Genomic DNA, 56,649 nt, shown 5'->3' on the forward strand with positions numbered 1-56,649 from the left:
GGAGGTGCTTCCGACGCCGTAGAGGGCGCCGTCCTGGCTGCGGGCGTCGCGGCCGCCGAGACTCTCCCCCCCCCCCCCCCCCGCGCCGGGGTGAGGTCCGTCGCCGGACCGACTACGAGATCAGCAAGGACCCGCTTGTCGCGGTCAGGGACGAGGATCGCGGCCCGGGGGCCTGGGGACTGTCCCCGCGGGAGCGCTGGTTTCAGGCAGCCCGTCGGTCGAGCTGCTCTGCGGCGAGGTCAGCGGTGTCCTTGACCACCTCGCCGGCCTTGAGGACGAGTTCGATGACGGCCGGGTCGGCGAGTGCCGAGATGTCGGCGAGCGGGTCGGTCGCCACGGCCACGAGGTCGGCGGTCTTGCCGACTTCCAGGGTGCCGAGCTCGTCGTCCAGGCCCAGCAACCGCGCGGCATTGCGGGTACCGGCGACGATGGCATCGCCCGGGGACATCCCGAGGGCGACCATGTGGGCGAGCTCCAGCAGGTTGCGGCCGTGCGGGCACACTCCCGCGTCGGTGCCGAGCGCGACGTTGACCCCCGCCTGCAGCGCCTTCGCGACACGTTCGCGCGCGATCTGCGACCAACGCACCTTCTTCTCGTACAGATACGGGGGGACGAGCGCGGGATCGGGAACACGCAGGGCGGAGCTCAGCGTGGGCACGAGGAAGGTGCCTTTCTCCAGCATGAGTTCGATGCCTTCGTCGTCGATCGCGTAGCCGTGTTCCACGCTGTCGACTCCACCACGGATCGCGGCGATGATGCCGGCCGCCCCTTGTGCGTGTGCGGCGATGGTACGTCGGTGGGAGTGCCGGTCGAGCTCGGCGCGAATGAGCGCCACCTGGTCCTCGGTCACGCCGAGGTCGTCCGGCTGATCGGTCGGACTGGAGACACCCCCGGTGGTGCACACCTTGATGACGTCCGCACCCGAGCGCACGAGCCGGCGCACCGCCGTCAGCACCTGCTCCTCCGTGTCCGCGACGTAGGCCAGCTTGCCCTCAGCGGGCCGGGGCGACTGGCCATTGGGCAGGGCGAAGTCGACGTGCCCGCCGGTGGGCGAGATGACGCCCACCGCGAGGTGCGCCCGCGGGCCGGTGACCAGGCCGTTGGCCAGCGCCCGCTTGAACCCGTTGTCGAGACCGCCGAGATCGCGGATCGTGGTGACGCCGGCGTCGAGCGTGCTGCGCAGCCGCTGCGCGGTCTTCAGCGTCGCGTAGGAGCCGGCGTCGGCGAACTGCGCCGCCAGACCGTCCTCGATCGACATGCTGACGTGCACGTGGCAGTCGAAGAACCCCGGCAGGATGGTGCGCCCGCCGGCATCGACGGTTCGCACGGCTCGGTGTTCGGCGGGAAGCTGTTCGCGTTGCGGGCCCACGTAGGCGATGCGGCCGTCGATCGCGACGAGTTCGGCGCCGGTGACAGGCTCCGCGCCGGTGCCGTCGATGATGCGGGCGTTGACGAGTCGGATGCTGTCGGACGTGCTCACGGAAATGACTCCTTGACGATGGGTGATGGAGGCGGTGGCGGTGAGGGAGGGAACGGGCCTCACAGAGTGGGGAGGGCGCCGCGCGCCCGCTTCGTCGCCCAGGCCGCCAGGAAGGTCACCACGCCGAGCAGCGCGGTGCCGGCGCAGGCGAACCACACCGCGACGTATCCCTGCGCGGAGGGGACCTTCGTGCCGGCCAGCACGGACGTGGCGAGCAGGATGCCGAAGACGGCGCTGGCGACGGACCCGCCGAGCACCTTGATGGTGCTGTAGGTGCCCGAGGCGATGCCCACCTGGTTCGCGGGAGCGACCTCGGAGACGTAGGCGGGCAGGCCACCGAGCAGCAGCCCGCTGCCGAAGCCCGCCACGAGACTGGCGATCTGGATCATCCACAGGGCGCTGTGCAGGAGGCCCATCCAGGTGTAGGCCACCGCGATGGCGAGCAGGCCGAGCGGGAGCACAGCGCGCATTCCGATCCGGCGGGAGATTCTTCCGTACAGGGCTGCACCCGCCACCGCTGCCAGGACGTTCAGCGCGAGGACGAACGAGATCGACTGCGAGGTGAGGCCGAAACCGTAGCCGGCCTCGTGCGGGTCTGCGGCGAGGAAGGTCGAGAGCGGCACCTGGCCGCCGAACAGGCTGACTCCGAACAGCAGGGCGCCGGCCTGCGCAGGCCACATGGCTCGGCGGGCGAACAGCCGGATGTCCACGAGCGGTTCGGGCGTGCGGCGCTCCCAGGCCACCCATCCCGCGAGTGCCACGAGCCCCACTGCGACGAGCCCGATGGTGCGTGCGGAGCCCCAGCCCGCCTTCGCCGCCTGGGACAGGCCGAGCAGTACCAGTACCAGCGCGAGCGCCAGACCGGCCACGCCCGCCCAGTCGATCCTGCGGGCGGCACGGCTCTTCGACTCCGGGATCAGGAAGAGCGTCACCAGCAGGCAGAGCCCGGCCAGGGCAGCCGGCACCGCGAGGGTGAGCCGGATGCCGGCGAGGTGTGTGTCGAGAGGACCGCTGATGAGCGCGCCGATGACAGCCCCGCCCGTCAGGGCGCTGGCGAGCAGACCGATGGAGCGCCGTGCGGTGTCCCCGCCGATCTTGTCGCGCACGATGGCCACCTCGAGCGCGATCCAGGCCGCGAGGGGGCCTTGGAGGACCCGTCCGACGAGCATGAGAGGGAACGACGAGGAGACGGCGATCAGCAGGCTTCCGACGGCAACGCATGCCACGGATATGCGCAGCAGCCTGCGGTGGCCGTACATGTCGCCGAGCTTGGCGACGACGGGCACCGACACCGCGGCGGCCAGTAGTTGGACGCTGCTGAACCAGTTCAGGGCGCCCTCGCTGACGTGCACGGCCGAGCTCAGGTGGGCGATCAGCGGCGGGTAGTACCCCTGGACGATGCCGCTGACCAGCTCGACGAAGGCCAGGAACCCCACGACCGAGCGCACGCCGAGCGACGTGCCCTCGTGCGAACCGGCTTGAGCGCCCCGGGGCGGGTTGGCCTGCGTATCGGTGACCATGCAGTGCTCCTTCGCTGCTTGGATGAGGCCCTCAGCCTGGTTAGCATGAAGTGAACTCCGACAGAATCGCCGGAATCCGTCAGGCTGTCGCGCACCCCTGCCGCATCTGACTCTGCGGGCCGATGAAAGGAGCGATGGAATGCAGGATCTCGTCAGCGAGCTGGATCTCGCCCTCATCAACGCGCTCCAGGTACGGCCCCGGGCCTCCTGGGCGGAGCTGGGCAAGGTGCTGGAGGTGGACCCGGTCACCGTCGCCCGGCGGTGGGAGCGGCTCACCGGCGCAGGCCTGGCCTGGGTGACCTGCTACGCCGGATCGGCTGCCGGTCGGCGGGCGCGGCTGGCCTACGTCGAGACGGAATGTCTGAACGGGGCAGTGGGCGATGTGGCGCAGGAGCTGGCTCATGACCCGCAGGTGTTGAGCATCCACCACTTGACCGGCGCCCGGTCCCTCCTGCTGAGCGTCGCGATCCCGAGTCCGGCGGCGCTGTCCCAGTACGTGGTTCATCGGCTCGGCAGCATCCGGGGAATCACCGCCACACGCGTGCACATCGTCACCGAGGTCTACGGGGACGCCAGCCTGTGGCGGCTGCGTTCGCTCGAGCCCGCGCAGCGTCAGGCTCTGCTCGGCACCGAGCAGCCACCGGCACGGCCCGCCGACTCCGCAACAGAACTCAGCGCCGACGAACTGCGGCTCATCCGGATCCTCGCCGCCGACGGCCGGCAGTCCCACACCACGCTGGCCGAACGGACCGGGCTCAGCGAGGCCACCGTCCGCCGCCGCGTCAACCGCCTTCTCAACGGGCAACGCGCCGTGCTGCGCTGTGAGGTGGCCCAGGCGATCTCGGGATGGCCGTACACCGCCGTGCTGTGGACGGGTGTGCCGGCAGACCGTCTGGAGCACGTCGGCCGCTCGCTGGTCTCGGTGCCGGAGATCCGAGCGTGCGCCGCGGTGTCCGGCACGAGCAACCTGCTGGTCTTCGCCTGGCTGCGGGACCTCACCGATCTCCACCGCCTCGATCAACTGGTCGTCCGACGCCATCCGGAGGCCGTCATCAACGACCGGGCCCTGTCCCTGCACACGGTCAAACTCATGGGACGCCTGCTCGACGAGGACGGCCACAGCATCGGCCACGTACCGGTCGATTTCTGATCCGCTTCTGATCCGCTCCCGCCTGTCCGCTGCCGCACCCGCCGGCGGCGCGGCCAGCGTGCCCGACGGTGAGGAATCGCCGGCCCGGGTGGCTGTCAGGTGATCGCGGCCGGCCGGTACCGCAGGTTCACCGCCGCCGAGCGATCGGCGCCGTTGAGCAGTTCGAGCCGAACGGGGAGGCCGCCGGGATTGTCGAACAGTCGGACTCCGTCGCCGAGCAGCACCGGCGCGATGTGCAGGTCGATCTCGTCGATCAGCCGGCGCTCGAGGAGTTGTCGGCCGATCCCGGGCGAGAAGACCTCAAGGTTCTTTCCCCCTGCGGCCTCCAGCCCGATCCGGACCGCCTCGGACACATCGCAGTTCAGGAACGTCACACCGTCGGCGGGCCGAGCGTCTTCCGGATGGTGTGTCAGGACGAAGAGGGGGCCCTTCCAGGCGCCGCCGTAGATGGTGCCCGCGTCCGGGTAGGCGTCCCAGCCGTCCCGGCCGCCCAGCACGGCGCCGGTCGTCTCCGCATACTCCTCGATCAGGCCCGGCCGGAGCGGGAAACCCGTCATCCAGTCCATCGAATGGTTCGGGCCTGCCACGAATCCGTCCAACGACATGGTGAAGTGCCACAGCACCTTTCCTTGGGCGGTCTGCCGTTGTGTGTCCGCCGGCGACCGGTCGGCCGTGGCGTCGGCGGGGCTGTGCGAGGGCATTGCGGCGTCCATGAACGTCCCTCTCGGCGGGTTCTTCTCCCGTGCTGGTAGACCGGGTTCTTTCGCAGAACTCATCGCTGGGCCGCCGGGATGCGGTCGGGGCGTCCCGGATCACTCGGACGCGGACTCTTTGGGTTGGCGGGGCCATCGTGAGACGGGCGGCACGACGGTGACGCCCGTCCGCCGGGCCTTCAGCCACCCACGCCCGCAGAGTCCCAGGTCAGTTGAGCCGCCCGGAACGACTGCGTCAGCCGACCGCCACGCCGTACGGCTGAGCGCCGACGGTGACCGTCGCGACGACCTTGCGGGACGCTGAGTCGACGACGGCGAGGGTGTTCGCCCCCTGGTTCGTGACGTAGATCGCGCGGTCGGTGACCTCCAGGTTGAACGGGTCGGTTCCGGGCGGGCCGAGGGCGACGGTCGACGAGACGTGCTTGCTGCCGGTGTCGATCACGGAGACGGTGCCGGGTCCGAGATCGGCGGAGTAGGCGAAGCGCCCGTCCGGGCCGATGGCCACGTCGAAGGGGCCCGTGCCGGCGTTCACGGTGGTCGCCTTGCCGCTGTCGGTGGCGACGGCGAGGACGTGCTTGCCGACCTCGTCGGCGACGTAGGCGGCCTTGCCGTCCTTGGTGACGGCCACGGCCACCGGGGATCGCCCGGCGGGGATCTGCCGGGTGACCCGGTGGGTGCGGGTGTCGATCACCGACAGGCTGCCCGATCCGGCATTCGCCACATACGCCTGGGCACCGTCGCGGCTGAACGCCACGTTCACCGGGGACCTGCCCACGGGGATGGCGGCCGAGGGCCGCTGTGTACGGGTGTCGATCACGGAAACCGTGTTCGAGGTGCCGTTGGTGACGTAGAGAGACCCGCCGTCCGGGCTCAGGGCGACTCCGGTGGGGCTCTTGCCGACAGGCACCGTCGCCACGGTCTTGTAGGTGCGGGTGTCGAGGACCGAGACGCGGGCCGATCCGCTGTCCGCGACGTACAGGCGCCTGCCGTCCCGGGTGACGGCCACCCCCTCGGGCGCCGTGCCGGCCGGCACGGTCGCGACCACCTTGTGGGTCCGGGCGTCGATGACCGAGACGGTGTTGTCCTGCTGGTTGGTGACATAGATGCGGCTGTCGGCGCGTGGCGCGGATGACAGGCCCGCGGCCGCCGGATGCGCGGAGGCGGTGGGTACGCAGGAGGCCACCGACGCGGCGACGCCCACCGAGAGGAGCGACCGGAGCGTGCCGCCGCGGCGTCGGCGTCGGCTGAATGATGGGGTCCGCGCGGCAGACAACATCTCGCCTCCTGTGCGCAGTGCCTTGGTTCGATCCGGAGGGCCGGCCAGGGCTCAGGTCAGCAGCCCGCGGGCGTAGTAGTCCCTGTCGTCCCGGACGCCCGGGAGCGCGAAGAAATAGCCTCCGCCCCGAGGAGTGATGTACGGCACCAGGGCTTCGGCCTCCAGCCGGGTCTGCATGGCGACATAGGTGTTCAGTTCCTGCTGGAAGCAGATGAACGCGTGCCCCATGTCGAGCTCGGGAAGGTTGGGACTGCGGTCGTAGTCGTAGCTGCGGCGCAGGATGGTGCTGGTCGCAGCGGTCTCCGGAGTCTGCGGGTTGGCGAGCCGGATGTGGCTGTCGAGCGGAGTGATCAGGCCCTGGGGGTCGTTGGTGTAGATGGGGTCGAGCAGATCGGAGTCGTTCTCGCCCAACGCGTACATCGGGGCGCCGCTCGCCTTGCGGCGGCCGAAGATGCGCTCCTGCTGGGCGACGGGCACCTTCTGCCAGGCCTCGATGTGGAAGTGCACGATACGCACGACGTGATAGGTGCCGCCCGCGGCCCAGGCCGGCTCGGCGCTCTTCGGCTGGACCCAGACCACCTGGTCCAACTGGCCGGCGCTGTTGGTGTCCGGGTTGGCGATGCCGTCCTTGAAGCCGAACCAGTCGCGCCGGACACCGACAGGACGCTCCGGATTGCGCTGGCCGTCGATGCGCCAGCGCAGCTTCACCGCCGACTTGGTGTGCGTGAGGATGTCGAGCAGTGCGTTCACCGTCGTGTCCCGGTGATCGGCGCATATCTGGATCAGCAGGTCCCCTTGGCTGAGCGCCGGATCGAGGTCGTCATGTCGGAACGGCGTCATGGTCACGAGCTGGACCGGCTTCCGGGCGCGCAGACCGTAGCGGCCGTCGAAGAGCGAGGCGCCGACTGCGACGGTCAGCGTGAGACCGTCCGCCGCGCCCGTGGGTCCCAGAATGCCGGTGCTCGACGGTGCCGCGCTCGAAGACGTCCTTGGTGGATTTCCGCCTGCTGTGAGGAACCGGGCTCGTGCGGTGAGCGTCCGGAACAGCTCGGTGAGCTCCTTGCGGTCGGCCGCGGTGACGTCGAGCGAGACGAAGATGGCGTCTTGCTGTGGAGGAGTGGCGATGCCCGCCTGGTGATAGCCGTGGAAGGGAATCGTCCGGGACTTGGGTGCCGTCTCGGCCCCGGGCGTCGATCCCGCGATCGCCGTCCCCTCGCCGCGGGCGGTCCGGCTCGCGGCTGCGACGGTGAGGCCGGCGGCGCTGCCCTGCAAAAACGTCCGCCGGGCGAACGCGCCCATCGGGCAGCCCGACTCGCTCCATTCCTCGTGCGCATAGGTCTTGTCGGTCATGACGTTCTCCATCGATCGAACATCAACCGAAGCCTGATCTCATAGGTTATTTCGGACGTGTCGGTCCTACCACTCGGGAGTGACGGCATGGCGAGGTCACACCCTGGACATTCTGGCGAACAGCGCGCTTTCACCGGAAAAGTCGCCGCTGGAAAGCGCCGGCCGTTGTGGGGTCGGACGGCCGGCCCAGAGCGACTGATCAAGACGCCCACGAGAGTCGGGTCGCAGCACAAGACGGATAAAGGACAGGTATCGAAGAACGGCTGCGATATGGAGGATTATCGATCATCCGAAGGGCCTGTCCGAACAGCGTGACAACGCCCTGCCGCCCTTGATCGGTCCGTCGCCGCGTTCTTGGCCGAGCTCCACGACGGTGCCGTTGTCAGCTGAGGAAGTCGGCGACCAGCGCGGCGAACTCGTCAGGTGTGGCGAGGCGGATGCCGAGGTCTTCGGCCTTGGCGCGCTTGGACCCTGCGTTGTCGCCGGCGACGACCAGGGTGGTCTTCTTGGACACGCTGGACGAGGACCGGCCGCCGGCCCGTTCGATGAGTTCGTTCATCTGGTTGCGGCTGAGCCGTTCCAGCGGGCCGGTCATCGCGCCGGTGACAACGACGGTCATCCCTGTGAGCGGCCCGGCGGCCTGGGTGCCTGTCGTATCGCCGCCGGGTCCGGTTTCCGCGGCGGCTGCCGACGGGGGAGTGGCGCCAGGCTCCGCCATGTTCACCCCGGCTGCGGCGAGTTTGTCGATCAGCGGGGCGAGTTCGATGAGTTCGGCGACGATGGACGGGGCCTTCTCCGCACCGATGCCCTCGACCGCCTGCAGAGCGTCGGCGCCGGCGGCGCGGATGTTGTCCATGGTCGCGAAGTGCCGGGCGATGCGCCGTGACATGGAGCGGCCCGTGCCGCGGACACCGAGGGCGCACAGCACCCGCGACAGCGGCTGCGTCCTGGCCGTGGCCAGGGCGGCGAGCAGGTTGTCGGTGCTGGTGGCGCCCATCCGTTCCAGCGACAGGAGTTGGTCGCGGGTGAGGGCGAACAGGTCGGCGAGATCGGTGACCAGGCCGGCTTCGACGAGCTGTACGACGCGGGTCGCGCCCAGGCCTTCGATGTCGAGCTGGTCGCGGCCGGCGGCGTAGGAGAGGGAGGCGACCAGGTGGCAGTTGCGGCCCTGCTCGCAGCGCCAGCGTTCCTGGCTGGTGTCGATGCCGGACCCGCACCGCGGGCACACCTCGGGGAAGGCGATGGGTTGTTCGGCGCCGGTGCGCAGGTGGGCGACGGGGGCTTCGATGCGGGGGATGACGTCGCCGGCGCGGTGGACCATGACGTGGTCGCCGAGTCGCAGATCGCGGCGGGTGATGTCGGCCGGGTTGTGCAGGGTGGCGTAGGTGATGGTGGAGCCGTCGATCTCGACCGGCTCCAGGACTCCGCGCGGGGCGATGACACCGGTGCGGCCCACGTTCCACTCCACCTCGAGCAGCCGGGTGATCTTCTCGACGGCGGGCAGTTTGTAGGCGATCGCCCAGCGCGGGGCCCGCGATCCGGACCCGGCGGCCTGCTGATCGGCGGCCAGGTCGGTCTTGATGACGATGCCGTCGATCCCGAACGGCAGTTGGGCCCGCAGGGCGGCGATTTCCTCTACCCGGGCCAGGGCGTCATCGGTGGTCGTGGCGGTGATGCCGGGCACCTGGGTGGTGGCGGTGGTGTTCACGCCGAGTTCGGCGGCCCGCGCCATCAGGTCGCTGTGCGCGAGTTCGCTGAGCTGTGCGGCGTGCGTGGTCCCGGTCTCGGCAAGGGGCAGCAGGCCGTAGCCGAAGAACGTCATCGGGGCGGTGTAGACGCGGTCCTTGGCGCGCAGGGTGCCCGCAGCCGCGTTGCGCGGATTCGCGAAGGGCTGCCCGCCGTGGGCGATGCGTACCTCGTTGGCGTGCTCGAACTGGGCCGTGGTCATCAGCACTTCCCCGCGCACTTCCACTGTGACCGGTTCGGCCAGCGTGGACGGCAGGCCTTCGATGGTGCCGATCGCATGGGAGACGTCCTCTCCGGCCGTCCCGTCGCCACGGGTGATCAGCCGGGTGAGCCGGCCCTGGGTGTAGCGGGCGGCGATGGCAAGTCCGTCGAGCTTCGGCTCCACGCGGTAGCGTTCCGGCTCGTGTCCGATCCGGCGGGCCAGCGACGCCGCCCAGGCGGCGAACTGCTCCGGCGAGAACACGTTGTCCAGGCTCAGCATCGCCACCGTGTGCGGCACATCGCCCTCTGCCGCACCGCCGGCGACCTTGCCGGTCGGTGAGTCGGCCAGTATCTGGTCGGGATGATCGGCTTCCCAGGCGGTGATGCCCTGCACCAGCCGGTCGTAGGCGTCGTCATCCAGGGGCGAGGTACCGCCCGCGTAGTAGGCGGCCGCAGCCTTGACCGCGTCCTCGACCGCCTGCGCGTAGGCGGCGGCATCCTCGATCTGCACAACGGGTGTCGTCATGACCGCAATCCTGCCCGCCACCACTGACAACGCCCCCGTCGCCAAGGGTGTCGACCAGGTCCGGGAATCGCCTTTCGACGGGCCTGCGAGGCCCGCGAGGGTTGCGGGACCCTGACCATTGCCTCCGTCGGGGAGCCATCCGCACCAGTGAACCTCAGCCGAGTTCGGCCGCGAGGCGATCGAGGCCCATGGGGCCGAGGTCCAACGCCTTGGTGTGCCAACGTTTCAGGTCGAAACCGGGCTCGCGGCTTGCGGCCTCGCGGGCGGCGAGCCAGGCGCGTTCGCCGAGCTTGTAGGAGATCGCCTGGGCAGGCCAGCCGAAGTAGCGCAGCACCTCGGGGGTGAGCCTGCGCTCCGCGGTGCGGGCGCGGTCCCGCAGCACCACGCGGGCGGTGTCGAAGTCCCAGCGCGAGCCGTTCGGCAGCGGCAGGTCGAGATGCACGCCGATGTCGATCACCACCCTGGCGGCGCGCCGTGCGGCACCGATCAGCATGCCGAGGCGTGAGCCGGGTTCGGTGAACCAGCCGAGTTCGTCGGCGAGGCGCTCGGCGTACAGGCCCCAGCCCTCGGTGTAGCCGTCGACGGCGTTCACCCTGGTGAACCGGGACACCCGGTCGCCTGCCAGTCGCATCGCGCCGATCTGCAGGTGGTGGCCGGGGATGCCTTCGTGGAACACCGCGGTCAGCTCGTTCCACACGCCGAAGCGCTGACGCCCCGCCACCGGCCACCACGTGCTGCCCGGCCTGCTCAGGTCTTCGCTCGGCTCGGTGTAGTACGGCGAACCGGAGGAGGAGTCGTGGGTCAGCTTCACGGCGAGCGTGCGAAGCCGTGGCGGGATGTCGAAGTGTGTGCCGTCGAGATCGTCCATGGTCTGCTCGTGCTTCGCGCGCAGCCAGGTCAGGTACGCGTCCTCGCCCTCGACGCAGCCGGTCGCGTCGAGGATCTCGATGGCCTCGTCGACCGTCGCGCCGGCCTTGACCCGGTGCGCCTCCTCGGCCATCTCGGCTTCGATCCTGGCCAGTTCCGCCCAGCCCCAGTGGTAGGCGTCCTCGCCGTCCAGGTCCATGCCGAGGCTGAGTCTGGCTTCCACCCGGTAGCGTTCGGCCCCGACGCCGTCCGCTTCGGCGGCCTTCGGTGCGTACTCCTCGCGCAGGTAGCGGGCCAGATCCTGGTAGCTATGGTAAGCGGCGGCGGCGGCCGAGGCCAGTTCGCCTGCCAGCGGGCCGTCGCCGTGCTCGTCGACCAGATGGTCGTACGCGCCGATGCTGCCCTCCGCCTGGTCGGCCATCGCGAGAGCCTGGCGGCGGGCTGCCGGCATGACGCGGTGGAGACCGAGGGCGAGGCTCTGCCGCAGGCCGCTCAGCATCGCGGGGATCGCGGAGAGTCGGGCGGCGAGATAGCGCCAGTCGTGTTCGTCCCCCCGCGGCAACAATTCCGTGCTGACGCGCAGCTTGGTCACCAGGCCGTACGGCACCCGGACCATCCGCAGCGGTTCGCCGATCTCGTGCCAGGCGCGCTGTGCGCCGAGCCGTTCGCGCAGGTGCTCGGCGGCCAGCCGGTCGTCCGGCGACTCCGGGGTCAGCTTGGCGAGGCGGGCGAGGGTCGAGGTGATCAACTCGTAGCGGGCGGCGTGGCCGTCTGGACCGAAGTCGGTCGCGGGTTCGCCCGACTCGGGCAGGCTCACGCCGAGGAATCCGGCGTCAACCGGGTCGAGTTCGGCGGCGCGACGCACGTACTCGTCGCAAAGGTCGAAGATCTGCGTCATTCCGTGAGGCTATGCAGCCACCCTCGACTGCCAGTCGACCCGCGGGCGGCCGCACGGCGGGTTCGGGGTTCGAATCCCCGACGACCTACTTCCCACCGGCGTGGCCACCCGCGCCGGTGGGCGACTGTCCCCGGTTCCGCCGGGTCACGGGCGAGGCCCGGCGGCCACCCGGAGCTCATGTCTGCGGCTCGCCTGGATCGACACCAAGGCGCGCGACGCCATGAGTTGCCATGTCCTTCATGCCCCCGCAGAGCAGCACTCCGTGGCCGTCGGCGCCGTCGACTCGACCATTGCGGGTGTCGGATCCACAAGCGTGCGGGCCCATCAGGACGAGGCCGGGGCTCGAAAAGGGTCGTGGCGTGAGCACACAAGGCTCACGTCTCGGGGGTGTTGCCAAGGCTCCGCGTCAGGACGTGGCGAGGACGCAGAACTCGTGGCCCTCCGGGTCGGCCAGGCACGTCCAGGGGACGTCGCCCTGACCGAGGTCGAGGTCGGTGGCGCCGAGGGACCGCAGTCGGGCCACCTCCGCCGCTTTGTCGTCACCGGGGTACGGCAGCAGGTCAAGATGGACCCGGTCCGGCACGGTCTTCATGTCGGGCGTGCGGAGGAACTCGAGATACGGGCCGACACCCTTGGCGGAGCGCAACACCGCATGTTCGTCGGCCACCTCGTGCAGGGTCCAGTCCATCGCCTCACCCCAGAACCGGGCCATGGCCCGCGGATCCGCACAGTCGACCACCACCGCGGCGATCGGCCCGGTGTCCCGGTAGGTCTCACGAGGTTCCAGCACACAGAACTCGTTGCCCTCAGGGTCGGCGAGGACCGTCCACGGCACGTTGCCCTGGCCCACGTCGGCGGGCGTCGCACCGAGAGACCGGAGACGCGCGACCAACTCCGCCTGATGGGCCGCAGAGGTGGTGGCGAGATCGAGGTGCACACGGTTCTTTGTCGTTGTCTTGGGTTCCGGGACGGGAACGACGTCGATGCCGACGGCGACCGGGTCCGGCCAGACGAGGCCGCCGGAGGGTCCGACGTAGATGGTCACGCCGGGACTGTAGGCACTCCAGCCGAGCGCCTCCGCCCAGAACCGGCCGACCGCCGAGCCATCGAGAGCCTTGATGTTCACCATCACAGGTCGCAGTGCCATGCCGGCGATCCTACGCGCCCGCTTTGCGACGACATCCGCAGGTAGCGTCGCCGAACAAGGATCAACTCCCCGACCGGCGGGATGGTCAGCTCGCCAACCAGGCGGTGTATCTGCGATCAGGTACCTCGCCGTCATCGTCATGCGTTCAGCGCCCGCGCCGCCGAGCGGCTCACCCGTCTGGCCTCGGCCAGGAAGTTCGAGAGCCGCTCGGCGGAAGGGGCCGACGGACCGCTGCCAGGCGGCCTGCTAGGGGCGGACGTAGGGCCGCGTCATGATCTCCATGTTGTAGCCGTCCGGGTCGCCGAAGTAGGCGCCGCGACCGCCGAACAGACGGTTGATCTGGCCGGGTTCGGTATGGCTGGGGTCGGCGTAGTAGGTGACCCCGACCGCCTTCAAGCGGGCGATCATGGTATCGAACTGTGCGTCGGGCACGAGGAAGGCATAGTGCTGCGACTGGACCGGCTCGTCGCGCTTCTCGTAGTAGTCCAGCGTCACGCCGTTGCCGAGGTCGACGGGCAGGAACGGCCCAAACGAGGCGCCGACTTTGAGGCCCAGGATCGCGCCGATGAACTCGGCGGACAAGTGCCGGTCGCTGGCGTAGACGGCGGTGTGGTTCGGCCGCCGCATGGAATCGTTCGAAGGCTCGCTACGCGGCCGGGCTGGCGCCTTCAACTTCGTGCACTCGGCGACGACGTCCGGCAGCGATCGCACTGCGGAGTTCTTCACCATCGTGCCCGCGAGCGGCACGGGAGAGTTGGCCGGGATCTCCGGTGCTGGAGGAATGGCCGCCGACGCTGATGGAACGCATCGGATCTGGTTCGACTACGAGTTGATCCTCGCACCGGACTTCGTGAGTCACCCGCTGAGAACGGCCGGTATCGGGGCCGTCGCAGGTGCCTGGCCCAGGATGTTCGCAGCCATCCCGACATTCAGATGTCCGTCGAGGACATGCTCGTGGATCGCGACCGGGTCGCCGTCCGTTCCGTGCTACGAGGGCTCTCGAACTCCGTGCCCGACGGCGCGGAGCCTGCATCCACCATGATGGAGATCTTCCGAGTTCAGCACGGCCTGATCGCTGAGCTATGGGGACTGTCCAGTCTCGGCCGACCGGCCGGCCAGGCCTCTCATCGAGTCGCGGGCAATCTGCAGGATCCGTCCTCACGGCGGGGCCAGGGCCGGTAGATCGTCTTGAAGACGCGCATGCAACTGACGGGCAGCGAGTGGCAGTTCACCTGCCGCAGATGATTCCAAGGGGCAGCGGCTTTGAGCGGACCGCTACGATCAGGGCCTTGGGTGTGGGGGTTGCGGGGGAGAGCGTGCTATGGGCGGCTTGGCGGGGCGGGGGCGTCGGGGCGCGCTCGCGCTGGGCGCGGGGATGGTGCTCGCGGCGTGTAGGCCGACTGCGAAAAGTGCCGATGGCAACGAAGTCCGTACGGACTCTGAACCGTTGGAACGTCGGTTCGCCGCGCTCTCCGACACACTTTGGCTTGGCGTCGTGCTGGGCACCGATTCGAGAGTGTCCGTTCCAGGTCCCGCTGATGTTCGTGTGGTGGGCTTCGCCCGGCTGAGAGCGGGTGGCGTCGCCGCCATAGTGGGGGCACCGCAATGGGGTTTTCAGCCCGCGATGCCGAGCCAACTGCCGGGAAAACTCGTGCAGTTCATGCCCAAGAGTGCCAGGTGGGTCCGGAGCGAGTCCTTCGACCGTCAGGTGACGGGCGGTACGTATCCCGGCGCGTTCTACTTCGCCCTGGGTGCGGACTGGGTCTACTTCGACACGACCAATCCGAGTGCTGTCGCCAGCTCCGGACCGTGATCGGGTCCTCTGGTTCGGCCGCACAGACGATACGAGGGCATCCAAAGTCCTTTTGTTTTGAATGACCTGGACACCGGCTCGAGGGAGGAAGTGATCAGCGTTGTGTGTCGAGGTCGGTCAGATGGCGTTGATCGCCGCGGATGCTCGCTCCGTACGGGTCAACGCCCTCAGCAGCGCGGCCTGGCCGTGCCGTCCAGCGGCGAGTCGAGCCAGTAGCACGAGCACGGGATCGAATGCGGCGTCCGGGAGATCTCGCGTGGTGACTCCCACGCTGACAGCGAGATCGTCCATGTGCACGGCGAGCTCCAACATCCGGGTGACCAGAAAATCGTCGAGACGCAGCGCCCATCCCGTCTGCGGCATGAACACGGCCTGGTCACCTGAACGTCCGGTGAGATCAGTGTGCTGCTCAGCGAGCGTGGTGCGGGCGCGCCCGGCCAACGACACCACTCCTTCGGATGCGATGCCCTCGCCCTTCGCCCGGATGCCAGTGTTGACCTCCCCGTCGAGTGGTGCGTCGATCCAGGCGGCGCGCGCGTAGTGTTCGAGCAACGGGATCGGCGCCTGTTGCGACGCGGGCTCTTCCAGGGCCGAGCTGACACTGAAGATCTGGTAGGCGAGGTGGCCGGCCAGACCGCCGACCGTCATCTTGGCCAGTGCGCTGGGCCGCTCCCATGCCGCGTCAACTTCCGGAGTTTCCAGCAGTGATGCTGCCTGCGTCGCGGCGGTCAGGTAGGCGTCTATGACGCTCATGAAGTCCTCCATGATCCGAGATCTTCGACATTATGGCCCTTGGGCGGTGCGTGAGTGGCAGCCTGCGGACCGGCGGTGACGTGACGTCCGACGATGTCGGGGAGTCCAGGCATGCCCGGGTTCGTGGTCGCGTTGCGGTGGGCAATGGGGTTGAGGGCTCCGAGCGGCGCCCGACCACCCTGGAGTGCGCGTCCGGCAAACGTGAAGTGCCAGGTCACCGGGCCTGCCGAGGCAGGAGAGCGGCCTGTACGTCGCACGCTGTGACGTGATCGAATGGGGGATGACATCGTTCTGGACTGGCCATCGGATACGCCTGCGCGGTATCGAGCCTGACGACTGGACCGCGTTCATGCGCTTCGCCATGGACGAGGAGCGGATGGGCGACCTTCTGAACCCGCCTCGTTCCGCCGAGGGCTTTCGTGTCTGGGCGAAGGAACAGGCCGCTGCCAAGTTCGATGGCGACTGCTTCGGGTTGGCGATCGAGTCCGTCGAGTCGGGGGAGACCGTCGGTGCTGTCGGCTCGCACCAGGCTGATCCGCGTGCGGGCTGGTTCGAGTACGGGGTCACGATCGGCGCTGATCACCGGCGCAAGGGCTATGCGGCGGAAGCCGTGGTGATGCTGTTGCGGTTCATGTTCGCCGAGCGGCGCTATCACAAGTGCGAAGCGCGGATCTTCGCGCACAATGAGGCGTCGCTCGCACTTCATCGTCGGCTCGGCTTCGTGGAGGAGGGGCGCCTTCGCGATCGTGTGTTCCTTGCCGGCCGGCACCGTGATCTCGTCGTGATGGGCATGCTCGCTGACGAGTTCGCCGAGCGGCACTCGATCAGCGAACCCGCTCGCCGCGCAGCCGGTCGATGAGTCGCGGGCCGTGTGATGGTGAGGCCAGTGTTCCGGGCTGATCGTGCCGGTTTGGTCCACGCTGTGCCCGCTAGATTGATCGAATGACTTACGTGGAGGGCAAGCGGGCTGAGTGAGCGGGACGTCGAACTGGCCCGGCAGATCTCGGCCGTGGCACGCACGCTCGGAATGCCGGCGGACCCGTCCGTCGTACAGACCGTCCAGGTCACCGTCGATGCCCTTGCAGGACCGGAAGTTGTACGGTTCTGGCGCGCGCTGCTCAGCTATGCCGATCGAGCCAGCAGTCCCGAGGACTTGATCGACCCGCACCGTCGCGGGGCGCCGTTCTACTTCCAGCAGATGGACACACCACGCCCTCAGCGCAACCGGATGCACGTCGACGTCTGGGTGCCGTATGACCAGGCCGAAGCGCGCATAGCGGCAGCTGTTGCTGCCGGCGGCCGCTTGGTGAGCGACGCCCATGCTCCGTCGCACTGGGTGCTGGCCGACCCGGAAGGCAACGAAGCCTGCGTCGGCACCGCCGGCTGGATCGGCCCGGAACCGGCTCGGCAGTGAACGCCCCAACCAGGGAGACTCCACCCACGACTGTAGTCGCGGGCCTCCTGTATCGGTGGCCAGGTACCGGCGCAGAGGACCAGCTCGTCCCAGTGCAGGATTTGAGCCTGGCGCCCAGTCGGTCGTCGATGTGGGACCACACCGTGATGTCCGACCTGTTGGCGAGCTGGAAGATACCGGCGCACCGGCCCAGGCCGATGCACTGGGCAAAGAACGACTGGTGGAGGCTCTCCGACTGCGTACCCGCCAGCCGGCTGAGCACGGTTTCGGCGGCCCGCGCGCCCTGCACCATCGCGACCTGGCGGCTCATCCGCAGCGGCTGGTCGGACGGTGCCGCCGAGTCCCCGGCCGCGACGATGCGCGGGTCGTCCACGCTCGTCAGCGTCTCGTCCGTGAGCAGGCGGCCCAGGGCATCGGTGCTCAGCCTGCTGCGGGCGGCCAGGTGCGGAACGCCGAACCCGGTGGTCCAGATGGTGACCTGGCTCGGCAGCTCACGGCCGTGCGCGAGCCGTACGGCGTCGCGGGTCACGGCGGTCACCTTGGCGTCCGCCATTGCCGGCGAACCCGGTCGGTCGCGGCGTCCGCGTCTTCTTTGGCCGCCCACGAGGCCGTGCAGCAGGCTTTGTACGAGGACGTCGCTCGCCTGTCGTCCCTCGAGCACGCGAACCCCAACTGCCCGGAACGCTACCGCTCCCGCGGCACCGTCCCGGCTGAGGGACTCGCGCCCGCTGCGCGCCCCCGCTGTACTGGACGAGGACGACGATCAGAGGTGATACGGAGCGCGGCCGGTAACGCGTGTCCTGGCGTGCCTCTCACTCTTGCGCGCACCGCAGCGTGATCAAATTGGGCATGGCATCGTCCTGGACAGGTAAGCGGGTACGTCTACGCGCTGTCGAGCCCGACGACTGGCCGGCGTTCATGCGCTTCGCCGACGATGACGGGCGGCGAGGGAGCCGGCTGGATCTACCGCGGTCCGCCGAGAGCTACCGTGCCTGGGCGAAGGAGCAGGCCGTTGCCACGTGTGATGACGACTGCTTCCGGTTGGCGGTCGAAACGACGGCCACGGGGGAGCTGGTTGGCACAGTCGGCTCACATCGCACCGGCCCTCGTTCAGGCTGGTTCGAGATTGACGTCATGATCGACCCTGACCACCGGCGCAAGGGCTACGCGGCAGAAGCCGTAGTGCTGGTGCTGCGCTTCATGTTCGCCGAGCGGCGCTATCACAAATGCCTGGCAGCGATCTTCGCCCACAACGAGGCGTCGCTGGCACTTTTCCGTCGGCTCGGCTTCACCGAGGAGGGGCGCCTGCGGGAACACGTTTACTTCGCCGGCCGGCACCACGACCTCGTCATGATGGGCATGCTCGCCGACGAGTTCGACCAGCGACACACGATGAGCGAACCATGAGCCGGTCATCCAAGCTGTGTGCGTGTGTGCGGAACGGCACTCGAACGTGGTCGACGTTCGCTGCTGTCGGGTGGAGGAGTCCCGTAGCTGAAAGCGGGACTGCCGTCAGCTGCGCAAGGTGGCACGCAGGTGCAAGCCGACAGTTGCGAGACCTTCCAAGGTGGTGACCTGGTAGCCGGGTTGCTGTCCGGGCGGCTCGCTCAAGTGGTAGCGGCGGGCGGTCTGCGCGGTCAGGAGCGTCAGCATCGCCATGGCCAGTGAGGCTCCCTCGCAGCCATGCGGGCCGGTGCCGAAGGAGAGGAAGACCCCGGGTTTCGCCGGCGAGTCCGGACCATCGAGCCAGCGCTCGGGCCGGAACTGGTCCGGCTCGGAGTGTTCCCGCGCGTCGCGCTGGGCGGTGTAGGGGCAGACGAGAACGGTGGACCCGGCGTTGATGGTGTAGTCGGCGAGCTCGGTCTGCCGCCTGGCGCGCCGGGTCAGCAGCCAGCTCGGGGGGTACAGCCGGAGCACCTCGTGTACCAGTGCCTGGGTGTAGTGCAGGCTGTCGAGATGGGTGCTGGTCGTCGCGGCCGGGGCCGTGGGCAGCAAGGCGGCTTCGGCTGCGACGCGGTCCGCCGCCTCGGGGTATTGGGCCAGGTGGAGCAGGATCCATCCGGCCGCCCGGGAAGGTGTCTCGAAGGTGGCGACGGTGATTCCGGGGAGAGTGTCGAGGATGGCTTCTTCCGGCAGCAGGCCGTGGTGGGAGGAGGGCCGGAGCATCTGTCCCAGCACGTCGTCACCGAGTCGGCCCGATGAACGGCGCCGGCGGACGATGGGCTGCAAAGCCTTGATGAAGGCGACTTGCTGCCGTGTGCGGAACCGCCGTCCCGGTGTAGGGACCCAACGCGGCCATACCCAGCGCGAGGGGTGTACGAGCACCTCCCTGGCCAGGAAGAGCCGTGCCGCGAAGGGCAGCAGGGTGGGAGCGTCCTCGGAGAAGAGGTAGCGCACGCCGATCTCTGCCAGGGTGTGCCGCACCGGGGTCAGAATCTCGACGTCCTGGCCCGTGGGCAACTGGTCGGCGAATCGAGCGGTCCCGGCCGCGATCTCACCGATCCGGGCCGCAACCGCCTGCGGGCGCAGTCCGCGCATACGGGCCGCGTGAGCGTACGCACGCGCCTCCGGCGTCGGTGCTCCGCTCGACCGTTTCAACGGCGGGAAGAGAGGCGAGGACGCCTTGGGGAAATCCTGCGCGCGGCGCAGGACTGCTTCACACGGCCCGGCCGTAGCGGCTACGTAGACACCCGGCTCCAACTGCCAGACGTCCCCGCACTCGTCAGCGCCACGGCGCGCAAGTCCCAGGCGATCGCGGCTCCAAGCGGCGAAGCTGCCTTCGGGCAACCGCGGCGGCTCATTCATTCGGCCCATGAGATCGTCCCTGGCTCTCTTGCCTGTCCAGGTCGACATCGTCGGCAAGCGTGGCCCGAGAGCCGGCGGACGCCCGGGGGCGCCCGCCGACAATGCGGTCAGCCGCAGTCATCGCCGACGTACGCGCTCCATTCGTGAGCCCCGTACGCACCGTAGTGGCGGGTGAAGGACAGCTTGCCGAGCAGCTTGGCGATCATGGTGCACTCCTCTCGCCTGTCTTCTGCACCAAATGCCACACGGGCCATCTTGCCACATATGGCAGATGTCTGATACAGGGCACTTTTAGGGATTTGGTTGCGTACATAGGTAAATCCACGGCTCCGTACCTCCCTTCGCCCACTGCCCCTCCCTGGCCTGCGTCCTCTTCGAGTACGAAATCGTACAAATGTGCGAATATATGAAACTCTTACCCTTGAGGCTCCGGGACGACAGAGAGAGCCCTTGCTGTGTGTCATGGAGGGCGCGCCACCACCCAGGCGCCCGCCAGGCCTGGGTGGATTATGTTGATCTTCAGGTGGGCCGGGGTGTCGCGAATCGGCGAGCTGTTCGTCAGACGGCCCGTGCGTCAATGGCCTGGGGGCTCCGCCGGCCCCTCCCCGATCTCGAACTCCACCCGCTGGTTGTCTTCCAGGCTCCTGTAGACCGTTCCCTGGATCGCGGAGAAGTGCGTGAAGAGGTCTGGCCCACCGTCGTCGGGGGACACGAAGCCGAAACCCTCTCGGCGTTGAACCACTTCACGGTGCCCTGAGTCATGGATCCTTCCGGTGCTCCAGCAGCGTTTCGCTGTCTGACAGTTGAGAAATGTTGATCACTTCGGGTTGGGCATCGCCGGAGGTTCCCGGTGCCATCAGGGTGCGACCACGGTCAGTCTTTCCGGCGCAGTCACGTTCACTGATCCGTCCGCCGCAACCGAGACATCCAGCTGCTCTCCACCGACTTGGAGTCCCTTTACCGTCAGGGGTCCGTACTGCGGGGCGAAGGCGGGGTTCACGGTGACCGTGCCGCCGGGGACGTCGGCGCTCAGGCCTAGGGCGGCTTGCAGCACGAGGACCGCGGAGGTGGCAGCCCAGGCCTGCGGCCGGCAGGACGCCGGGTAGGGGGCGGGAGCCGGGCTCTCGTGGCTGCCGTGTCCGGCGAAGAGTTCGGGGAGGCGGGCGCCGAAGGCCGTCGACGCGGTCAACAGGCCGGATGCCAACGAGGCCGCGGCGTCCGGGAATCCGGCCTTGACCAGGCCGTGGACGGCGATCGCGGTGTCGTGCGGCCAGATGGAACCGACGTGGTAGCCGAAGGGGTTGTAGCCCACCGCGCCGCGGCTCAGGGTGCGCAGGCCGTGGCCCGCGTCCAGGTCGGGTGCGGCGATGCGGTCCGCCAGCAGTGTGCTCTCCTCGGCGTTGAGCAGTCCGGTGCCGAGGAGATGGCCGAAGCCGGAAGTGACCGAGTCGACGGGCTTTCCGTCGCCGTCGAGGGCGACGGCCGGGTAGGGGCCGTGTTCGTCCGTGACCCAGAAGCGCTCGCGGAAGCGGGCGGCGAGTTGCTCGGCCCATGCCTCCCATTCGTCGGCTCCCGGGCGGCCGAACGCGCGAAGCAGCGTGGCTCCGCTGAGCGCGGCTTCGTACGCGTACGCCTGGACCTCGCACAGGGCGATGGGTGCGTGGGCGCGGCTGCCGTCGCGATAGCGGATGGAGTCGTCGGAGTCCTTCCAGCCCTGGTTGGACAATCCGCGGCCGGTCTGGTCGATGTACTTGAGGAAGCCGTCGGCGGCTGACTGGTCGCGCATCCAGGCGAGCGCGGACTCGGCCGGCGGCAGGAGCAGTTCGACCTCCGCCGGATCGAGTCCCCAGCGCCAGGCGTCGTGGAGGAGGGTGATCCACAGGGGAGTTGCGTCGACCGTGCCGTAGTAGACCGAGGGCAGGGAGAGCCGGTCGCCGAGCTTGAGGCTGTCGCGGCGGACTTCGTGCAGGATCTTGCCCGGCTGTTCCTCGGTGGCGGGGTCGGTGACGGTGCCCTGGCGGCGGGCGAGGGTGCGCAGGGTGCCGGCGGCGAGGTCGGTGCCGAGGGGCAGCAGCATGCGGGCGGCCCACAGGGCGTCGCGCCCGAAGAGGGTCAGGAACCAGGGGGCGCCCGCCGCGAGGAACTGGTCCGGGTGGTCCTGCCGGGACTGCGGGTCGGTCAGGCGCAGGCGGTCCAGGTCGGCGAGGGACTGTTCCAGCCAGCGGTCCAGGCTGCGGTCCGTGCTGCGCAACACGGGTGTGAGCCAGGGGAGTTGGTCTGCGGGCGCGGGCGGGAACTGGTCGCCGTCCGCGTACGCGGCCGTACCGGACAGCGTCACCGACCACGTGGCACCGGGGTCCAGTTCGACGTCGTACGACAGCCGTCCCGCCGGCACTTCCAGTACGTCCGGCGCCGGCGCGCTGACCAGGTGGGCGGTGAAGCCGTCACGCGCCCAGGCCAGCCCGATGGCCTCGCTGTCCGCGGCCTGGGGCGGCACCGCCTCGGGAGCGTGTCCGGACTTGACCTGGTCCATGGTGGCCAGGTCGGAGCCCGCGGTCACCGTCAGGCGGAAGCGGACCTGACGGCTGCCCGCGTTGGTGACCTCCAGGCGCTCCTCGAACAGGCCCGCTGCCGTGCTGCGGCGGCGATGGAGAGCGACGGCCGGGTCGGGTGTGACCTCTCCGAGGCCGCGCAGGACGGACCGGAACTCCGCACCGTCCGCACCCCGCAGGCCCCCGGAGACCGGCGCCAGCGGGATGCCTTCGGCGGCGACGACGAGATGGGACAGCGCCCGGCGGTCGCCGTGATAGAAGCCGTCCGCACCCTCGCTGACCTGCCCGTCCGCACGCGAGATGACGAGGGTCGGCGCGTGCAGCGTGACGACCGCGTCATGCAGGAACGGCTGTAGCCCCCCGGCCCCGGGAGCGGGTGCCGTGACCGAGCTGTTGGGGTCCTGGGTCTTGACAGTCGCGTCCAAGGAAGTGGAACCTCTCAGTGTTTTAGCGTTCCAAGGACATTAAGCGACTCGTCAGAGCCATGGCAATGGGTCTTGGAACGCTAAAAACAAAGTCCGTATCTCCTCTGCCTGCCGGAGAGCCGCATGCCCCGCTCCAGCAACAACGCCTCGGCCAAGGGTGGCCCGGTGACCCTCGCGATGGTCGCCCGGCGGGCCGGCGTCTCGGCGCAGACCGTGTCGAACGCGATCAACTCACCTGACCTGCTGCGGCCCGAGACCCTGGAGCGGGTCCGCCAGGTGATCGAGGAGATGGGCTACCGCCCCAGCCGCGCGGCGCAGACGCTGCGCAGCGGTTCCAGCAAGCTCATCGGCTACGGCATCCAGCCCACCCCGCCCGGCACCGCGGGCGCGGTCATGGACCGCTTCCTGCACGCCCTGTCGGAGGCCGCCGACGAGGCCGGCTACCGGATGCTGCTGTTCGCCTCCCCGCCGGGCGGCCCGAGCCTGCAAGGCTACGAGGAACTGCTGGCCCGTCACGAGGTCGACGGCTTCGTGCTCAGCGGCACCGAGCGGGGCGATCCGCGCCAGGCGTGGCTGACGAAGAAGGGCGTGCCGTTCGTCGGGTTCGGCCGGATGTGGTCGGGGCGGCCCATCGGTGACTGGGTCGACGTCGACGGCGCCTTCGGCACGGACGCCGCAGTGGAGCACCTGGTCGCTCTGGGGCATCGCAAGATCGCGTTCCTGGGCTGGGAACGCGGTTCCTCCGGCGCCGGTGACGATCGTGCCGAGGGCTGGCTGCGGGCGATGAAACGGCACGGGCTCGCTACCCGCGGGCGACGGGGGCAGTGCGTCAACGACATCGACGCGGCCCGCGCTGCCGTGCAACCGCTGCTGGACGGCGAGGCGACCGCGGTGATCGCGGCCAGCGACATGCTGGCGCTCGGCTGCTACCAGATGCTGCGCGAACGGGGCTCCGCCCCCGGCCACGATGTCGCCGTGATCGGCTTCGACGACTCGCCGACCGCCGAACTCCTCTCACCCGGCCTGTCCTCGATCGCCCAGCCGCTGGAGGACGTCGGCCGGGAATGCGTACGGCTGCTGCTGGCACGGATCGCCACCCCCGACGCGCCGCCCGAGCGGCTCCTGCTGGAGCCGTCCCTGATCGTGCGCGACAGCGCGACGGCCGCCGCCCCGGGCGACGCGTAGGCGCCCCGGCCGGCCGGAACTCCCCCTGCCCGGCCGGTCGGTCCCACCCCACCTTGAAACGTTTCTCCTCCTTCACCCCCACACCCCGGGCCCACGCCTTCGTGTGCCCGGGGAGGAGCCGCACGTACCACCCCGTAACCCCCGGAGGAAGCAATGCACAATCGTTCGGCCGTCGCGGCCTTCGTCACCTGTGCGGCCATGCTGGCCGCCACGGGCTGCTCGTCGAGTTTCGGCAGCGACAAGAAGACCGCGCAGGACACCAGCTCCAAGCAACACCTCACGGTGCTGATCGCCTCCTCGGGGGACGCGGAGACCAAGGCGGTCAAGAACGCGGCGGCCGCCTGGGCCAAGCAGTCCGGCAACACGGTGACCGTGGACGTCGCCAAGGACATCAACCAGCAGCTCGCCCAGTCCTTCGCCGGCCACAAGCCGCCGGACGCCTTCTACGTCGACTCCAGCCAGTTCGCCAACTACGCCCAGGGTGGCTCGCTTTACGCCTACGGCGACCAGATAAAGGACGCGGACGACTTCTCCGCCCAACTGCGCGCCTCCTTCACCTACAACGGCAAGCTGGTGTGCCTGCCCAAGGACACCTCCACCCTCGCCCTGGCGATCAACTCGGACCTGTGGAAGAAGGCCGGTCTGACCGCGAAGGACTATCCGACCACCTGGGCCCAGCTCAAGACCGTCGCCGCCAAGCTGACCAAGGGCGACGTCACGGGGCTGGTCGTCAACGGCCAGTACGAGCGCGTCGGCGCCTTCATGAAGGAAAGCGGCGGCTGGATCACCAACGGCGATCAGACCAAGATGACCGCCGACAGCAGCCAGAACACCGAGGCCCTGAGTTACGTGCAGTCGCTGCTGAAGGCCGGCTCGCTGAAGTACGCCAGCCAGGTCGACACCAACTGGGGCGGAGAGGCCCTCGGCAAGGGCAAGGCCGCCATGACCATCGAGGGCAACTGGCTCACCGGCGGGATGAAGGCCGACTACCCGAACGTGAAGTACACAGTGGCCCCGCTCCCTGCCGGCCCGGCCGGCAAGGGCACCCTCGCTTTCAGCCAGTGCTGGGGCGTCGCCCAGGACAGCGCACACCGCGAAGCCGTCGTCGACCTGGTGAAGTACCTGACCACCGGAACCCAGATGCTGAAGAACGCGGACGCCTTCGGCGTGATGCCCTCCCGCACCAGCGCACTCGCCGAATACGCGAAGAAATTCCCGTCCGCCAAGGCATGGGCCGACTCCACCGCCTACGCGCAGGGCCCGGTGACCGTCGCCGGGTTCGACAAGGTGCTGACCCAGTTCAGCACCGACCTCGCGGGACTGGCCACCGGCGACCCGAAGAAGATCCTCGCCGACCTGCAGAGCAACGGCGAACAGGCCCTCACGAAGGGCCACTGAGCCGCCATGTCCCCGCGCACGTCACAGACCCCCCGCCCGTCCCCGCGCTCCCGCGCGGGCGGGGGTCCCCGTACGGCCGACTCACCGGGCACCCCTGACATGCCCGGCCGAGGCGGCCCGGCCGCGGCGCCCCACGCCAAGCCCGCCGGGCGTGTGGGGCGCCGCGCCGAAGGAGCCTGGGGCTGGCTGTTCGTCAGCCCCATGGTGATCATCCTCGGCCTGTTCCTGGTGCTGCCGACCCTCATGGCGCTGTGGGTGAGCCTGCTGCACTGGGACGGCCAGTCCAACCCCTTCAGCGGCCAGGCGGACTTCGCCGGCCTGGACAACTACCGGGCCCTGCTCACCCGGAGCGGCCTCGACCGCACCCTCTTCGCCACCTCACTGCGCAACAACTTCTACTTCGTGCTGCTGACCGTGCCCCTGCAGACGATCCTCGCGCTCACCCTGGCGCTCGTCGTCAACCAGCGGATGCTGCGCGGCCGGAGCGCCCTGCGCACCGCGTTCTTCTTCCCCTCGGTCACCAGCTCGATCGCCGTCTCCACGATCTTCCTCTTCCTGTTCCAGGGCAGCGGCGCCGTCAACACCGTGCTGTCCTGGATCGGGATCAAGGGCCCGAACTGGTTCAACGACTCCCGCGGCATACTGTCCCTGCTGCTCGGCGGCCTCGGTGTCGTCGACACCAACCACCCCACCGGTGCCCTCGCCGACCACTCCTTCATGGGCCTGTCCTGGTTCGAGTGGCTGTCCGGACCGTCCGTCGCGATGTGCACGATCATTCTGCTCGCCGTGTGGACCAGCTCCGGCACCTTCATGCTGATCTTCCTCGCCGCCCTCCAGGACATCCCGCGTGAGCTGGAGGAAGCCGCCGCCCTGGAGGGCGTCAGCCGCTTCCAGATGCTGCGGTACGTCACGCTGCCCGCGCTGCGTCCCGTGCTCTTCCTCGTCCTCACCCTCGGTCTGATCGGCACCTGGCAGGTCTTCGACCAGGTCTACGTCATGAGTCAGGGAGCCCCCGCCAACACCACCCTCACCCCGGCCTTCCTGTCCTACTCCTCCGCCTTCGGCGACGCCGACTTCGGCCAGGGCGCGGCCATCGCCTTCATCCTGCTCACCGTGATCCTGACCATGACCGCCGTCCAACGCTTCCTCTTCCGGGAGCGCACCCCCCGCACCCGGAGGACCCGATGAGCGCCAACACCCCGGCCGCCGCCCGGACACAGGGACGCCCCGTGCTCGGCCGCTTCCCGTTGGCGCTGCGCGTCCTCGGCTTCACGGCGGCGGCCGCTCTCGGCCTGCTGTACATCCTGCCGTTCGTCATCCAGCTGGTCACCGGCTTCAAAACCGACCCCGACGCGGCCGCCCACCCCCTGGGCCTGATCCCCACCACCCCCACGACGGCCGCCTACCAGCGCCTGGTCGGCCTCAGTCAGGCCGGCGACGGCGTCCCCTTTCTGCGCTGGCTCGGCAACTCCGCCGTCGTCGCCGTCGTGGTCACCGCCGGACGCGTCCTGTTCGACTCGATGGCCGGCTACGCCCTGGCGCGGCTGCGCTTCCGCGGCCGTACCATCCTGTTCGGCTTCCTCCTCGCCGTCATGGCGGTGCCCGGAGTGGCCCTGCTGATCCCGCGCTTCCTGGTGCTCAACACCTTCGGTCTCTTCGACACCTACACCGGCATGATCCTGCCGCTCATGGTGGACGCGGCCGGCATCTTCATCATGAAGCAGTTCTTCGAGTCGATCCCCCGGGAAGTGGAGGAGGCCGCCCGAGTCGACGGCGCCGGTGTCTTCCGCACCTTCTGGTCGATCGTCCTCCCCATGGCCCGCCCCGCCCTGCTGACCCTCACCATCCTCTCCTTCCAGGGTTCGTGGAACGAGTTCACCCACTTCCTGGTGGCCACCCAGTCCAGCCAGTACGAGACTCTCACCACCGGCCTCGCCCGCCTCGTCTCCGGCGGCCTGGGCGGCGGCACCCAGTACCCGTTGAAACTGGCGGCTGCCCTGCTGGCCACCCTGCCCGTCGCGGCTCTGTTCTTCTGCTTCCAGCGGTACTTCGTCCAGGGCGCCAACGCCGGGGCCGTCAAGGAATAGCAAGGGCCCGCACTACGGCGTACGGCCCCGGCGGCACCCGGGTACGGCTCGGGCAGGGCGCGCGCCCGGACCGCTCCGGCCATCCATCTGGCGCTCATGGCGCCCCGCCGCCCTGCCTGCCTCGTCCGCCTCGTCCGCCTCGTCCGTCCCGGAGGGCGGACGCAGGGTGTCGGTCACCGCGTGGTCCACCAGCTCCGGCATCCGCTCCCGGGGCCGCTGCGGGCCTGCTCCCGGGCCCGCTCGCGGGCCGACTCGGCGGCTCGTGCACCGGCGGCACCGAGGGTGTCCGCCGCCCCTGAGCCCCTCAGAACCCTCAGCGGTCCGAGCGTCGCGGAAGTCCCCCTCGCGCGGCGACAGGCTCGCCGGCTCGGGCGGAGGCGAGAGGGTCTGCGCCGGGTGGCCCCGCAGGGAGCGCATGAGGCGGGCTGCGGTCGCGGAGTCGAGCACCGACTGGGCCGAGGCGAAGGCGTACCGCGGTGACGAGGTCGGATCCCTTGATCCGCTTCAGCGCATGGCCGAAGGCTCCGGCCATGACGGCATCCCACAGGGCGTCATCGACGTCGAACGAGGTCAGCATCAGACACGCGACGAGTTCCGGCATGCGGCTGCGCAGCTCCCGGCAGGTCGCTCAGGCCGCGTCGTACGACCTCGTGGTCGTCCAGCAGAAACCCACGGCACGCGCGGAACGCGTTCTCCCTTCGTGAAGGTGCGCGTCTCGGTCATGACGACCTCGCGTTCCCCGGCGACGGACAGGCCGCGGGCCGTTCACGAGGCCGGTCATCCATGCGCGGGCGCCGGACGGACTAGGGCCGACCGGCCCCACTCACTCCGTGGTCGTTGCGCACGAGGTCGAACTGCACGTCCACCACCCCTTCCACGGCCCGCACCAGGCGCGCGGCCACCGGGACCAGCGCGGTGTCGCGGATCCGGCCCGTCAGCATGACGACTCCTTCGTGCACCTCCACCTGGATGGCCGAGGACGGCAGCGGGAAGAGATACGACACGATCTCGCGCCGTACCTCCTCGGCGATGTCGTCGTCCCCGCGCAGGAAGACCTTGAGCAGGTCGGCGCGGCTGACGATGCCCTCAAGCAGTCCGGCCTCGTCCACCACCGGCAGCCTCTTGACCCCCTCTCGCGCCATGGTGCGCGCGGTCTCGGCGAGGGTGGCGTTCGCCCGGACCGTGACGGCGGGGGACGACATGAGGTCCCCCGCGGTGAGGGCCTCGGCCTTCGCCAGGTCGACCGCCTGACGCAGCTGGAGGTAGCCCGATTCCGGGTCGTCCCGCAGTTCCTCCTTGGGCAGCAGGTCGGCCTCGGAGACCACGCCGACCACCCGCCCCTCACCCTCGATCACGGGCAGGGCGCTGACCTGCCAGTCCTGCATCATCCGCACGATCTCCTTGAAGGGAGCCCGCCGCCCGACGGCGGCGACCGTGTGGGTCATGACATCGCTGACGATGTGCGTGGCGGCGTACATGGGGAACTCCGTAAAGTCGACGGCGGTCACTCCGCTTTCAGCATGTGCTCCTCGGCGGAGGACGAGCCAGGGGCCATCAGGCCCGGCGGGCGGGCCGTTCGGCCACGGACGCGCGACGCGGATCGGTTGTCTCGGCATCACACCCGGTGCGCGGGCTCTGCCGACAGGGCCGGTCGGTCCCGCGCAGGGACTTGCGGCCCCTGACCCTGCGGCCGTGACGTCACCAGGCTGGAGGTGGATCCCTCGTCCCTGGAGGTGGAGACAGTGACCCGAACCGTCACGGTCGGTCTCGACGGCTCGGCCTCGAGAGCCGGGCCGCTGTCGAATGGGCGGCGCGCGGAGCACGGCTGCGCGGTCTGCCGCCGAAGCTCGTCCATGTCTGGGAGCCGCTGCCCGAGCCCGTCGCCGCGGTTCCGCGCGAGTGCCCCGTCATGGGACACGAGTGACCCGGCTTGGGAACGGTGAGCACGATGGACCTTCCGATCGTCGTCGGTGTCGACGGCTCCGAGCTCAGCCTGCGCGCTCTCGACTGGGCGGCCGACGAGGCCGCCCTGCGCGGCGCACCGCTCCGGCTCGTGTACGCCTCCCTCTGGGAGCGCTACGAGGGAGCCCTGCTCGCGCAGGAACTCGGCAAGCCGTTGGAGGAGGTGATGGCCCGAGACGTCGTCGGCACCGCCGAGAGCCGCGTCCAGCGTCGTCAACCAGGGGTGAGGGTCACCACCGACGTGCTGCCCGAGGAGCCGGAGCACGGGCTCGTACGGGAGAGCAGAACCGCCCTCGCCGTGGTACTGGGCTGCCGGGGGCGCAGCGGGGTGGCCGAGGTGCTCCTCGGTTCCGTCAGTCTCTCGGTCGCCGGGCACGCGCACTGTCCGGTGATCGTGCTGCGCGCCGGTCACGACAACCAGGCCCGCCCCGGGGCCCGGGGCCGGATCGTCCTCGGGGTCGGCGAGAAGCCGAGGGGTTCGGCCGCCGTACGGTTCGCCATCGAGGAAGCATCCCTGCGCGGTGTGCCCCTGGAAGCCGTACGGGCCTGGCGGCACCCCGCGCACGTGACGACCGGTCACTCACCCACGGACTCCGTCCGTGGGTACCCCCCATTCGGCGGCGAGCCGGCACATCTCCAGCAACGGCAGGCCGACGAGCTGCTGGAGGAGGCCCTGCGCGAGGCACCGTCCGGACTGCAGGCGGGCCGCCGCAGCGTCGAGGGACATGCCCGCGACGCCTTGGTCGCCGTCTCCCACGAGGCCGACCTGCTCGTCGTCGGCTCCCGGCGCCGGCCCGGCCACTTCGGCCTCCAGCTCGGCCGCGTCGCCCACGGGGTGCTGCACCGTGCCGCGTGCCCGGTGGCCGTCGTACCGGAACCTCCCTGAGGGGTCCATGGCCGGGTGGTTCGCCCAGGGGTCCGACAGCGCCCCAACGCGGGCCAGTTCGCCGGGGTCGGTCACCGGCTGGGCGCCGCCCGTGACCACTGCGCTCCAGCCGAGATGCGTGCCGGGGCGACGGCGTCCGCCTCGTAGGCGACGACGACGCCGGTGCGGTCAGCCTGATGAGTCTGGTAGGTCAGAGCCGCGCCCTCGTGGGTGCGGATGACGATGTCGCCGCCGTCGAGGACGTGGTCGCCCCGCCATCCGGACCTCGACCCCGACCTCCCGGACGCCGACCGTGCCCGCACGCCCTGACCCAGCGCTTGCGGACCCGCGAGAGGAGCCGGCGACTGGCCGGTGGCGGGGTCTGGGCCGTGGGACGAGTGGTCCGCTCCGGGCTCATCCGGCGGCGTATGGCCGAATGGGACGAGGAGTGGAAGCGGATCGGGCCACGGTGGGGGAATCTGAGCGGAGGCCGAGGCTGAACACAGAGCCGGTGGGGCCGCCGGCTCATCTGCACCGGCTCCACCGGCAATGTGTCAGTCGCCGTCGGCCCGCGGTTTCACTCCGTGTCGGCCGCGGTGAGCCGGCAGTCCACGCCCACGACACCCTCGACGCCGCGCAGCAGGCGCGCGGCGAGAGGGATCCGGGCGGCGTCCCACACTCGTCCGGTCAGGGTCGCGACGCCCTCGGTGACCACGATGTGCACGGGCTCGACCGGGGCGGGGAACAAGGGGTCGACGACCTCGCGCCGGATCTCGTCGGCAAGGTCGTTGTCGGGGCGCAGGAACACCTTCAGCAGATCCCCGCGGCTGACGACGCCTTCGAGGACGCCCTCGGCGTTCACGACGGGCAGCCGCTTGACGTGCCGCAGCGCCATGATGCGCGCGGCTTCGGCGAGCGTTGCGTCGGCGTGGACGGTGACGGCCGGAGTGCTCATCAGGTCCTCGGCGGTCAACGCGCCGGCCTTGGCCAGGTCGGGCAGTCGGCGCCGTTGGGTGAACCGGTCCGGATCGCTGTCCCGGAACTCCTCCTTGGGCAGCAGATCTGCCTCGGACACCACACCGATCACCCGGCCGTCGCCCTCCAGCACGGGAAGGGCGCTGACCTGCCACTGCTCCATGCGCTCGACGACGTCCTTGAACGGAGCGTTGCGGCCCACGGCGACGACGGTTCGCGTCATCACATCACTCGCGCGGTGCGGGCTGCTTTCCATGGGGTTCTCCTCAAAGGCCGGGGGCACGTCGGAGCACCGCCTGTAGTAGGGGTGCGGAGGCCGAGTGGCCGGACCCGGGAGACGTGCAGCGGCTGGGCGCCCACGCGCCCGACCTGGACGGCGAACGCCCGGCCGGACTCGGGGTCCTCGGTGCACATCGCCCGGACCGCCTCGGCGTCGAACTCCCGGGCCCGTGCGGGCTCGTCACCTCGGCGCCCAAGCGCCGGAGATACGGTGCAAAGCACAACAGGCGGGCCCCGGCCTCGAAGGAGACCTCGTGGGCGTGGCACATCAGCCGTCCGCCGTGCACGGGTTCGCGAGTCGCGGTCATGGTGGTGGGGGAGGGCATCGCACCGGCTCCCTTCATGGTTTCTGCTTCCAGCGTGGTCGTGTCCGGCCCCAGAGCACCACGGGTCACCCGGGCCCGACCGGGGGGTCCTTCGGCCCCCGAGCCGGACGACGTGGCGCCACCGGGACCACACCGCACGGAACTGGGATCACACCGGCACGGAAAGCGCCATGCCGACGACCTGCCGTGGCCGCTTCGGCCCATGGTGAGGGCCTCCGCCCCTTCCCACGCCGGCGGCACACGCAGCGGAGGCGGAGACACCGTGAGCGTCTCCACGCGCATCGCCGCCATCGCCGTCGGCGACCCGTCCCGGCGTGCCGCAGGCGTCGGCCGTGAGGTGTCGGCCCGCCTGCGTGAGCGGGTGCCGGGCCGGCCCCTTCCGCCCGGCACGAGATCGTCCGGCACCGGACTGCCGCGGCACACGGGACCACCGACCTGTCCGCGGCATGTCAGGACGGGAAGGGCGCCACCCGCTTCTCGCGGATCCGGATTGCGCGGTGCACGGCTGCCGGCCGCTTCTCCGCGTCCTCAATGGGTCCTTCCCGCCACTATCAGCACACCACGGGAACCGGATGTTCACCAGGGCCAGGTCTGCCAGGTCGTTTCAGTCAGGGAGCGGCCGCCCGGACGGTGCCCGCAGATCCGGGGGTCGGGCTCGGTCGGAGTACGGGGCGCATGTGCACCTGTATCCGCCTCGTGAGCGTCGTCTCCTCTGTTCAGGAGCCGTCCTGTGACCCCGTCGCCGTCTTCGAGTAGGCGTCGTGCCAGGCGGCCTTCGCTCCGGAGTCGCCGATCCGGTAGACGTCCACCACCGCGCCGACCGCAACGGCAAGCGAGAGCACGCCCACGACGATCCGTACCGGCAGGGCGGTCCAGCGCGTGCCGCTGCCCTGTCCAGGCTCCGCCGGAGCGCGTCGGCCCGCCCACCACACGACCGCGGCCAGCACGAACAGCCCCAAGGCCCACGGGAGGAGTCCGTCGCCCAGCTCGGTGTGCCGGCGTACCAGGGGGTCGTCGTCCACGTGCCGCTCCAGCCATTCGCCGGCCTGTGTGGTCAGCGGCACGCTGACGAGGGCGACGAAGGCGAGCAGTGGTACCAGCGGACCCATTCGCCGGGCGGCGCGGGGCCACAGCGCCGCTGTGACCAGGGCCAGTGCGGTCAGGGGTATCAGGACGACGACCACGTGGACCAGCAGGACATGGGCGGGCAGACCGTTGATGAGACTCATCGAGGTGCTCCAGTCGGGGGTGGGGCGCGCCAGCCTGGCACAGGAAACTCTCAGTTGCCTATCAGTCGATCAAGCCATGCGATGGTGATCGCGCTGTCCGAACGGGTACGGCGACGCGACAGCAGGGTCTGTTCGTCCCAACTGCGGCAGATGAGGCCCAACGGCCCCTAGCGTTGGCCTCACCGGCTCAAGACGTGTTCCGCGGACCGGGCGAGGGTGAGGAGCGTGTCGACGCGCGGCCCCATACGACCGCTGCCGAGCAGCTCCTCGCCGAACGCTTCGCGGAGGAGAAATGGACGAGGACGAGTACCGTCGCCGTCTCACCGTCCTGAGAGAAACCAGCGATGGCGACTCTCGGCCCGGTCGGCGCTGATCAGGAGGAGGCAGCCGTGCACGAGAGACTTTCCGTGGGCGCCGTGATGAACGGGGCGCCGTACTCGATCAGCGAGGACGAGACCTTGCTGCTGGCCTGGGAAGTGGTCGAGCGGTCAGGGCAGCGCCATCTGCCGGTCGTCCGCGAGGACGGCTGCTGCGCGGGTGTGCTGGACCGCGCCGAACTCGCCGTCGCCTGCGCGGACCCGGCAGTGACACTGTCTCGCCGGCGGGTGCGTGACCTGGTGCAGGGGCGCCGCACGGTCACGGTTCATCCTGAGGAATCGACGCTCCGCGCGGCCGCTGTGATGACCGAGGAAGATGTGGACGCGCTGCCGGTCACCGACCCACGCGGACGACTGACCGGCCTGCTCACGGCGCAGGACTACGTGGCGGCCGCGGCCGGGCTGGGCGGGCACACCGCACCGGCGACGCCGGATGCGTCACACGTAAGGGTCACGCTGCCCGGTCTGCCACCTCGCCGGAGGGAGCGGGAACGAGGCCTGCTCATCCCGTAGGGAAACCCGCGGACGTACCTCCCCGTAGCGGGCAGAGGGCGGGCTCGCCGTCGCCGCGTCCGACCCGGGTTCGGCCACTCGCGGGCGGAGCCTTCCGCGGCGCGCAGGATGCCGCCTCCAGAGGATCACCAGGATCACCGCCCTGGCCGTACATGACCGGATGCTCAGAGAGTCGCCGCGTGATCCGGGACGTAGGTCTGCAGGTCCCGCGGCGGGCGCTGGTAGCCCGTCGACGGCGGCCGCTCGGGCAGCTCCAGGACCGGCGGCGGAACCTCGTGGTACGGGACGGAGGCCAGCAGGTGGGCGATCATGTTCAGCCGGGCCCGGCGTTTGTCGTCGCTCTCGACGATGTACCAGGGCGCCTCCGAGATGTCGGTGTGCACCAGCATCTCGTCCTTGGCCCGGGAGTAGGCCTCCCAGCGGGTGATCGAGTCCAGGTCGATCTGCGACAGCTTCCAGCGTCGCACCGGATCCTCCAGACGGCGCCGGAACCGCTCCTGCTGTTCGGCGTCGCTCACCGAGAACCAGTACTTGCGCAGCAGGATCCCGTCCTCCACCAGCATCCGTTCGAAGATCGGGCACTGATGCAGGAAGCGCTGGTGCTCCTCCTTCGTGCAGAAGCCCATCACGTGCTCCACACCGGCCCGGTTGTACCAGGACCGGTCGAACAGCACGATCTCCCCAGCGGCCGGCAACTGCTCCACGTACCGCTGGAAGTACCACTGTGTGCGCTCGCGCTCGGTCGGCTTGGGCAGCGCCGCGATGCGCGCCACGCGCGGGTTGAGGTACTCCGTGATCCGCTTGATGGTGCTGCCCTTGCCCGCCGCGTCCCGCCCCTCGAAGACCACGACCATCCGGGCGCCCTCGGCCCGCACCCACTCCTGCAGTTTCACCAACTCCGCCTGCAGGCGCGGCAGTTCCTTCTCGTACACCTTGCGCGGCAGTGCCGCGTCCTTCTTGTCGGCCATGCTGCCTCCACCGCCCGATGACCTACGTCGACGTCTTCCGAAGTCACGCTGTGCCCAGGGCCGAGCACCCGGACGTCACCGTACTTTCCGAAGCGAGACCGCGCACCCCCGAACGCGTGGGGCGGGCTTCTGCAGCGTGAGCACATCAGCCTCGGTGAAATGGATCGCAGAGGGATCCGGCGTACGGGACGACAGCGAATTCGGGATGATGGCGAACTCAGGACGACAGCGAATCAGGGTTTGCGGGCCAGTGCGCAGGAAATGAGCTGCTCCCACACCGATAGATCGCGCTTGTCGACAGCGCCTTCGGCGACGTCGTCGCCCGGTGTGGGTTCCGGCCGCCACAGCGGGCAGTCGACCAGCCCCGGTTCGAGCAGGTCAAGGTCACCGAACAGGCCGATGATCTCGTCGTCGGTGCGCCAGCGGCCGCGGCCGAAACTCCCCTGCAGTTTCTGTTCCGCGACCCGGGTTTCCTCGTTCGCGCCGGAGCGGAAGTGGGAGACATAGACCTGGCTGTCCGACGGGACCCGGTCCACCCACCAGCGCACGAGGTCGGCGGGCCGCTCGGAATCGTTGAGATGGTGCAGGACGGCGCTGAAGATGATCCCCACCGGCTCGTCGAAGTTGATCAGATTCCGGACGCCGGGGTTGGTGTAGGTCTCTTCCGGCTCACGCAGGTCCGCTTGGATCACCGTGGTGCGGTCGTCGGTCGCCAGCAGGGCACGACCGTGGGCGAGCACGATCGGATCGCTGTCGACGTAGGCGACGCGCGCGTCGACGTTGTGTCGCTGGGCGACCTGGTGCACGTTGTCGGCGGTGGGCAGGCCGCTGCCCATGTCGACGAACTGACGGATGCCGTCGCGGGCCATGGCGCCCACCGCGCGAATCAGGGCTTGGCGGTTGGCGAATGCGATCGCCACCGAACCGGGAAGATCCTTGATGAAGAAGTCGCCGATCTCGCGGTCGACGGCGTAGTTGTCCTTGCCGCCGAGGAGGTAGTCGTAGACACGGGCGATGCTCGGCTTCGACTGGTCAATCCTTGTGGTGGGTTCGGTCATGGGAACAACCACCTGTCCCTTGGGATTCGTTGTCGCCACGATCGTAGGAGAGCCGCCCCTGCCTGGGTGTCTCCTGGCCTCGATGTTCTGTGAAGGTCCGTCGGTTCGACCGGCTGGGCGGCTCGGCTTTCCCGGACTGGTGGCGGACAGGTCGGCGGCCGGATCGTCGCATCGGTCGAGCGCCCGGGTTTTCACTGCCTCGGGGGCGTGACGCTCGTCGGAGCAGCAGCGGGGTCGCCAGCAGGAGTACGCCGGCCAGGCCGATGGCTGCACGGGGACCGAGCAGCCCGCCCAGCACGCCCCAGACGGCCGTCAGGAGGGCGGTCGAGGCCTTGGTCGTCACCGTCCAGGCCGACAGCGTGCGGGTGACCCGGTCGGTCGCGGTGCGTTCGAGGCGGTAGGTGGCGGAGACGGGGTTGAAGACCCCGCAGCAGAAGATGAGCCCGAGCTCGACGCCGATCACCAGCAGCAGCCCCTCGGTGCCCGGCCTCAGGAAGGCCAGGCCGACGGGCCAGATCGCGCGCAGTGCCCCGGTCACGACCAGGACCTGGTGCTGTCCGAACCGGGTGACGAGCGGTTGGGCCAGCCGCGAACCGAGCAGGCCGCCGATCGAAGGCGCGGCGAAGGCCAGGCCGTACTGCCACGGCGCGAACCCGAGCCGGCCGAGCATCAGGACGGCCAGCAGCGGCTGGGTGGCCATGACCAGGCCGTTGAACAGAGCGGTGTTGAAGAACAGGGGACGCAGCGTCGCGTCGGCGAGGATGTACCGCCAGCCGTCGAGCATGTCCCCGGCCCGCATGCGCACCGCCTCCCGGCGCTCGGGCCGCGGCTCGTGCCCGCCCATCGCGCGGATGCCCAGAGCCGAGAGCAGGTAGCTGACCGCGTCGGCCACCACCGTCGCCACCGGACCGAGGAGCCCGATCGCCGCGCCGCCCAGCGGCGGTCCGATGATCGTGGTCGTCCAGGCCGTGGACTCGAACCGGGCGTTGGCGACGAGCAGGTCCTCGGCCGGCAGCAGCGTCTTCAGGTATGCGCCGGAGGCGGCGCGGAAGGTGATGTCGGCCGCCGCGACGACGACCGAGACGAGCAGGAGCTGAAGGAAGGTGAGCACGCCGAGCGCGAACGCGGCGGGAATCGTCAGCAGCGCCGCGAACCGCACCAGGTCCGTCGTGATCAGCACCGGCCGTTTGCGGCGGAACTCCACCCACGGCCCGAGCGGCACCGCTACGGCAGCGCCCACCGCAGACCCGACGGAGGAGAGCGCGGCGACCTCGGCCGGCCCGGCCCGCAGCACCTGGATCGCGATCAGAGGGAACGCGCCGAAGGCGAGCCACGTGCCGAGCGCGCTGGTCCCGTAAGCTCCCCAGAGCCACCCGAACGGCCGCCCCAGACGGTGTCCGTTCCTCATACCCGCCGCCCCTCGCCACTCATCCACACAACCGATCCGCGATCGGAAGAATCAAAGCGGCCCGCATACCCGGGAATCAAACAACCGCGGCGGCCTTCGGGCACAACCAATGGTTGTGCCCGTAGAGTCTCAGCATGGACCTCGAAACCGTTCGGACCTTCGTCGCCGCCGCCGACGCGGGACAGTTCCAGGAGGCCGCCGCCGAGCTCGCGGTCACCCAGCAGGCCGTCTCCAAGCGCATCGCCACACTGGAACGAAGCCTCGGCGTGCGGCTGTTCACCCGCACCGCGCGCGGCGCCGAGCTCACCATCGACGGGCAGGCCTTCCTGCCGCACGCGCGCGAGCTACTGCGTGTCGCCGAGCGCGCGGTCGGGTCCGTGCGCCCCGGCCGCCGTCCGCTGCGCGTCGACGTGATCGCCTCGCGCGGCGCGGCGTCGGGCCTGATGCGCGGCTTCCACCGCGCGCACCCCGAGATCGAGCTCGACGTGGTGTGGCTGTTCGACATCGAGACGGCCGTCGCCGCCATCCGGGCCGGTGAGATCGACGCGTCCTTCCGCGCCGTCGCCGCGCCCGGCCGGCCCTTTCCCGAGGACATCGAGTCCGTCCGCGTGCTCGACGAGCCGCTCCAGCTCCTCACCGGCCCCGCCCACGCGCTGGCCGGTGCCCGGTCGGTGCCCCTCGCTCAGCTCGTGGGGCACCGGATCTGGATGCCCGGCATCGTCCCCGGTACCGAGTGGGCCGCCTACTACGACGACCTCGTCGCCGAGTTCGGCCTCACCATTGAGGCGACCGGCCCCAACTTCGGCTCCGACGCACTGCTCGACACGATCGCCGACACCCCGGCCCTGGCCACCTTCATGAGCGAGCAGACCCGCCTCGTCTGGCCTGCCGGCCACGGCCTGCGCCGCATTCCGGTCACCGACCCGACCCCCGTCTACCCGCACTCGCTCCTCTGGCACCGCGACAACCCCCACCCCGCGCTGGCCGTCCTCCGCGCCCACCTCGCCGCCACAGCGGCCGGCCACGACGCCGCCTGGACCTGGACGCCGGACTGGGTGATCCCGCGCTGACCGCCGCCGCGTTCTCGATCGTCGTGGTCGGACCGGGGGACGGTGACGCGGGGGAAGACAGGCGCGGCCATCGGCACACTCCCGCCCTCTGCCTCCGTGTGCCTCATGCGCCTTGACGCCGACCACGGTTGTGAACCGCCGATTCGGCTCCGGAACCCCGGATGACCCCGGTGGACGCGCGTCTCTCCGTCCGCGACCAAGTGCCCGGCGGCGTCCCGTCGAGGGAGCCATATCCGCCGTGCTGCGACGAGTTTCGGCCTGCTGCAAAACTCGTACACCGCCCGCGAGTTCACACGCCCTCGACTGCACAGTACGGCGCTGTCCCCACCCGCGGAAACGACGACGAGTCGGGCGAAGCTCAGCCGTCGGCCGGACGAATTCGCCGGGAGGGGCACCCGGGACTCGGGCCCGATCGTGGGAGGAACGTGTGGTGGAGGACATCATGCCGACCCTGGCGATCGGCCGAGAGATGCAGCCGGGGCCGCTGAGCGGGTTCACACGCCGAGCTGTCCGCTCAGCTGATCACCAGGGTTCGGCCGAGGCTCGACACGACCACGCCGTCCTTCCCTCTCATTCCGGGATGCCCCCGCCTGCCGTTGCGGCCGTCTCTCCCGTCTCTCCCGTCTCTCCCTTCGGCCCCGTTCTGCCCGTGCCTGCCGTCTCTGCCTGGCGGGCCGGAGGGGCCACGCGGACCGGCGGGACCGGAGGGGCCGGGAGAACCCGAGGGGCCTGGATCGACAAGGTTTTCCTCGAGGTTGACGTTCTGTACTCCCATGTCGTCGAGCTGCATCTGATGCTCGATGAGCGCAGCCGACTGGGCGATGAGCGCGACGACCACCGCGCCGCCCAGAACAAGGGAGCGCCACGGCCTGCGCGACGTTGCGTTTACGCTGCTCACGGTATCCCTCACGTTGTACAACGACGAAACTGCGGATGACGAGGACTTGGAGGAGGGTGATGTCACCCAGGGCCCCGAGCTCCGCCAACGCACCCCAAGAAAGCCGCGGTTCCCCGAGCTGATCGCGCACGTTCCCAGGCCCCAGGTCGGTCCCCCGCGGGGAATTCCGTGTCGCGGCGCGATCAGCTGCTCTCCGGTGAACGGCCGCCGCCCCTGGGTGGCCAACTGATCAGCACGCTGCGGCCCTGGGGCTCAGCTTGGCGCCGGCGGGGCGACGGCGTTCTCCCCGTCCTTCCCGTCCTTTCCGTCCTTCCCCTGCCTCCCGTCAAAGCCGTTGGTGCCGTTCTGGCCGTCCTGGCCGTCCTGGCCGTCCTTCCCGTCCTTGCCCGCCGGGCCGACGGGGCCGGACGGACCAGGTGGGCCTGACGGACCGGCGGGCCCACGCTCGATGCGATGGTCCACGAGGTCGATGTGCTGTGCCTTGAGATCGTCGATCTGCAGGTCCTGGGAGATGATTTCGGCTGACTGCACGACGAGCGTGACGATCAGCGCTGCGCGGATCACAAGGTTGCGCCGCGATCTGCGCGGCGCGTCGATTACGCTGCTCACATTACCCCTCACCCTGGGTGACGGCGAAAGTGTAAAGGGTGAGGAATTGGAGAAGGTGGACATTCCTGTGGCATGTCTTGTCCAGAGGTGACCTCGAAATACCCAAATTTGGCTGTCACTTGGCGGACATGCCTAGATCATCCGATTGTCGGTCTGCACGTGTATGAGAGAAATCCTGGCAGCGGCGTCCACCGAAGTCGGTCTCCTCGCGGGGGCAGGACCGGCAGGGGTCGGCATCCACTCGGTTCCCCATTAGGCGTTGGACGCGAGCAACTCGGACCACGTCCAGTCGAGGGAGTGCTCGCGGGTGCCAGGTGCCAACTGAACTGCGGCCATTTCTCAGCAAGTTCAGCGTGTCGAATGTCCTCAACTCCTGGATGAAGGGCACCCTCTGTGCGGGCCGGCCAGGAGATGGCAGTGTTGGCCAGGTGCTGCTTGAGGGCGGGCCGGACGCGTTCGACGGGAGTGTCAGGCCTCGCCATCGAAGAGCTCGGAGGTCGAGGGCCGCCTTGAAGGTGAGCCTGCTCCTGATCCGGCCAACACGTATCGCTCCCGGGTGAGCCGCCGCGGGCCGGAACGCGCTGGAACAGCCGCAGCCTGGCCGTCGGCCAGCGCCTTGCCTCTCGAAGGGCGCAGGCAGCGCGCTCGGCAGGGCCGGCGAGCCGCCCCTGATGCCGGTTGTCCACCCGAGGAGCGTGGCCTCCCCGGAGTATTAGGCTGTGCTTTCGTGACCTCTTCCGACGTGCCGGTCGACGACCTCGACCGGCGGATCATCGCCGCCCTGCAGATCGACGGCCGGGCCTCGTGGCGACACATCGCCCGGGTGCTCGGTGAGCCGGAGCGCACCGTCGCCCGGCGTGGGCTGCGGCTGCTGGAGAACCGGCTGGTCACGGTTGCCGCGCTCGTCCCTTCCGGGGAGAGCGTCGTCACGCGGTTGCGCTGCCTGCCCGACGCGACCCGCAAGGTGGCGCTGGCCACCGCGCGGCGCAAGGACACGATCTTCACTTATGTCGTCACGGGTTCCTCGGACTGCGTCGCCGAGCTGCAGTGTCCTCCGGGACGGCTCGCCGAGCTGGTGCTGGACGACTTGCCCGCGCTGACCGGTCTGACGGCGCAGCAGGTCTATCCCGTGCTGCGGTACTTCCGCACCGTGCACGAGTGGTACCCGGGCATCCTCGACCCCCAGCAGGTGGCGGAACTGCGCCGTTTCCCGACGCCCGACGACTCGGCGAGCCTGCCGGGGGTGGAACTGGAACCGGAGGAACGCGCGATCGTCGCGGCCCTGGCCGAGGACGGCCGCCGTACGCACGAGGAGCTGGCCGCGTTGGCGGGTGTCTCGGAGGCCACGGCGCGACGCCGGGTGGAGGCTCTGTCGCAGGCGGGTGTGGTGAGCATCCGGGCCTCGGTCGAGCCTGCCCTGCTGGGCCTGCCGGTGGAGGCGCTGCTGTGGATCCGCACGCGTCCCGACGCGCTGGAGCGCGTCGGGACGCTGGTGGTGGAGTCCCCTCTGGTGCGCTACGCGGCAGTGGTCACCGGCGAGTACCAGTTGCTGGTGCACGTCGTGCAGCCGTCGAAGGAGGGGCTGCTCGACTATCTGGCCCATGCGCCATGGGTGCCGCACGTGGAGGCGATGGAGTCCCAGTTCGTCGTCGAGGCGCTCAAGCGGAGCGCGACGGCGACGCCGCGGCTGCGACAGCTGCTGTCAGAGCCCGCGTAGCTCGTCGGCGACGACCCCGGCCAGGCGCGCCGCCAGGCCCCGGCCGTCGGGGACGAGCCGATGAACGAGACCGCGGCGGTACAGCTCGGTCGCCAAGATGCCCTGTTCCACGGCGAGTCGGGGAGCCTGGCCGGTGTCCCGGTAAAGGATCGCCGAGGCACCCTCGGGGGGCAGGGGGGCCAGCCAGGCGTGCTCCGCGGCGACGGTCCGGTCCGCGACGAACAGCGCCAGGGCGGCGCCGCCGGTGCCCTGTCCGAGCAGCAGGCTGATGCGCGGTACCCGCAGGGCGCTCAGATCGGCCAGACAGCGCGCGATCTCCCCGGCGAGCGCGCCTTCCTCCGCCGACGGGCTCAGCTCGGCGCCGGCCGTGTCGACGACCGTCAGCAAGGGCAGCCGCCACTCGGCGGCCAGTTTGATGCCGCGGCGTACCGTCCGCAGGCCGGCCGGCCCGACGGGGCGCGGTGCGGAGCGGTCGTGCCCCACCACCACGCAGGACCGGTCCTGGAACCGGGCGATCCCGATGACGACGGCGTCGTCCCGTTCTCCCTCCCCGGTGCCACGGAGCTCGACGAAGTCCACGGCGGCGTCGAGCAGGTCCCGCACGCCCGGCCAGGTCGGTTGCCGGGTACGCAGCACGGAGTTCCAGGTGCTTCCCGTTGCGGTGGGCGCCATGTCGGTGTCGGCCGCTCCGGTCTCACCCGCCCTGGAGTCGTCCGTCCCGTTGGGGGCCTTGTGCAGTGGGTCCGCCGGCGAGGGGCGGTGCGGGGCGGGAGAGGTCCGGTCGGGAACCTGGGGCGCGAGCAACGCCACGGTGCGCGAGAGCCGGTCGCGGAGCCGGTCGGGCGTCAGTACGGCGTCGAGGATGCCGACGCGGTGGAGGTTCTCGGCGGTCTGGACGCCGGGCGGGAAGGGCTCATCGTGCAGGGCGTGGAAGACACGGGGGCCCAGGAAGCCGATGAGGGCGTCGGGTTCGGCGGTGGTGATCTGCCCCAGGGAGCCCCACGAGGCGAGAGCCCCGCCCGTGCAGGGGTGGCGCAGGTGGACGAGGTAGGGCAGGCCGGCCGCCCGGTGTTCGGTCAGGGCCGTCGCGATCGCGGTCATGCCGACGAAGGCCGCCGTCCCCTCCTGCATCCGGGTGCCGCCGGAGACCGGCGCGGCGAACAGGGGCAGTCGTTCCCGGGTGGCGCGGTGGATCGCCGCGACCAGGCGGCGCGTGGCGTCCTGACCCACGGAGCCCGCCAGGAAGCCGAACTCACCGACGGCGAGGGCGAGTCGCCGGCCGTCGATGCGTCCTTCCCCGGTCAGCACGGCCTCGTCCACTCCGCTGCGCAGCCGGGCCGCGGCCAGCTGTTCCGCGTAGCGCGCCGATCCGGCCGCCCCCGCGGGGGGCTGGTCCCAGCTGCGGTGGCTGCCCGGGTCGAGGAGCCGGTCGAGGAGGGCGAGCGCGGCGGGGCGTGTGTCGAGCTGCTGGTGCGTGGCGGTCATCGCACCGGCACCTCCTTTGTCTCCCCGGCTTCCACCGCGTCCAGCCATGCGCGGACCTCGGCGTTGTGCTGGCCGAGCATCGGTGGTGCCGTGTGGTGCTCGCGGTCGCCGGTCTCGAACCGCCAGGGGATACCGGGCAGTTGCACGGCTCCGAGCACCGGGTGCTCGACCTCGACGATCAGTCCCTGCTGCCGCGTCTGTTCCCAGTCGTAGACCTGGTCCAGCGTGCGGACCCGGCCCACGGGGACGCCCGCCGCGTCGAGGCGGCGCTGCCACTCCTCGGCCGTGCCGCCCGCGAAGACCTGCTCCAGCGCCTCGCGCAGCTCGTGCCGGTGGCGGACGCGGTCCGCGTTGGTGGCGTAGCGCGGGTCGTCCGGGTCCAGCCCGGTGACGGACGCGACGCAGCGCCACAACGGTTCGCTTCCGGCGGCGAGTTGGATGTCTCCGTCCGCGCAGCGGAACAGTCCGTAGGGGGCGATCGAGGGGTGCTGGTTGCCGGTGGCGCGGGGCACCTCCCCGGCCACGGTCCAGCGGGTGCCCTGGAAGCTGTGGATGCCGATGATCGACGAGAGCAGCGAGGTGCGGACCACGCGGCCGCGCCCGCTCACCCGCCGTTCGTACAGTGCCGCCAGCACGCCGGTCACGCCGAAGATGCCCGCGAGCAGGTCGGCGATCGGCGTGCCGAGCTTGGCGGGCGCGCCCGGCTCTCCGGTCAGGCTCATCAGCCCTGCCTCGCCCTGGGCGATCTGGTCGTATCCGGCCCTGCCTCCCTCGGGTCCGTCGTGTCCGAAGCCGCTGATGGAGAGGATCACCAGGCCCGGGTTGAGTTCCCGCAGGCGTTCGACGGGGAAGCCGAGGCGGTCGAGTACGCCGGGGCGGAAGTTCTCGATCAGTACGTCGGCCCGCCGCACCAGTCGTGTCACCAGCTCACGGCCGTCCTCGGACTTGAGGTCGGCCGTCACCGACTCCTTGTTCCGGTTGCAGGACAGGAAGTACGTGGACTCGCGCGCACCCTCGGGGCCGGTGAAGGGCGGGCCCCAGCCGCGGGTGTCGTCACCGCGGCCCGGGGCCTCGATCTTGATGACCCGTGCGCCGAGGTCGCCGAGCATCATCCCGGCGTGCGGGCCGGCCAGGGCGCGGGACAGGTCGAGTACGACGCATCCGGAGAGGGGGCCGCCGGAGGCGGAGCTGTTGGGGGAAGTCATGTGCAGTCCTCAGCATCAGAGGCGGAATCAGTCATGAGACAAGCACAGCGTGACTGTTTTCGTCTAGAGCTCGAAACTCTTGACTTGATTCGTCGTAACGGCTCAGGATGTGGCCCACCGAAAACCCGCGTGACGAGGACCACATGAACGAGGACATCTGCTATCTCGACGCCACGGATCTGAGCGAGCTGATCCATCGGCGCGAACTTTCCGCCCGGGAGGTCGTCCAGGCACATCTCGAACGCATCGCGCGGGTCAACCCGCACCTCAACGCGATCGTCACGGTGGACCCGGAAGGCGCACTCGCCGCGGCGGCCGCGGCCGACGACCGACTCGCCGCCGGCGAGCCGACCGGTCCGCTGCACGGCCTGCCGATCGCCTTCAAGGACACCCACCTGACCGCGGGCATGCGCACCACGCACGGCTCCCCGCTCTTCGCCGACCATGTGCCGGACGAGGACGAACTGCTGGTCAGCCGGATTCAGCAGGCGGGCGCCATCCGTATCGGGAAGACCAACGTGCCCGAGTTCGCCGCCGGCTCGCACACCTTCAACCCCGTCTTCGGCGCCACCCGCAACCCCTACGACCGCTCCCGTTCGGCCGGTGGCAGCAGCGGCGGCGCGGCGGCCGCCCTCGCCGCCGGGCTGCAGCCGCTCGCCGACGGCAGCGACATGGGCGGCTCGCTGCGCAACCCGGCATCCTTCTGCAACGTCGTCGGACTGCGCCCGACCCCCGGCCGGGTGCCCACCTACCCGGCACGCAACCTGTGGGACACTCTGGGCGTCCCCGGCCCGATGGCGCGCACGGTACGAGATGTCGCGTTGCTGCTCTCCGTGATGGCCGGCCCCGACCGCCGCTGCCCGACCAGCCTGGACACCCCCGGTACGGCCTTCCGCGGCATGCCCGCCCCGGACGGGCTGCGCGGTCTGCGCGTCGCCTGGACGCCCGATCTGGGCGGCCTGGTGCCGGTCGAGCCCGACGTACTGGCCGTGCTCGAGCCGCAGCTGAAGGTCTTCCGGGACCTCGGCGCGACTGTCGTCGAGGACTGCCCACCCCTGGACGGTGCCGAGGAGGTGTTCCGTACGTTGCGCGCACACGAGTTCGATCTGGGCCTCGGTGAACTGCTGGACAGCCACCCCGGGCAGCTCAAGCCCGCGGTGGCCTGGAACATCCGGCAGGGCCGCGGGCTGAGCCAGGCCGACCTCGCCGCCGCCGCGGAATCACGCTCCCGGCTGCACGTCGCGGCAGCCGAGTTCTTCGACCGCTACGACCTGCTGCTGGCCCCGGTCAGCCAGGTGGCGCCGTTCCCCGTCGAGTGGGAGTACCCGCATACCGTCGCCGGACAGCCGCAGCACAGCTACCTGGACTGGATGCGCTCCGCCTACTTCCTCTCCGTCCTCGGCGTTCCCGCGCTGTCCGTCCCCGCCGGATTCACCCCCGGCGGACTCCCCGTCGGCCTGCAGCTCGCCGCCCGCCCCCGGGCCGAGGCGGCGCTGCTGCGGGCGGGCGCCGCATACGAGGCGGCCACCGGACACGGCCGGACCCGGCCCGCCCTCCCCTTCGTCCCCAGCGAGCGTCCGATCGGAGCGAGCAGATGACCCCACCCCTGCGATACGCGGTGGCCGCCGTCCCGGCCGTCGCCTTCTTCGCCACTCCCTTCCTGCCCTTCGTCAACACCACACGGCTCTGGTTCGGTATGCCGGCCGCCCTGGTCTGGGGAGTCCTCTGGACCGTCGGCACCACTGCCGTGCTCGGCCTGATCGAGCACTTCGGCACGCACCAGGAAGAGCAGGAGGCGGCATGAACAGCACGATGGTGATCGCTCTCGGCGGGATGCTCGGTCTCGCCCTCCTCGGCGCGAGCGGCCGACGTTCCCGGGCCCGCGCCCATGACCTGGGCGACTGGACCGTGGGCGGCCGCAGCTTCTCCACGCTCACCTCCTGGTTCCTCCAGGCGGGCGAGTTCTTCACCACCTTCAGCTTCCTGGGCCTGGCCGGGCTCGCCTTCAGCGGCGGCGTCGCCGCCGTCTACGCCCTCGGCTACCTCGCCCTGGGACTGATCCCGATGTACTTCCTCGCCCCCCGCTTCTGGAAGCTCGGCCGCGACCACGGCTATGTCACCCAGGCCGACTTCTTCGCCGAGCGCTTCCGCAGCCCGCTGCTCGGCAAGGTCGTCGCCGTCGTCGGCGCGGTCTTCCTGCTGCCCTACCTGCAACTGCAGATCACCGGTCTCGGCGTGATCGTCCAACTGGCCACCGGGAGCCGGTCCGGCGCCCAGCTCAGCATGGTCCTGGCCACCGCCCTGACCGCGGCCTTCGTGCTCCTGGCGGGCATCCGGGGTATCGCCCGCGCCGCCTACGCCAAGGACGTCCTGATGGTCGTCGCCCTCGTCCTGCTGCTGGTCGCCGTCCCGCTCGGCATCAACGGCGGCTTCGGCGGACTGTTCTCAGGCATCCAGCACAGCCACCCCCAGCTTCTGACACTCCATCAGAAGGGTCTCGACAGCACCTGGTTCGTCTGCGCCATGCTGATCAGCAGCATAGGCACCGGCTTCAACACCATGCCGCACCTGTGGCCCGCCCTGCTCTCCGCACGCAGCGGGCGCGCCCTGCAGAAGAACTACGTCTGGCTCCCGCTCTACCAGATCGCGCTCGCCATCCCCATCGTCATCGGCTTCGCCGGCGCTCTCGGGCTGCCCAGCACCACCGCACCCAACCAGGCCCTGCTCACCATGGCCGGACAGTCCCTGCCGGGCTGGCTGGTCGGCGTCGTCGCGGTCGCGGCGGCCGGCGCGGCGATGGTGCCCTCGGCGGCCATCGTCATGGGCATCTCCTCACTGGTCTCGCACAATCTGCTGCCGAAGCGCCTGGGTGCCCGGGGCCGGCTGCGCGCCAACCACCTCATCGTGGTCGCCGCCGCGGGCCTGGCCCTACTCCTCGGCCTGACGCGGCCCGACCTCCTCGCGAACCTGCTGCTGCTCACCTTCGGCGGCCTCGCCCAGCTCGCTCCCGCGACCGTCGCCGGACTGCGCGACCGGGTCCGGCTGGGCGCCCTGCCTGCACTCCTCGGCATCGTCACCGGCGTCGCCGTACTGAGCTGGCTCACCTTCGGCGGCGTCGACCTCGGCAGCGTGGACGCGGGCCTCGTCGCCCTGGTCCCCAACATCGCCGTCACCTGGGGCGCTCACCTGCTGCTGCGCGAGCGGGCCCCCCTACCGGAGCGGGAGCCCGTGGTCGAACTGACCGGCTCCCAGCTGTAGGCATCACGGCCGGGGCAGGGCTCCACAGGGCACCGCGCGGCGCCCCGTGAAGCCCTGCCCCGGCCCACTGCCGAGTGCGCTCAGGCCATCTCCGGCATGGACACACTCAGTGCGCACCGGACCGTTGCCCGGACCGACGAGGTCGCTGCGGTGTGGGCGATCCTTAAGGCCGAACTTGCCGCGTACCGGTGGCCTGCACGTCGACGACCTTTCAGTGGCCGATGCCATGGCGGGCGAGTGCGCTCAGAAGGGAAAGGTTCGCTTCGTGTCGCGGGCGGTGACCCATTGCAGCTCGGTGAAGTCCTCGACCGCGAACCCGACGCCGAAGCGGCCCCAACCGCTGTTCTTGGTTCCGCCGAAAGGCATGTGGGGCTCGTCGTTCACGGGCTGGTCGTTGACATGGATGATGCCGGCGGAGATCCTGCGGGCGACCTCAAGGCCCTGGACGGAATCAGCCGCAAGGACGGCCGCGGTGAGTCCGAAGCCGGAAGCGTTGGCGCGCTCGACGGCCTCGTCGCGATCATTGACCACGGTGAGGACCACGACGGGACCGAAGGTCTCGTCGAAGGCCAGCTCGATGTCGTCGGGTACGTCGGTCAGCACGGTCGCCGGATAGCACGGCGGCTGGGCCGTTCCCCCGGCAAGAACGCGGGCACCTGCTGCCACAGCTTCATCGACCCTGCGGCTGATCGTCGACAGGGCCCACTGGTTGATCACCGGCCCGATCACTGTCCGTGGATCCAGAGGATCACCGTGAGGCAGGCTCGTGACCTTGGCGGCGAAGCGCTCGGAGAAGTCGTCGGCGATCGAGCGCTCGACAAAGATCCGTCGCGCACACATGCAGACCTGGCCCTGGTGCACGAAGGCGCCGAACGCGGCGGCATCGGCCGCATAGTCGAGGTCCACCCCATCGAGAACGATCAGGGGATTCTGTCCTCCGAGCTGAAGAAGGACGCGCTTGAGGTGCCTGCCCGCCGCCTCCGCCAGCCGCCTGCCCGTCGCGGTCGAGCCCGTGAAGTTCAGCCTTCGCACCAGCGGGTTCGCGATCAGCTCGTCGCCGACCAGTGCGGCCTCCCCGGGGCCGTGCGTCACGACGTTGAGCACGCCCGGCGGCAACCCGGCCTCTTCGAAGATCTCCGCCCAAAGGGCACCGCACGCGGGCGCCTCCTCCGACGGCTTGAGCACGACCGTGTTGCCGAGTGCCAGGGGCCCGGCGATCGCGCGGCCGGTCAACGTCAGAGCCGCGTTCCACGGGGCGATGGCACCGACGACGCCTACGGGACGACGAATCGCCATCGCATGGGTGCCTGGCTGATCCGAGGGCAGGACCTGTCCGACAGCGGCGTACGGCAGAGCAGCCGACTGCCGCAGCAGCGACAGCGTGAAGTCGAGCTGGATGTCACCGAAGTAGCGACTGCATCCGGTCTCCCGCGCGAGCAGTGCCATGATGTCGGGCCGCCGGCGTTCCACGATGTCCGCCGCCTTGAGGAACACTGACTGACGCTCGTGGGGCAGCGACTGCGACCAGGCACCGAACGCCTGATGGGCCGACTCGATCGCAGCTCGTGTGTCGTCCTGGTCGCCGGCGGCGACGACGGCCACCACCTCGTCGGACCAGGGATTTCGACTTTCGTACGTGCGCCCGTTGCGCGAGTCGACCCACTCGCCGGCAATGTGTTGGCGAACAAGGGGGGCCGCCGCGGTCTTCACTGATGCTCCTTCACCCGAGGTCTTGTCGCGCAGGTCGTGGCTGCAAGGTTAGAAGGCCTCCTGTAAATGGCCACCTTACGTTCCACCAGTCGGAACCGCCTCCCGGGAAGCGGGACTTCCTTCATGCCGGGTAGCCCATGCGACGCGAGATCTCCTGAGCGGTGTGGCGAAGCGGCGCTTCCAAGCGCGCCACGACGGCCTCGGTCGTGGCATTCCACGCGCTCAGATGGACGGCGATGCCGAGTGCCGCGCAGACCTCGCCGCGGTGATCCCGTACCGGAACGGCGAGCGATCGCAGCCCGGAGGCGAGCTCCTCGTCGTTGACGGCGAGGCCGCTGCGCGCGATCTCCGCCAGAACCGAGAGCAGTTGCTCGCGAGCGGTGATGGTTTTCGGCCCGCGGCGCGCGAGGTCGATCCGATCCAGGATCGTGCGCACGGACGCCGGGTCCCGATAGGCCAGCAGCACCTTGCCCATCGACGTGCAGTATGCGGGCAGCCGAGTCCCGATCTGGATGTTGAGCTCGATCCGGAAGCCGGCACGACTCGGGCGACGGCGCTCGACGAAGACGATGTCCGCGCCGTCGAGGATCACCAGGCTGACCGTGTGGTTGGTCTCGTCGGCCAGAGCCTGAACGCTCCGGGCGGCCACGCGCGCGACCTCCAACACCCCCACGGCCGCGATGCCGAGGTTCATCGCCGCAGGACCCAGGAGGTACTTGCGGCCGCCGTCCTCCTGCTCGAGGTAGCGCAGGGCAACGAGGCTTGAGACGTAACGGTGGCACGTGCTCTTGCTCAACCCCGTCGCCTTGGCCAGCTCGACGAGCCCAAGAGGCCGGCGACCATCGGCGAGCGCGGTCAGGATCGAGAGGCCTCGTTCGAGGGCCTGCGCGCCTGCGTTCGGCGCGTCCGTCGGTGGCGAGTCCGGCGGTGGCGGGACTGGAGTCATGTGTGAAGCGTAGTTGGAACTCGGTTTCTGTAAGCGGAACTTCGCGTTGACGGGTGCCGTGACTCACATCACGATGCGCGTCAAAGAGATGCCCGTCATACCCGTGGCGACATCAAGTTCCGCAGCCAGGAGGAGTCGTCGTGACCAACTTCCCGACCGGCGGCGTCAGTAGACGCAGTCTGCTCAAGGGCGCCGGATACGGCGCCGCGGCTCTTGGCGCCATGCCGCTGCTCAGCGCATGCGGAGGGTTGAAGGGCTCCAGCTCGTCGTCCTCGGACGTGCTGCGCATCGGCTACGTGAGCCCGCAGACCGGAGCTCTCGCCGGCTTCGCGTCGGCCGACAACTTCATCGTCTCCCAGATCCAGGCGGCGGTGGAGAAGGGGTTGACGATCGGCGGCAAGAAGCGGCGGTTCGAGATCGTCGTCAAGGACACCCAGTCGAACTCCAACCGCGCCACCGAGGTCACCCGGCAGCTGATCAACGACGGCGTCGACCTGATCGTCGGCTCCTCGACGCCCGACACGACCAACCCCGTCGCCGACCAGTGCGAGGCCAACGGCGTTCCGAACGTCACGACCATCGCGCCGTGGGAGGCATGGTTCAACGGCCGCGGTGGCAAGTCGGGCGAGGGCTTCAAGTACACGACGCTCTTCTTCTTCGGCATGCAGCAGTTCGCGGACTGCTTCTTGCCGATGTGGGACAGGATCGGTGTCTCCGGCAAGGAGGTCGCGGCTCTGTGGCCGAACGACACCGACGCCAATGCCTTCCGTAAAGGCCTGAGCCCGATGATGACGAAGAAGGGCTGGACCCCCGTCGACGGCGGCGCTTACGAGGACGGCGCAACCGACTTCACCGCGCAGATCACCAAGTTCAAGAAGTCCGGTGCCGAACTCCTCACGTGTACCCCGATCCCGCCGGACTTCCAGACCTTCTGGAAGCAGGCACAGCAGCAGGGCTTCCACCCGAAGCTGGCCACGGTGGCCAAGGTCATGCTCTTCCCCACCGAGGCCGAGGCGCTGGGCCGCTTGAGCAAGAACATCGCCACCGACATCTGGTGGAGCCCCTTCCACCCGTACAAGTCGGCCCTGGACGGCACCACCGCCAGGCAACTTGCGGACAGCTACGCCGCCAAGACCGGCAAGCAGTGGACCCAGGCCCTCGGCTCGATCTACTCCCTGTTCGAGGTCGCCATCCAGGCGTTCAAGAACGCCGACGACCCGAAGGACAAGGACGAGGTCGCGAAGAACCTCCGCCAGATGAAGATCAGCTGCATGAGCGGTGACCTCGACTTCACCGCCGGCCCCGAGCCCGGCGTCGCCCTCCAGCACCCCGTCGGCGGCCAGTGGCGGCCCGGCAAGCAGTTTCCCTGGGACATCGTCATCGTCGACAACACCCCCAACCCGGCGGTTCCGCTCGGGGGCGACCTGAAGCCGACCAGCGCATGAGCCCACAGGACGAGTTGCTCTCCTTGCGAGGGATCAGCAAGAAGTTCGGCCGAGTCGTCGTCGCCACGGACCTCGACCTGAGCGTCCGTGGCGGCGAGGCCCTCGGCATCGTCGGCCCGAACGGAGCCGGCAAGTCATCGCTGTTCTCCATGATCTCGGGCGACTTGCATCCCGACCACGGATCGGTGTGGTTCGACGGCAAGGACGTGACCGGCCAGTCGGCGTTCCGACGCACTCGCACCGGCATCGGACGCACTTACCAGATCCCTCGCCCGTTCGAGCACCTCACGGTCTTCGAGAACGTCCTGGTCTGTGCGCACCAGGGTGGGGGACGGCGCGGACGGGACGCCTACGACCGTGCGGCATCGGTGCTCGAGCTCACGGGTCTGGCTGCCGAGGCGAACACACCGGCCGGCCGGCTCGGCCTGCTTCAGCGCAAGCGCCTGGAGCTGGCCCGCGCCCTGGGAACCAATCCTGAGCTGCTGCTGCTCGACGAGGTCGCCGGCGGACTGACCGATCCTGAGGTCGCGGAGCTCGTCGACGTGGTGCGTCGGATCCGGGCCGAGGGGCTCGCCGTCGTGTGGATCGAGCACGTCGTGCACGCCCTGGTGAAGACGGTGGACCGCATGATCTGCCTTGCCGGCGGACGTGTGGTCGCCGATGGCACCCCCCTTGACGTCCTTGCGCACCCAGACGTTCGGGAGCTGTATCTCGGCGGCGGTCTCGAGAGCACCGATGCCACCGCCGACGAGGAGAAAACCTCACCATGACCCTGCTCAACGTCCACGGCCTCGACGTCCACCACGGACAGCTCCAGGCGATCCGTTCGCTGGACCTCACCCTCGACGAAGGGGAGGTACTCGCCGTCATCGGCGCGAACGGCGCCGGCAAGTCCACCTTCCTTCGTGCTCTCGCGGGCAGTAACACGCCGACCGCCGGCAGCATCGTCTTCGACGGGGCCGACGTCACTCGTCTGCCCGCCCATCGCCGTGTGGCGGCCGGGATCGCGCTGGTGCCTGAGGGACGGAGGCTCTTCCGCTCACTCACGGTGGAGGAGAACCTGCGCACCGGCAGCTACCGAGGCCGCTCCGGGCCTTGGACTCTTCAGCGCATCTACGAGTTGTTCCCGTGGATGGCTGACCGCCGCCGGCAGAACTCGGCCCAGCTGTCGGGCGGGGAACAGCAGTCGGTCGCGATCGGCCGGGCGCTGATGTCCAACCCGAAGCTGATCCTGATCGACGAACTCTCACTCGGACTGGCGCCCGTCGTCGTCCGGCGCATCTACGACGTCCTGCCCACCATCGTCGAGAACGGCACCTCCGCACTGATCGTCGAGCAGGACGTCTCCCAGGCGCTGCGCGTGGCCGGCACGGTGCACTGCCTCCTCGAAGGCAGGTCTGTTCTCAGCGGATCCCCCGACGAGCTCACCCAGAGCGCCATCGAGCAGGCCTACTTCGGCCTCACGACCTCCACCGCCTCCGGCCCGGCCGACGACTGAAAGGAACTGAAGTGGACTGGTTCAACGCAGTCGTTCAAGGTGTGCTGCTCGGCGGCCTCTACGCACTGTTCGCGACCGGCCTGTCCGTGATGTTCGGGGTGATGCGGGTCGTCAACCTCGCACACGGGGACCTCGCTGTCGTCGCCTCGTTCATGGCGCTCGCCATGGTCAACGGCACCGGCCTTCCGCTGTGGGTCGCCATCGTCGTGACGGCGCCGCTGTTCGCTGTGCTCGGCTATATGACGCAGCGTGTGCTGCTGCGACGCAGTCTTCGGGCCGGGCCGCTGTCGACACTGGTGGTCACGTTCGGGTTGTCGATCATTCTGCAGAACGTTCTCCTCGAGATCTTCTCGGCCGACACCCGCACGCTCGGCGGTGGCGCCTTCGCCACGGGATCGTTCCGCATCACACGAGACGTCTCGATCCCGTACCTCTCCCTCGTCACCTTCGTGCTGGCGATGATCGTGATCATCGCGATCCAGCTGTTCCTGTCCCGGACCGGTCTCGGGCGCATGCTCCGTGCGAGCTCGGACGATCCCGACACGGCAACTCTCGTCGGCGCCGACAGCCGCCATGTGTACGGCATCGCGACCGCCATCGCGTTCGGGACGGTTGCGCTCGCCGGTGTGATGATGGCGATGCGCTCGTCCTTCGACCCCTCCACAGGACCTTCGCGACTGTTGTTCGCCTTCGAGGCGGTGGTGATCGGCGGCCTCGGCTCCCTGTGGGGCACGTTGCTCGGCGGCATGGTGCTGGGCCTGACCCAGTCGCTGGGCGCACAGATCGACCCCGCGCTCACCATCCTCAGCGGACACATCATCTTCCTCGCGGTGCTGGCCCTCCGCCCGCAGGGCCTTCTTCCGGGACGGACCGCATGAGCATCACCGACGCCTTCCTCACGCATGCCACCCCACGCGCATCCGTACGCCGGTCCAGCCGCTCCGCCCGGTTCGGTTCCGGTCTGATGGGCGTAGCGGTGCTTGTGCTCGCCGTCCTGCCGTTCGCGGTGATGGGCAGCGTCACCGACTCCCTCGTCAACCTGTTCATCCTCATCGCGCTCGCGAGCATGTGGAACCTTCTCGCCGGCTTCGCCGGGCTGGTCTCGGTCGGTCAACAGGCCTACTTCGGCCTCGGCGCGTACGCCGTTCTGATGTTCGCCGAGCACGGAGTCCAGGCCTACCTCGCCATTTTGTTGGCGGCGCTGGTCGCGGCGCTCTTCGCGATCCCGACCTCCTGGCTGGCGTTCCGGCTTCGTGGCGACTACTTCGCGATCGGCACCTGGGTGATCGCCGAGGTGTTCAGGCTGGTGACGACGCGGATCGGTGCGCTCGGCGGGGCGAGCGGCAAGTCGCTCTCCACTCTGTCCGACATCGACCCGGTCGTACGTGGGGCCATCACCTACTGGGTGGCTCTCGGTTTGGCGGTGGTGGCCACCGTCACCTGCTATCTCCTCCTTCGGAGCCGCCTCGGGCTCTCGCTCATGGCCGTGCGCGACGAGGAGACCGCCGCCAACGCCGTCGGCATCAACGTCCCGCGGGCCAAGCGCTGGGTCTATCTGATCTCGGCCGCCGGTTGTGGTGCCGCGGGCGGCGTCCTGCTCGTGGCATCGCTCAGCGTGAACCCCGATGCCGTCTACAACGTGCAGTGGTCCGCCTACATGATCTTCATCGTCGTCATCGGCGGCATCGGCTACATCGAGGGCCCGATCATCGGGGCGATCATCTTCTTCGCACTCCAGCAGTTCCTGTCGGGCTACGGAAGCTGGTACCTCATCATCCTCGGCGCGTGCGGCACGCTCGTGGCCATCTGGGCACCACGTGGTCTGTGGGGCCTGATCACGCAGCGGGCGCGGATCAGCTTCTTCCCGCTGGGATACCACCTCGACCGCCGCCCCGGCGCCGGTGCACCTCAGAACGTCGGCGGCCGTCGTGACTGAGCTGGAGCGGCTCGGTCTCGTCGCAGCGGCGGTGGCTGTCCAAGAGCGTGAGATCTCCCCGGCCCGAACACACCGTCGCAGCCGTCGCCGCGATCATCCACAACGAGACATCGAGAAGGACCTCTTGACATGAAGGTGACCGCCGCCGTCGTCGAGGAACTCGACGCCCCATTCACTCTCGCCGAGCTCGAGCTGGACGAACCCGGGCCGGGCGAAGCGCTGGTCCGGATCGTTGCGACCGGCATATGCCACACCGACGAGATCACCAGACACGGCGACCTGCCGATGCCCTTCCCCGGCGTCCTGGGCCACGAGGGCGCCGGCGTCGTCGAGGCCGTCGGACCGGACGTCACTCACGTGGCCGTCGGCGATCACGTCGTCATCGGCTGGCCGTCCTGCGGTACGTGCACCAACTGCCGGAGTGGGCAGCCCCGTTACTGCGCGCGTCTCGGTGAGGCGCTCTGCGGTGGAGGCCGACTGCTCGGACCCCGTGCGGGCCAGAGCGCCCTGCGTCGCGCGAACGGAGACGGGGTGGTGCACAGCCACTTCTTCGGCCAGTCGTCGTTCGCCACGCACGCACTCACCTGGGCCGAGGCACTGGTGGTGGTTCCCGACACGGCTCCGCTGGAGGCGCTTGGTCCCTTGGCCTGCGGCATCGCGACCGGCGCGGGAGCCGTCTTCAACACACTGCAGCCTCGTCCCGGGAGTTCGCTCGTCGTGTACGGCGTGGGAGCGGTCGGACTCGCCGCCGTGATGGCGGCACGCTTGAGTCCGGCGACCCGCATCATCGCGGTCGATCGGCATGCCAACCGACTCGAGCTCGCACGCCGCTTCGGCGCTACCGACGTCATCGACGCGACGCACACCGATCCGGTCAAGGCCGTGCACACCATCTGCGGCGGGCCGGCCGACTACTCGATCGAGTGCACGGGTGTCATCTCGGTCGTCCGTCAGGCCGCCGACAGCGTCGGGATGCTCGGGACCTGTGTGCTCATCGGCGGTGCACCCGCCGGTGCCGAGCTGAGCCTCGACCATCTCACCACGCTCTGGGGCAAGCGGATCGTGGGCGTGCTGGGCGGCGGAGGTCGTAGCGAGGAGCTCATCGGCACGCTGGTCGAGCTGAACGCCCAAGGCCGATTCCCATTCGATGAACTGGTGGAGTTCTACGACCTCGCCGACATCGAACGAGGTATGAACGACGCCCTCGCCGGCCGCGTGCTGAAGCCGGTCCTGCGCATGCCGTCGCACCTCTGACCGACCCGCGCCGCATCGAACTCGAGCCACCTACCAAAGGAATCGTCATGACACTCCTGGACTCTGTCGACTGGCAGGGCAAGATCTTCAAGAACGGCGTCTGGGTGACAGGCCGCGGTGGCGACTACCCCGTCGTCGAACCGGCAACCGGCAAGGAGCTGGCTCGCATGGGAGCGGCCAGCCCGGAGGATGTGGCCGAGGCGGCCGCCTCGGCGGACTCGGCGCAGCAGGCCTGGGCAGCCCTTCCGTACACCGAACGCGCGGCAGTGCTCCGCAGGGCCGGTGATCTGTGGAAGCAGCACGCGGAGGAAGTCGCCGAGTGGAACATCCGTGAGGTCGGCGCCGTCCCGGG

At 69.7% G+C, this 56,649-nt stretch carries 47 protein-coding genes and 5 pseudogenes (1 of these 52 only partly in view); 26 read left to right on the forward strand and 26 right to left on the reverse strand.

Going from position 1 to position 56,649, the window contains the following annotated elements; all coding sequences use genetic code 11:
• Nucleotides 1–202 precede the first annotated feature (202 nt).
• Both ACWD5D_RS33620 and ACWD5D_RS33625 read right to left on the reverse strand, forming a co-directional pair.
• Nucleotides 203–1,480 (reverse strand): amidohydrolase family protein, encoded by a 1,278-nt coding sequence (locus tag ACWD5D_RS33620; protein WP_451376582.1) that lies wholly within the window; start codon nt 1,478–1,480, stop codon nt 203–205.
• A gap of 59 nt (nt 1,481–1,539) precedes the next feature.
• Entirely contained in the window at nt 1,540–3,000 is a 1,461-nt protein-coding gene (locus tag ACWD5D_RS33625) for an MFS transporter (RefSeq protein ID WP_451376583.1), read from the reverse strand.
• Between the two features lie 139 nt (nt 3,001–3,139).
• Between ACWD5D_RS33625 and ACWD5D_RS33630 the strand changes: the two genes are divergently transcribed.
• The gene (locus ACWD5D_RS33630) at nt 3,140–4,150 is read left to right on the forward strand and encodes an Lrp/AsnC family transcriptional regulator (RefSeq protein ID WP_451376584.1); all 1,011 of its coding nucleotides are present in this window, start codon (nt 3,140–3,142) and stop codon (nt 4,148–4,150) included.
• Nucleotides 4,151–4,245: 95 nt separating this feature from the next.
• Here the strand turns inward: ACWD5D_RS33630 and ACWD5D_RS33635 are convergent, their stop codons facing one another.
• From ACWD5D_RS33635 to ACWD5D_RS33665, 7 genes are all read right to left on the reverse strand, one after another.
• Nucleotides 4,246–4,863, reverse strand: coding sequence for a dihydrofolate reductase family protein (locus ACWD5D_RS33635; RefSeq protein ID WP_451376585.1), 618 nt, complete (start codon nt 4,861–4,863; stop codon nt 4,246–4,248).
• Nucleotides 4,864–5,098: 235 nt separating this feature from the next.
• A complete protein-coding gene (locus tag ACWD5D_RS33640) occupies nt 5,099–6,139 on the reverse strand; it encodes a YVTN family beta-propeller repeat protein (protein WP_451376586.1) in 1,041 nt (346 codons plus the stop codon).
• A 51-nt stretch (nt 6,140–6,190) separates the two neighbouring features.
• The gene (locus tag ACWD5D_RS33645) at nt 6,191–7,489 is read right to left on the reverse strand and encodes a Dyp-type peroxidase (protein ID WP_451376587.1); all 1,299 of its coding nucleotides are present in this window, start codon (nt 7,487–7,489) and stop codon (nt 6,191–6,193) included.
• Nucleotides 7,490–7,871: 382 nt separating this feature from the next.
• Entirely contained in the window at nt 7,872–9,962 is a 2,091-nt protein-coding gene (ligA, locus tag ACWD5D_RS33650; RefSeq protein WP_451376588.1) for an NAD-dependent DNA ligase LigA, read from the reverse strand.
• A 154-nt stretch (nt 9,963–10,116) separates the two neighbouring features.
• Nucleotides 10,117–11,727, reverse strand: coding sequence for a DUF885 domain-containing protein (locus tag ACWD5D_RS33655; RefSeq protein WP_451376589.1), 1,611 nt, complete (start codon nt 11,725–11,727; stop codon nt 10,117–10,119).
• A 406-nt stretch (nt 11,728–12,133) separates the two neighbouring features.
• The gene (locus ACWD5D_RS33660; protein ID WP_451376590.1) at nt 12,134–12,874 is read right to left on the reverse strand and encodes a VOC family protein; all 741 of its coding nucleotides are present in this window, start codon (nt 12,872–12,874) and stop codon (nt 12,134–12,136) included.
• Nucleotides 12,875–13,120: 246 nt separating this feature from the next.
• Nucleotides 13,121–13,501, reverse strand: a complete 381-nt coding sequence (locus tag ACWD5D_RS33665) for a VOC family protein (protein WP_451376591.1) — start codon at nt 13,499–13,501, stop codon at nt 13,121–13,123.
• On the opposite strand from ACWD5D_RS33665, the pseudogene ACWD5D_RS33670 reads away from it, so the two are divergent.
• From ACWD5D_RS33670 to ACWD5D_RS33680, 3 genes and pseudogenes are all read left to right on the forward strand, one after another.
• Nucleotides 13,500–13,706: pseudogene (locus tag ACWD5D_RS33670) on the forward strand (DUF3224 domain-containing protein); the annotation flags it as partial. The gene ACWD5D_RS33665 and the pseudogene ACWD5D_RS33670 sit on opposite strands and share 2 nt — an antisense overlap.
• Nucleotides 13,688–14,056, forward strand: a complete 369-nt coding sequence (locus ACWD5D_RS33675; RefSeq protein ID WP_451376659.1) for an ester cyclase — start codon at nt 13,688–13,690, stop codon at nt 14,054–14,056. The pseudogene ACWD5D_RS33670 and the gene ACWD5D_RS33675, both read left to right, overlap by 19 nt.
• A gap of 478 nt (nt 14,057–14,534) precedes the next feature.
• Complete coding sequence (locus ACWD5D_RS33680) at nt 14,535–14,687, forward strand: hypothetical protein (protein ID WP_451376592.1); 153 nt, start codon at nt 14,535–14,537, stop codon at nt 14,685–14,687.
• A 117-nt stretch (nt 14,688–14,804) separates the two neighbouring features.
• Here ACWD5D_RS33680 and ACWD5D_RS33685 read toward each other — a convergent pair whose 3' ends face one another.
• Complete coding sequence (locus ACWD5D_RS33685) at nt 14,805–15,440, reverse strand: maleylpyruvate isomerase N-terminal domain-containing protein (RefSeq protein WP_451376593.1); 636 nt, start codon at nt 15,438–15,440, stop codon at nt 14,805–14,807.
• Nucleotides 15,441–15,720: 280 nt separating this feature from the next.
• On the opposite strand from ACWD5D_RS33685, the gene ACWD5D_RS33690 reads away from it, so the two are divergent.
• From ACWD5D_RS33690 to ACWD5D_RS33700, 3 genes are all read left to right on the forward strand, one after another.
• Nucleotides 15,721–16,299, forward strand: a complete 579-nt coding sequence (locus tag ACWD5D_RS33690; protein WP_451376594.1) for a GNAT family N-acetyltransferase — start codon at nt 15,721–15,723, stop codon at nt 16,297–16,299.
• A 150-nt stretch (nt 16,300–16,449) separates the two neighbouring features.
• Nucleotides 16,450–16,854, forward strand: coding sequence for a VOC family protein (locus tag ACWD5D_RS33695; protein ID WP_451376595.1), 405 nt, complete (start codon nt 16,450–16,452; stop codon nt 16,852–16,854).
• Between the two features lie 849 nt (nt 16,855–17,703).
• The gene (locus ACWD5D_RS33700) at nt 17,704–18,261 is read left to right on the forward strand and encodes a GNAT family N-acetyltransferase (protein ID WP_451376596.1); all 558 of its coding nucleotides are present in this window, start codon (nt 17,704–17,706) and stop codon (nt 18,259–18,261) included.
• 105 nt (nt 18,262–18,366) lie between these two features.
• On the opposite strand, the gene ACWD5D_RS33705 is transcribed toward ACWD5D_RS33700, so the two are convergent.
• The 3 genes and pseudogenes from ACWD5D_RS33705 to ACWD5D_RS33715 form a co-directional block, all read right to left on the reverse strand.
• Nucleotides 18,367–19,392: a cytochrome P450 gene (locus ACWD5D_RS33705; RefSeq protein WP_451376597.1), complete on the reverse strand. Its 1,026-nt coding sequence runs from the start codon at nt 19,390–19,392 to the stop codon at nt 18,367–18,369.
• Between the two features lie 841 nt (nt 19,393–20,233).
• Nucleotides 20,234–20,421, reverse strand: a pseudogene (locus tag ACWD5D_RS33710) (cold-shock protein).
• A 94-nt stretch (nt 20,422–20,515) separates the two neighbouring features.
• Nucleotides 20,516–22,636, reverse strand: a complete 2,121-nt coding sequence (locus ACWD5D_RS33715) for an amylo-alpha-1,6-glucosidase (protein ID WP_451376598.1) — start codon at nt 22,634–22,636, stop codon at nt 20,516–20,518.
• Nucleotides 22,637–22,759: 123 nt separating this feature from the next.
• On the opposite strand from ACWD5D_RS33715, the gene ACWD5D_RS33720 reads away from it, so the two are divergent.
• The 4 genes from ACWD5D_RS33720 (at nt 22,760) to ACWD5D_RS33735 (ending at nt 27,306) form a co-directional block, all read left to right on the forward strand.
• A complete protein-coding gene (locus tag ACWD5D_RS33720; RefSeq protein ID WP_451376599.1) occupies nt 22,760–23,821 on the forward strand; it encodes a LacI family DNA-binding transcriptional regulator in 1,062 nt (353 codons plus the stop codon).
• A gap of 153 nt (nt 23,822–23,974) precedes the next feature.
• The gene (locus ACWD5D_RS33725) at nt 23,975–25,219 is read left to right on the forward strand and encodes a sugar ABC transporter substrate-binding protein (RefSeq protein WP_451376600.1); all 1,245 of its coding nucleotides are present in this window, start codon (nt 23,975–23,977) and stop codon (nt 25,217–25,219) included.
• A gap of 99 nt (nt 25,220–25,318) precedes the next feature.
• Nucleotides 25,319–26,407, forward strand: a complete 1,089-nt coding sequence (locus ACWD5D_RS33730; RefSeq protein WP_451376601.1) for a carbohydrate ABC transporter permease — start codon at nt 25,319–25,321, stop codon at nt 26,405–26,407.
• Nucleotides 26,404–27,306 (forward strand): carbohydrate ABC transporter permease, encoded by a 903-nt coding sequence (locus tag ACWD5D_RS33735; RefSeq protein WP_451376602.1) that lies wholly within the window; start codon nt 26,404–26,406, stop codon nt 27,304–27,306. Before ACWD5D_RS33730 ends, ACWD5D_RS33735 begins: the two co-directional genes overlap by 4 nt.
• 342 nt (nt 27,307–27,648) lie before the next feature.
• Here ACWD5D_RS33735 and ACWD5D_RS33740 read toward each other — a convergent pair.
• Together ACWD5D_RS33740 and ACWD5D_RS33745 are read right to left on the reverse strand one after the other, a co-directional pair.
• Nucleotides 27,649–27,928, reverse strand: a pseudogene (locus tag ACWD5D_RS33740) (DNA-binding response regulator); the annotation flags it as partial.
• A 181-nt stretch (nt 27,929–28,109) separates the two neighbouring features.
• Nucleotides 28,110–28,784 (reverse strand): CBS domain-containing protein, encoded by a 675-nt coding sequence (locus ACWD5D_RS33745; RefSeq protein ID WP_451376603.1) that lies wholly within the window; start codon nt 28,782–28,784, stop codon nt 28,110–28,112.
• A 264-nt stretch (nt 28,785–29,048) separates the two neighbouring features.
• On the opposite strand from ACWD5D_RS33745, the pseudogene ACWD5D_RS33750 reads away from it, so the two are divergent.
• Both ACWD5D_RS33750 and ACWD5D_RS33755 read left to right on the forward strand, forming a co-directional pair.
• A pseudogene (locus tag ACWD5D_RS33750) lies at nt 29,049–29,200 on the forward strand (universal stress protein); the annotation flags it as partial.
• 54 nt (nt 29,201–29,254) lie between these two features.
• Entirely contained in the window at nt 29,255–30,154 is a 900-nt protein-coding gene (locus ACWD5D_RS33755; protein ID WP_451376604.1) for a universal stress protein, read from the forward strand.
• Here ACWD5D_RS33755 and ACWD5D_RS33760 read toward each other — a convergent pair.
• The 3 genes and pseudogenes from ACWD5D_RS33760 to ACWD5D_RS33770 form a co-directional block, all read right to left on the reverse strand.
• Nucleotides 30,134–30,402 (reverse strand): annotated as a pseudogene (locus tag ACWD5D_RS33760) (pyridoxamine 5'-phosphate oxidase family protein); the annotation flags it as partial. The gene ACWD5D_RS33755 and the pseudogene ACWD5D_RS33760 sit on opposite strands and share 21 nt — an antisense overlap.
• A 308-nt stretch (nt 30,403–30,710) precedes the next feature.
• On the reverse strand, nt 30,711–31,364 hold the full coding sequence (locus ACWD5D_RS33765) for a CBS domain-containing protein (RefSeq protein WP_451376605.1): 654 nt from the start codon (nt 31,362–31,364) through the stop codon (nt 30,711–30,713).
• A 1,065-nt stretch (nt 31,365–32,429) separates the two neighbouring features.
• The gene (locus tag ACWD5D_RS33770) at nt 32,430–32,942 is read right to left on the reverse strand and encodes a DUF2231 domain-containing protein (RefSeq protein ID WP_451376606.1); all 513 of its coding nucleotides are present in this window, start codon (nt 32,940–32,942) and stop codon (nt 32,430–32,432) included.
• 389 nt (nt 32,943–33,331) lie between these two features.
• Here ACWD5D_RS33770 and ACWD5D_RS33775 point away from each other — a divergent pair, with 389 nt between their 5' ends.
• Entirely contained in the window at nt 33,332–33,832 is a 501-nt protein-coding gene (locus ACWD5D_RS33775) for a CBS domain-containing protein (RefSeq protein WP_451376607.1), read from the forward strand.
• A 164-nt stretch (nt 33,833–33,996) separates the two neighbouring features.
• Here the strand turns inward: ACWD5D_RS33775 and ppk2 are convergent, their stop codons facing one another.
• The 3 genes from ppk2 to ACWD5D_RS33790 all read right to left on the reverse strand — a co-directional run bounded on the left by ppk2 (nt 33,997) and on the right by ACWD5D_RS33790 (nt 37,266).
• Entirely contained in the window at nt 33,997–34,800 is an 804-nt protein-coding gene (gene ppk2 / locus ACWD5D_RS33780) for a polyphosphate kinase 2 (protein WP_451376608.1), read from the reverse strand.
• Nucleotides 34,801–35,033: 233 nt separating this feature from the next.
• Nucleotides 35,034–35,858: an SAM-dependent methyltransferase gene (locus ACWD5D_RS33785; protein ID WP_451376609.1), complete on the reverse strand. Its 825-nt coding sequence runs from the start codon at nt 35,856–35,858 to the stop codon at nt 35,034–35,036.
• Complete coding sequence (locus tag ACWD5D_RS33790; RefSeq protein WP_451376610.1) at nt 35,833–37,266, reverse strand: MFS transporter; 1,434 nt, start codon at nt 37,264–37,266, stop codon at nt 35,833–35,835. The genes ACWD5D_RS33785 and ACWD5D_RS33790 overlap by 26 nt, the downstream gene beginning before the upstream one ends.
• A gap of 134 nt (nt 37,267–37,400) precedes the next feature.
• Here ACWD5D_RS33790 and ACWD5D_RS33795 point away from each other — a divergent pair, with 134 nt between their 5' ends.
• Complete coding sequence (locus ACWD5D_RS33795) at nt 37,401–38,336, forward strand: LysR family transcriptional regulator (protein WP_451376611.1); 936 nt, start codon at nt 37,401–37,403, stop codon at nt 38,334–38,336.
• A 1,150-nt stretch (nt 38,337–39,486) separates the two neighbouring features.
• Here the strand turns inward: ACWD5D_RS33795 and ACWD5D_RS33800 are convergent.
• Entirely contained in the window at nt 39,487–39,843 is a 357-nt protein-coding gene (locus tag ACWD5D_RS33800; RefSeq protein WP_451376612.1) for a hypothetical protein, read from the reverse strand.
• 727 nt (nt 39,844–40,570) lie between these two features.
• Here ACWD5D_RS33800 and ACWD5D_RS33805 point away from each other — a divergent pair.
• Nucleotides 40,571–41,560: an Lrp/AsnC family transcriptional regulator gene (locus ACWD5D_RS33805; protein WP_451376613.1), complete on the forward strand. Its 990-nt coding sequence runs from the start codon at nt 40,571–40,573 to the stop codon at nt 41,558–41,560.
• Here the strand turns inward: ACWD5D_RS33805 and ACWD5D_RS33810 are convergent.
• Both ACWD5D_RS33810 and ACWD5D_RS33815 read right to left on the reverse strand, forming a co-directional pair.
• Nucleotides 41,546–43,045, reverse strand: coding sequence for a carboxyl transferase domain-containing protein (locus ACWD5D_RS33810; protein WP_451376614.1), 1,500 nt, complete (start codon nt 43,043–43,045; stop codon nt 41,546–41,548). The two genes, ACWD5D_RS33805 and ACWD5D_RS33810, sit on opposite strands and share 15 nt — an antisense overlap.
• A complete protein-coding gene (locus ACWD5D_RS33815; RefSeq protein WP_451376615.1) occupies nt 43,042–44,250 on the reverse strand; it encodes a CaiB/BaiF CoA transferase family protein in 1,209 nt (402 codons plus the stop codon). The genes ACWD5D_RS33810 and ACWD5D_RS33815 overlap by 4 nt, the downstream gene beginning before the upstream one ends.
• A 107-nt stretch (nt 44,251–44,357) precedes the next feature.
• Between ACWD5D_RS33815 and ACWD5D_RS33820 the strand changes: the two genes are divergently transcribed.
• Genes ACWD5D_RS33820 through ACWD5D_RS33830 form a run of 3 tightly spaced genes read left to right on the forward strand, consistent with a single transcriptional unit; the run spans nt 44,358 to nt 47,508 of the window.
• Entirely contained in the window at nt 44,358–45,848 is a 1,491-nt protein-coding gene (locus ACWD5D_RS33820; protein WP_451376616.1) for an amidase, read from the forward strand.
• Entirely contained in the window at nt 45,845–46,054 is a 210-nt protein-coding gene (locus ACWD5D_RS33825; RefSeq protein WP_451376617.1) for a hypothetical protein, read from the forward strand. Before ACWD5D_RS33820 ends, ACWD5D_RS33825 begins: the two co-directional genes overlap by 4 nt.
• A complete protein-coding gene (locus tag ACWD5D_RS33830) occupies nt 46,051–47,508 on the forward strand; it encodes a sodium:solute symporter family protein (protein WP_451376618.1) in 1,458 nt (485 codons plus the stop codon). Before ACWD5D_RS33825 ends, ACWD5D_RS33830 begins: the two co-directional genes overlap by 4 nt.
• 243 nt (nt 47,509–47,751) lie before the next feature.
• Here ACWD5D_RS33830 and ACWD5D_RS33835 read toward each other — a convergent pair whose 3' ends face one another.
• Together ACWD5D_RS33835 and ACWD5D_RS33840 are read right to left on the reverse strand one after the other, a co-directional pair.
• Complete coding sequence (locus ACWD5D_RS33835) at nt 47,752–49,218, reverse strand: aldehyde dehydrogenase family protein (RefSeq protein WP_451376619.1); 1,467 nt, start codon at nt 49,216–49,218, stop codon at nt 47,752–47,754.
• A gap of 121 nt (nt 49,219–49,339) precedes the next feature.
• Nucleotides 49,340–50,164: an IclR family transcriptional regulator gene (locus ACWD5D_RS33840; RefSeq protein ID WP_451376620.1), complete on the reverse strand. Its 825-nt coding sequence runs from the start codon at nt 50,162–50,164 to the stop codon at nt 49,340–49,342.
• Nucleotides 50,165–50,304: 140 nt separating this feature from the next.
• Between ACWD5D_RS33840 and ACWD5D_RS33845 the strand changes: the two genes are divergently transcribed.
• The 7 genes from ACWD5D_RS33845 to ACWD5D_RS33875 form a co-directional block, all read left to right on the forward strand.
• Nucleotides 50,305–51,609: an ABC transporter substrate-binding protein gene (locus ACWD5D_RS33845; protein ID WP_451376621.1), complete on the forward strand. Its 1,305-nt coding sequence runs from the start codon at nt 50,305–50,307 to the stop codon at nt 51,607–51,609.
• Nucleotides 51,606–52,379 carry an ABC transporter ATP-binding protein gene (locus ACWD5D_RS33850; RefSeq protein ID WP_451376622.1) on the forward strand — a complete coding sequence of 258 codons (774 nt, stop codon included), beginning with the start codon at nt 51,606–51,608 and terminating at the stop codon, nt 52,377–52,379. Before ACWD5D_RS33845 ends, ACWD5D_RS33850 begins: the two co-directional genes overlap by 4 nt.
• Nucleotides 52,376–53,107, forward strand: coding sequence for an ABC transporter ATP-binding protein (locus ACWD5D_RS33855; protein WP_451376623.1), 732 nt, complete (start codon nt 52,376–52,378; stop codon nt 53,105–53,107). Before ACWD5D_RS33850 ends, ACWD5D_RS33855 begins: the two co-directional genes overlap by 4 nt.
• A gap of 11 nt (nt 53,108–53,118) precedes the next feature.
• Nucleotides 53,119–53,985, forward strand: a complete 867-nt coding sequence (locus tag ACWD5D_RS33860; protein ID WP_451376624.1) for a branched-chain amino acid ABC transporter permease — start codon at nt 53,119–53,121, stop codon at nt 53,983–53,985.
• Nucleotides 53,982–55,043 (forward strand): branched-chain amino acid ABC transporter permease, encoded by a 1,062-nt coding sequence (locus tag ACWD5D_RS33865; RefSeq protein WP_451376625.1) that lies wholly within the window; start codon nt 53,982–53,984, stop codon nt 55,041–55,043. Before ACWD5D_RS33860 ends, ACWD5D_RS33865 begins: the two co-directional genes overlap by 4 nt.
• Before the next feature lie 129 nt (nt 55,044–55,172).
• The gene (locus tag ACWD5D_RS33870; protein WP_451376626.1) at nt 55,173–56,297 is read left to right on the forward strand and encodes an NAD(P)-dependent alcohol dehydrogenase; all 1,125 of its coding nucleotides are present in this window, start codon (nt 55,173–55,175) and stop codon (nt 56,295–56,297) included.
• A 47-nt stretch (nt 56,298–56,344) separates the two neighbouring features.
• Nucleotides 56,345–56,649, forward strand: partial view of a benzaldehyde dehydrogenase gene (locus ACWD5D_RS33875; RefSeq protein WP_451376627.1) — the 5' end (the start) only. Its footprint extends 1,159 nt past the window's final position; the window shows 305 of its 1,464 coding nt (coding positions 1–305); its start codon is at nt 56,345–56,347; its stop codon lies off the right edge, out of view.

This window comes from Streptomyces sp. NPDC002520 (genome assembly GCF_053595235.1).

Coding starts and splice junctions, on each gene's coding strand:
- ACWD5D_RS33625 (WP_451376583.1), bottom strand. CDS start 3,000: ATGGTCACCGATACGCAGGCCAACCCGCCCCGGGGCGCTCAAGCCGGT.
- ACWD5D_RS33630 (WP_451376584.1), top strand. CDS start 3,140: ATGCAGGATCTCGTCAGCGAGCTGGATCTCGCCCTCATCAACGCGCTC.
- ACWD5D_RS33635 (WP_451376585.1), bottom strand. CDS start 4,863: ATGGACGCCGCAATGCCCTCGCACAGCCCCGCCGACGCCACGGCCGAC.
- ACWD5D_RS33640 (WP_451376586.1), bottom strand. CDS start 6,139: ATGTTGTCTGCCGCGCGGACCCCATCATTCAGCCGACGCCGACGCCGC.
- ACWD5D_RS33645 (WP_451376587.1), bottom strand. CDS start 7,489: ATGACCGACAAGACCTATGCGCACGAGGAATGGAGCGAGTCGGGCTGC.
- ligA (WP_451376588.1), bottom strand. CDS start 9,962: ATGACGACACCCGTTGTGCAGATCGAGGATGCCGCCGCCTACGCGCAG.
- ACWD5D_RS33655 (WP_451376589.1), bottom strand. CDS start 11,727: ATGACGCAGATCTTCGACCTTTGCGACGAGTACGTGCGTCGCGCCGCC.
- ACWD5D_RS33660 (WP_451376590.1), bottom strand. CDS start 12,874: ATGGCACTGCGACCTGTGATGGTGAACATCAAGGCTCTCGATGGCTCG.
- ACWD5D_RS33665 (WP_451376591.1), bottom strand. CDS start 13,501: ATGCGGCGGCCGAACCACACCGCCGTCTACGCCAGCGACCGGCACTTG.
- ACWD5D_RS33680 (WP_451376592.1), top strand. CDS start 14,535: ATGCCCAAGAGTGCCAGGTGGGTCCGGAGCGAGTCCTTCGACCGTCAG.
- ACWD5D_RS33685 (WP_451376593.1), bottom strand. CDS start 15,440: ATGAGCGTCATAGACGCCTACCTGACCGCCGCGACGCAGGCAGCATCA.
- ACWD5D_RS33690 (WP_451376594.1), top strand. CDS start 15,721: ATGACATCGTTCTGGACTGGCCATCGGATACGCCTGCGCGGTATCGAG.
- ACWD5D_RS33700 (WP_451376596.1), top strand. CDS start 17,704: ATGGCATCGTCCTGGACAGGTAAGCGGGTACGTCTACGCGCTGTCGAG.
- ACWD5D_RS33705 (WP_451376597.1), bottom strand. CDS start 19,392: ATGCGCGGACTGCGCCCGCAGGCGGTTGCGGCCCGGATCGGTGAGATC.
- ACWD5D_RS33720 (WP_451376599.1), top strand. CDS start 22,760: ATGCCCCGCTCCAGCAACAACGCCTCGGCCAAGGGTGGCCCGGTGACC.
- ACWD5D_RS33725 (WP_451376600.1), top strand. CDS start 23,975: ATGCACAATCGTTCGGCCGTCGCGGCCTTCGTCACCTGTGCGGCCATG.
- ACWD5D_RS33730 (WP_451376601.1), top strand. CDS start 25,319: ATGCCCGGCCGAGGCGGCCCGGCCGCGGCGCCCCACGCCAAGCCCGCC.
- ACWD5D_RS33735 (WP_451376602.1), top strand. CDS start 26,404: ATGAGCGCCAACACCCCGGCCGCCGCCCGGACACAGGGACGCCCCGTG.
- ACWD5D_RS33745 (WP_451376603.1), bottom strand. CDS start 28,784: ATGTACGCCGCCACGCACATCGTCAGCGATGTCATGACCCACACGGTC.
- ACWD5D_RS33755 (WP_451376604.1), top strand. CDS start 29,255: ATGGACCTTCCGATCGTCGTCGGTGTCGACGGCTCCGAGCTCAGCCTG.
- ACWD5D_RS33765 (WP_451376605.1), bottom strand. CDS start 31,364: ATGGAAAGCAGCCCGCACCGCGCGAGTGATGTGATGACGCGAACCGTC.
- ACWD5D_RS33770 (WP_451376606.1), bottom strand. CDS start 32,942: ATGAGTCTCATCAACGGTCTGCCCGCCCATGTCCTGCTGGTCCACGTG.
- ppk2 (WP_451376608.1), bottom strand. CDS start 34,800: ATGGCCGACAAGAAGGACGCGGCACTGCCGCGCAAGGTGTACGAGAAG.
- ACWD5D_RS33785 (WP_451376609.1), bottom strand. CDS start 35,858: ATGACCGAACCCACCACAAGGATTGACCAGTCGAAGCCGAGCATCGCC.
- ACWD5D_RS33790 (WP_451376610.1), bottom strand. CDS start 37,266: ATGAGGAACGGACACCGTCTGGGGCGGCCGTTCGGGTGGCTCTGGGGA.
- ACWD5D_RS33795 (WP_451376611.1), top strand. CDS start 37,401: ATGGACCTCGAAACCGTTCGGACCTTCGTCGCCGCCGCCGACGCGGGA.
- ACWD5D_RS33810 (WP_451376614.1), bottom strand. CDS start 43,045: ATGACCGCCACGCACCAGCAGCTCGACACACGCCCCGCCGCGCTCGCC.
- ACWD5D_RS33815 (WP_451376615.1), bottom strand. CDS start 44,250: ATGACTTCCCCCAACAGCTCCGCCTCCGGCGGCCCCCTCTCCGGATGC.
- ACWD5D_RS33820 (WP_451376616.1), top strand. CDS start 44,358: ATGTGGCCCACCGAAAACCCGCGTGACGAGGACCACATGAACGAGGAC.
- ACWD5D_RS33825 (WP_451376617.1), top strand. CDS start 45,845: ATGACCCCACCCCTGCGATACGCGGTGGCCGCCGTCCCGGCCGTCGCC.
- ACWD5D_RS33830 (WP_451376618.1), top strand. CDS start 46,051: ATGAACAGCACGATGGTGATCGCTCTCGGCGGGATGCTCGGTCTCGCC.
- ACWD5D_RS33840 (WP_451376620.1), bottom strand. CDS start 50,164: ATGACTCCAGTCCCGCCACCGCCGGACTCGCCACCGACGGACGCGCCG.
- ACWD5D_RS33850 (WP_451376622.1), top strand. CDS start 51,606: ATGAGCCCACAGGACGAGTTGCTCTCCTTGCGAGGGATCAGCAAGAAG.
- ACWD5D_RS33855 (WP_451376623.1), top strand. CDS start 52,376: ATGACCCTGCTCAACGTCCACGGCCTCGACGTCCACCACGGACAGCTC.
- ACWD5D_RS33865 (WP_451376625.1), top strand. CDS start 53,982: ATGAGCATCACCGACGCCTTCCTCACGCATGCCACCCCACGCGCATCC.
- ACWD5D_RS33870 (WP_451376626.1), top strand. CDS start 55,173: ATGAAGGTGACCGCCGCCGTCGTCGAGGAACTCGACGCCCCATTCACT.